The sequence below is a fragment of the Kitasatospora sp. NPDC052868 genome (assembly GCF_044547105.1).
Lineage (GTDB): Bacteria > Actinomycetota > Actinomycetes > Streptomycetales > Streptomycetaceae > Kitasatospora.
This window is the reverse complement of record NZ_JBITZW010000012.1, coordinates 115,343-173,013: the sequence shown is the minus strand read 5'-3', so window position 1 is coordinate 173,013 and position 57,671 is coordinate 115,343. Positions and strand designations below refer to the sequence as shown.

Sequence of the window (57,671 nt, the reverse complement as noted above, 5' to 3'; positions counted from 1 at the left end):
TGTCGGCCGGCGGCAGGGCGTTGACGTCCAGTGCCAGCTTGATCAGCATGTCCGCGACGGCGGGGTTGCGCGCCATCACCGGACCGTGCAGGTAGGTGCCGAACACGGTGTCGCGCCAGGCGCCCTCCGTCCCGTCCCCGGTGCCGTTGCCCCGGCCGGCGGTGACGGTGGCCAGCGGCTGGACGCCCTGGCCGAGGTGGGTGACACCCTGGTGGTTCTCGAAACCGGTCAGCTGTGGCAGGCCGAGGCGCGGGTCCACGTCGGCGAGCACGTCGCCGACGCAGCGGGCGCCCTCGCCGCGGGTGGTCCAGACGTCGAGCAGGCCGAGGCCCGGCTCGCGCTCGCCGAGGTCGTTGACGAACTCGTGGCCGAGGATCTGGTAGCCGGCGCAGACGGCGAAGATGATCGCGCCGTTCTCGGCGGCCCGCACCAGGCCGCTGTCGCCCCGCAGCCGCTCGGCGGCGAGCCGCTGCGGGCGGTCCTCGCCCCCGCCGATCAGGTAGATGTCCCCGCTGGTGGGCACCGCCTGGTCGGAGCGGACGTCGATCCTGGTCACGTTGAGGTGGCGCTGGCGGGCCCGGCGCTCCACGACCAGGGCGTTGCCGCGGTCGCCGTAGGTGCTGAGCAGGTCCGGGTAGACCCAGACCACGCGCAGGCTGCTCTCACTCATCCTCGAAGGCCTTCCATCGTGAAGTGTGCTGCTGGGCCGGGCATCAGCCGGCCACGACCTTCCGCAGCTGCTGGAAGGCGGTGTAGTTGGCGATCGCCTCGATGCGGCCGGGCGGGGCCATCCGGACGGCCTGCTCCAGCGAGTCCACCACGTGGAACTGCAGGCCGGCGACCTCCAGGCGGACGGCCAGGTCCAGCTTGCGCTGGCCCATCACGAACACCGGGTGTCCGGCGAGCCGCTCGTAGTCGACGTCCCACAGCCAGGAGGTGTCGGTGCCGTCCGCGTCGAGCGCGTTGACGGACAGGATGACCGGGGTGGGCGGGCCGTCGATCAGCGAGAACGTCTCCAGCCAGCCGGCCGGGTTCTTCGCCAGCAGGAGCCTTATGTCGCGGCCCTGGTACTGGACCACGTCGTAGCGGCCGGCCACGGCCGTCACCGACTGCATCCGCTCCAGCGCGACCTGCGGGGAGACGCCGAACACGGCGGCCACGGCGGCCGAGCTGGTGGCGTTGGCCAGGTTGGCCCGGCCGGGCAGCTGGAGGTGGATCGGCCAGGCGCCGCGCTGCGGGTCGATCACGTGGGTGCCCTGGAGCGCCCAGTGCGGGTTGGGGCGCCGGAAGCCGCAGTCCTGGCAGAACCAGTCGTCACCGGGGCGCTGCATCACACCGCCGCACGCGGGGCAGGACCAGGCGTCCTCCTTCCACGCCTGCCCGGCGGCCACCCAGACCACCTTCTTGCAGGAGGAGGCGGCCCAGGTGACCAGCGGGTCGTCGGCGTTGGCGATCACCACGGCCTCGGTGTCCTTGAGGCCCTCGCGCCACTTCTCGGCCATCATCCGGGTCTCGGCGGCGCGGTCGAGCTGGTCGCGGGAGAGGTTGAGCAGCGCGATCGCCTTCGGGCTGGTGTCGCGGGCGACCCCGGCCAGGTACTTCTCGTCGACCTCGATGACGCCGAAGCGGGCGTCCGAGCCACCGGCCAGGGCGGAGGTGATGCCGGCCGGCATGTTGGCGCCCAGGGCGTTGGAGACCACCGGGCCGGCGGCGCGCAGCGCCTCGGCGATCAGCCGGGTGGTCGTGGTCTTCCCGTTGGTGGCGCTGACCAGCACGACGTCGAGGTGGTCGGCGAGGGTGCCGAGCAGGTCGGGGTCGAGCCGCAGGGCGACCTTGCCGCCGATCACCGAGCCGCTTCCGCGCCCGGCCTTGCGGGAGACGGCCGCGGCCACCTTGCCGGCCGTGACCGCGATCTTGGCGCGGGCGGGCAGCGAGGCGTCGCGTGCGCCTGTGGGCTCCGTTTCGGTGCCAGCCATGCTCAGTGGTTCCTCCTTGCTGCGGCACCACCCGGGGGCCGGATAACGGGCCGTCGGGCGGCGGGGACGGGGCCAGCCTACCGACTCCCTCGCCCGGCTCGACCCTCCGGACCCTGTGCCGCCTGCTGCGACGGGCCCGGCGGCGTGCCGACGGGGGCCCTGACGCGAGGTCAGGGCGGGCGGTGTACGGACGGGTCGCCCGAAGCAGGGGACGCCCGCCGGGCCCGGGTCGGTTGCGGCACCGCGGGCCGGACGGCGACACCGCGGGCCGGACGGCGAGGTCGCCGTCCGGCCCGGGTGAGGGTGTTGTGAAGGGTCCGTTACCGGAACCGGGCCGGGCCCGCTACCGGCCGGGCCGGGTCGGCCAGGGGACGGGCAGCTCCTCGGCGGCCTCCGCCAGGTGTGCGGTGATCACCAGGGTGCCGTCCTCGACCTGGTAGTCCAGCGGCGCGCCCAGCCTGCGCATGGTGGAGATCAGCCCGGTGTTGGAGGCGTGGGTGATCGCGTAGACCGTCTCCACCCCGGCCTCCAGGGCCAGCGCGGACATCCGCCGCATCAGGTCCAGGCCGAGCCCGCGCCGCTGCCAGGCGTCCTCGACCAGCACCGCGACCTCGGCGCTGTCGTCGTCCCACATCAGGTGCCCGAGGGCGACGATCCGCCCGTCGGCCGCCTCGACGGTCAGGGCCTGGCCGTGCCGGGCGTCCAGCAGGTGGTCCAGATAGCGGTCGGCGTCCCGGACCGGGCCGTGGTAGCGCCTGCGCAGGGTCTCCGGGGAGCAGCGCCCGTGCATGGCCAGTGCGGCCCGCTTGTCGTCCGCGTCCGCCCGCCGCACGGTGAGGTCGGCGCCGGCCGGCAGGGTCAGCCGGGCCCGGACGTCCGGGACGCGGGGGCCGAGCAGGGTGTCCAGCTCCACCAGGGCCTGGGCCCGGGCGAACTCGGTCGGGGTGAAGGGCAGGTGCGGGCGGGTGAGCTCGACGAGGTCCCCGGAGGGCACGGGCAGCCGCATCACATGGCCGTCCACCCCGGCGGGCCTGCTGCCGCCCGCGCCCGGGTACTGCCGGATGGTGCACTGCCCGAACAGCTGGCGCAGTGCGACGGGCAGCTCGGCGGCGTCCAGCGCGGTGCGGGTGGCCAGCGCGAGGACGTGGGTGGGCACGTCGACCAGGTCGTGGGCGTCGGCCGGGTCGGTCCAGATGTCGTGCCCGCCGGCGGCCGCCACCAGCGCGGCCAGGTCGGTGCGGGTGAGGGACTGCGGGGCCCGGACGAAGAACTCGTCGACGGTGCCGTCCGGCAGCGGGTGCGACTGCATCGAGACGATGTTGACCTGCCGCTCGGCGAAGGCCGTGCACACCCGGGCCAGGCTGCCGGGGGAGTCCTGCACGGTGGTCCGCACCCGCCAGAGGGCGGTCTGCGCGAAGTCGTGCAGCGGACCCCTCGGCTCGGCCGCGGGCGTGGGCGCGGCGGCCTCCGGGCCCGGCGGGCCGTGCAGCCGGTGGCGGTGCGACCACCAGCTGTGGAACAGCGCCGTGGCGATCAGGGCGAGCGCCGAGGCGGCGAGCACCACCGGGCCGTGCGCGCCGTGCACCACCGTGGTGGCGACCAGGTCGGCGGCGGTCACCGAGAGGAAGACCGCCGCGAGTTCGACGGTGTCGCGGCGCCAGCGGTGCGTTCTGGCGCCGCGCCGCTGGGCACGGGAGGGGGCCGGGGAGGGGGTCGGGGTCGTCGTGGCCTCGGTCGTCGTCAGCTGCTCCATGTGCTCCATGGCATCAATCTGCCGCTTCGGTGTTTCACGGTCACGAATCCTCCGTGACCTGACGGTTAATGTCTTCGGGCCCGGGTTGCGATTGTGGTCGCGCCCGCGGCGGGGCCGGACCTACGGGGCCTGCCGCAGCTCGCGGGCCGCCGCCTTCACCTCGGCCACCAGCAGTTCCAGATCCGCCTCGGTGGTGTCGGCGTTGAGCAGACAGGCCCGCAGCATCTCCCGGCCGGCCAGCCGCGCCCCGGTGACGAAGACCCGCCCGCGCCGCTGGACCGCCACCGGGAGCTCGCGGTTGAGCGCGTCCGCGGCGGCCTCGTCGGTTGCGCTGGTTCCGCCGGTCCTGTCGGGGCTGCCCGGTTCGCCCGCTCCGGCCGGGCCGGTGGCGCGGTGGCGGAACGCGACGATCGAGGTCTGCACCTCTGCGAGCAGCTCCAACTCCTCGTCCGCCTCGACCAGTTCGCCGAGGCGGCGGGCGAGCGCGGTGCACCGGGCGATGTCCCGGGCGAGGCCGTCGCGGCCCCGGTGGGCGATGGTGGCCCAGACCTTCAGCGCGCGGAACGGCCTGGTCTGCTCGGTGCCGTACTCGGAGAACCAGCCGAGCGCGCCGGCCGCCTCGTCGCGAAGGTACGAGGGCACCAGGCTGAAGGTGCCGCGCAGCTCCTCGGCGTCGCGCACCAGGGCGCAGCCGCAGTCCACCGGCACGCCCAGCCACTTGTGCGGGTCCAGGGCGAGCGAGTCGGCGCGCTCCAGCCCGGCGTAGCGGTGCGCGATCTGCGGGTCCAGCACGCCGAAGGCCCCGTACGCGCCGTCGACGTGCAGCCACAGGCGCTGCTCGGCGCAGAGGTCGGCGATCGGTTCGAAGGCGTCCACGGCGCCGGTGCCGACGGTGCCGGCGGAGGCGACGACCAGGAAGGGCAGCAGCCCGGCGGCCCGGTCGCGCTCGATCGCGGCGCGCAGTTCGGCGGGGTCGAGCAGGCCGTCCGGGCCGGTGGCGACGGTGCGCAGCCGCCTGCTGCCGAGGCCCAGCAGCTCGGCGGCCTTGCGCACGCAGGAGTGGGTCTCCCCGGTGACGTAGCCGACCAGCGGGGGCAGGCCCGCGAGGCCGTCCTCGCGGACGTCCCAGCCGGCCAGCCGGGCGGCACGGTTGCGGGCGGCGGCCAGGCAGACGATGGTCGCCATCGAGGTGCCGGAGGTGAGCAGCCCGCCGCCCGCCGGGTGCGGGAAGCCCACCAGCTCGGCGATCCAGCGGACCACGGCCCGCTCCAGGTGGACGTCGGCGTGGTCGCCGCCGGCCGAGCTGGGGTTCATCGCGGAGGCGGCGAGGGTGGCCAGGACCCCGGCGGGGGCCGGGGCGGAGTTCACCCAGCCGAAGAAGCGCGGGTTGCCGTTGCCCATCGGGTACGGCAGGACGTCGTGCTCGATCGCGGCCAGCAGCTCGGTGAGCGGGCGGCCGTCCTTCGGCAGCGGTGCGTCCAGCAGGGCCTGCCGGGCGGTGTCGTCCATCGGCTGCCAGACCGGGCGGGCGGGCAGCTCGGCGAGGTAGTCGCTGACGAGGTCGGCGGCGGTGTGCGCGGCGGCGCGGAAGTCCTCTGAGGTCACGGGGTGCTCCAGCGGGTGGGGAGGCCTCGTGGCGCGGCGTCCTCGGCGCACCTGATCAGGCCCGATCCTACGGACAGGGGCCCGCGCCGTGCGGCGCGGGCCCCTCTTCCCCTGGCGGGGGTGTCGGCTCCCTGTGGCGGGGGCGCCGACGGCGGTGTCAGCGGCGGTGTCTGCGACGTCGCCGGCGGCGGTGTCAGTCGAGCGAGGCGGAGAGCCCGCTCGCGGAGCGGCAGTAGCCCTGCATCTCCTTGTTGGTGATCTTGGCGCAGAGCCGGCCGGCCGCACCGCCGTCGGTGTAGTTGACCGTGTAGTAGCTGACCAGGCCCTCGGCGCAGGACTTGCGCTGCCAGCCGTCGGCGGCCGTCGCGCACTGCTGGGCGGCCCAGTCCTCGCGGTCCAGGTTGTACTTCATGGTGCGCGATCCGACGCCCCGGCTGCAGTCCACGGCGCCGCCGCTCGCCTTGCCGTTCAGGCACCACTTCAGCGCCTCGGCGTAGACCTCGGGGTGGTTCGGGTAGTCGTGCGAGGACAGGTAGAAGGTCGGCGCGTAGAAGAAGCAGGCGGACTGGAACAGCGCGGGCTGGTCCTTGCACGGGTACAGCGGGTCCTGGGCGAGCTTGTCGGCCGGCAGGTTCGCCTTGGCCTTCTCGTCCTCCTCGTCCGGGCCGAAGAGCTGCATGAACAGGCCCTCGGAGCAGCGGATCCGGTTCTGGTCGGTCGGGAACTTGTTGCACAGCGCGCGGGCCGCGGCGACGTCCTGCTTGGCGACGAACATGGTGCCGTGGCCGACGCCGTGGATGCACGGGCCCGTGTTGGTGGGCGCGCACAGCTTCAGCAGGTCCGTCTCGGGCTGCGGGGAGGCGTTCAGCATCTCCTCGACCGCGCCGTGCAGGTAGCCGGCCGCGCAGGTCTCGTGCGGGAAGGAGATGACCTTCTGGAAGTCCGCGTTGAAGCGCTTCACCGCCGCGTGCCCGAGCTCGTGCGCGATCGGGTGGCAGAACCGGACGGTGTACGGCAGCTGCTTGGTGATCTTGTCGAGGTCGGCCAGGGCGACACCCGGGTCGGTCGCCTCCATCTCGGCCATCAGCTTGTTGCGCAGCGTCGAGCGGGTCCACACCGCCGGGTCGCCCGTCGGGGTCGCGCTCGCGCCCTGCGCCCCGGTCGCCGCGGCGGCGCCGGCCGGCGGTGCGCCCGCGCCGGACGCACCGGGCGCGACCGTGGCGGCCGCGGAGGTGATCGTCGCGGGCGTCCAGTCGGTGACGGCCACCGACCCCAGGCCCAGGACCCCCAGCAGGAGGGCGGTGAGAATCGCGAACACTCGCGGTTGCATGACGGGATCCCCCGGCGGATCGAGACGGACGTTTCGCTCCCCATCCTGACGGCACGGGGGTGGGAAACCGCGTTTTCGGCCGCCATTCGGGAGGTGTCGGCGACGCTATCGCACGTCGTACCCGCCCAACGAGGCGGGATGGCCGGGGGTCACCACCCGTACGGCGCAGCCGGGGCCGCCGCGCCACCCCGGACGGCGCCGCGCCGTACGGGGTGACGGCGGCTCAGCGGGCCTGGGCGCCCTGGCCGCGGCTGCCCGGAGGTGCCGACCGGAGCGGCGGTGTCGGAGCGGGTCAGAGCTCCAGGGAGACCTGGTACTCCGTCAGCCAGGCGTTGAGCTCCAGCGCCAGGTCGACGCCGAGCCGCACGGACTGCGGGTCGGTGTCCGGGGCGAGCGCGTCGCTCAGCGCCCGGCGGTCCAGCAGGCCGAGCACGGGGGCGTCGCGGTCGGCGACCAGCTCGGCGAGCTCGGCCCGCAGCAGCGCCGGGTAGTGCGGGTCCTGGACGACGGGGTACGGGCTCTTCACCCGGTCGGCGATCTCGTCCGGCAGGACGTCCCGGACGGCGGCGCGCAGCAGGCTCTTCTCCCGGCCGTCGAAGCTCTTCATCGCCCAGGGCGTGTTGAAGACGTACTGCACCAGCCGGTGGTCGCAGAACGGCACCCGGACCTCCAGCCCGTTGGCCATGCTCATCCGGTCCTTGCGGTCCAGCAGGATGCAGACGAAGCGGGTCAGGTTGAGGTAGGAGATCTCGCGCATCCGCCGCTCCACCGGGTCGGCGTCCGGCAGGTGCGGGACTTCGGTCAGCGCCTCCCGGTAGCGGGCCCGGCGGTACTCGTGCACGTCGAGCTTGGCGGCCAGCCCCCGGTCGATCAGCTGCTCGCGCGGTCCGGCGCCCGTCCCGCCGAGCTGGGTCACCGCGCCGACCCAGGGGAAGTCGTCGAGGGCGACCATCCGCGGGTCGTGGAACCAGCGGTAGCCGCCGAACAGCTCGTCGGCGGACTCGCCGGACAGCGCAACCGTGGACTTCTCGCGCACGCCCCGGAAGAGCAGCAGCAGCGAGGTGTCCATGTCGCCGAAGCCGCCGGGCATGTCCCGGGCCCGCAGTACGGCGGCGCGCTGCGCCCGGTCGGTCAGCGAGGCGCTGTCCAGCTCGATGACGCTGTGGTCGGCGCCGACGTGCCGGGCCAGCATCCGGGCGTACGGGCCGTCCGGGGTCGAGCGGACCTCGTCGGGCTGGAAGTGCTCGCTCTGGCCGGTGAAGTCGACCGCGAAGGAGCGCACCGGGCCGGCGCCGGCCTCGCGCAGCGCCTTGGCGGCGAGCGCGGTGACGGCGCTGGAGTCCAGGCCGCCGGAGAGCAGCGAGCAGAGCGGTACGTCCGCCTCCAGCTGGCGGTGGACGATGTCGTCGAGCAGTGCGCGGACGGTGGCGACCGTGGCATCCAGGTTGTGGGTGTGCTCGCGGGCCTCCAGCGCCCAGTAGCGGCGGACGCTGATGCCCTGGCGGCGGACCCGTACGACGTGGCCGGGCCGCACCTCGGCGATGCCCCGGTAGACCGACCGGCCCGGCGACTTGGTGGTGGCGAACATCTCGCGCAGCCCGTCCAGGTCCACCACCGGCCGCACGGCGGGGTGGGCGAGCACGGCCTTCACCTCGGAGCCGAAGATCACGCCGTTCGGGGTGGGGTGGTAGTGCAGCGGTTTGACGCCCATCCGGTCGCGGACCAGCAGCAGCTCCTCCGCCCGGGAGTCCCAGATCGCGAAGGCGAACATGCCGTTGAGCCGCTCGGCCAGCCCCTCGCCCCACTCCAGGTAGGCGTGCAGCACCACCTCGGTGTCGCTGCGGGTGCGAAAGCGGTGGCCGAGCGCCTCCAGCTCGGCCCGCAGTTCGCGGTGGTTGTAGACCTCGCCGCTGTAGGTCAGCGCGGCCAGCGTCCGGCCGTCGTGCTCGACCGTCATCGGCTGGGCGCCGCCCTCGGGGTCGATCACGGCGAGGCGGCGGTGGCCCAGCGCGGCGTGTCGCTCGAGGTGGCTGCCGCCGGCGTCCGGGCCGCGGCAGAGCTGGGTGGCTGTCATGGCGTCGAGTACTGCACGTTCGGCGGTGAGGTCGCGGTCGAAGGCGACCCATCCGGTGATCCCGCACATCAGCAAGCCTCCGGTCTTCCGATACGTATCTCCGATGCGTATGCGGAGAATCACGCTACGTTGCGAAGAGGTGCCGCTACAAGGGCGTGTGGATGCGGCCGCGACCCCGCGTCGGCGTGTCGGCCGCGAGCTTTCAGGGGTCGGCTCCGCCGAAAGCCTCGATGTCTGCCCGAATTCGGGCAGGATCTTTGATCTCGCGTGGGCTCCGGCCTAGGCTCCCCTCTCGTGTCCAGCTCACCGCACCCTCACGAAGACCTGCTCGCCCACCTCACCCGGACCAGCCCGCTCGGGCCCCGGGAGGCGGCGCGGGTCGTGGCGGAGGTCCTGGCCTACTTCTCGGAGAGCACCGATGAGTACGTCCGGCGCCGCCACGGTGAGCTGCAGGCGCGCGGCCTGACCAACGAGCTGATCTTCGCCCGGCTCGCCGAGGAGCTGCCCGCCCGGCGGGTCGCGGCACCGGCGCTCTCGGCCCGGCAGCTGCGCCGGATCGTCTACGGCTGAGGCCGGTCCTCGCGGCCGCTGGTCCATCGCTGAGCGCCGCCCCCGACCGTTGAGTACCGCGCCTGACCGCTGGGCGCCGTCCCTCCCTCCACTTCCCAAGGAGTCCACCCAGATGTGCGGAATCGTGGCCTACATCGGCCCCAAGGATGCGACCCCCTTCCTGCTGGAGGGACTCGCCCGACTGGAGTACCGCGGCTACGACTCGGCCGGCGTCGCCGTCACCGGCCGCACCGGGGGCCTGAAGGTCCGCAAGGTCAAGGGCCGGGTGGCCGACCTCGCCGCCGTCGTACCGGCCCGGTTCAAGGGCACCACCGGCATCGGCCACACCCGCTGGGCCACCCACGGCGTGCCCAGCGACGCCAACGCCCACCCGCACCTGGACAATGTCGAGCGGATCGCCGTCGTCCACAACGGCATCATCGAGAACGCCGACGAGCTGCGCGCCAAGCTGACCGCCGACGGCGCCGTCTTCCGCTCCGAGACCGACACCGAGGTGCTGGCCCACCTGATCGCCGCGCACGCCGCGGAGGGCGCCGAACTGGAGGACGCCGTGCGCGCCGCGCTCGGCAAGGTCGTCGGCACCTACGGCATCGCGGTGGTCGACGCCGAGCAGCCCGACCGGATCGTCGTCGCCCGCAACGGCAGCCCGATCGTGCTCGGCATCGGCGAGAAGGAGATGTTCGCCGCCTCCGACGTCTCCGCGCTGGTCCGCTACACCCGCCAGGTCGTCCACCTGGAGGACGGCGAGCTGGCCACCGTCCGCGCCGACGGCTTCCGCACCTTCACCGAGGACGCCCGCACCACCCACCGCCAGCCCTCCACCGTGGACTGGGAGATCGACTCCTACGACACCGGCGGCTACGAGCACTACCTGCTCAAGGAGATCCACGAGCAGCCCGGCTCGGTCGAGCGCACCCTCAGCGGCCGGCTCGACGAGCGCTTCGCCACCGCGCACCTCGGCGGCCTCAACCTGGACGCCCGCGAGCTGCGCGAGATCCGCCGGGTGAAGATCCTCGGCTGCGGCTCCGCCTACTACGCCGGCGAGATGGGCGCCCAGCTGATCGAGGAACTGTCCCGGATCCCCGCGCACAGCGAGCCCGCCTCCGAGTTCCGCTACCGCAACCCGGTGATCGAGGCCGACACCCTCTACGTCGCGGTCAGCCAGTCCGGCGAGACCTACGACACCCTCGCCGCCGTCCAGGAGATCAAGCGCAAGGGCGGGCGGGTGCTGGGCGTGGTCAACACCGTCGGCAGCGCCATCGCCCGCGAGTGCGACGGCGGGATCTACCTGCACGCCGGCCCGGAGATCTCGGTCGCCTCGACCAAGGCCTTCACCTCCACCGTGGTCGCCTTCGCGCTGCTCGCACTGCACTTCGGCCGCATCCACGACCTCTCGCCCGCCGACGGCCGCCGGATCGTGGCCGGGCTCAAGGCGCTGCCCGGCCAGATCCGGGAGATCCTCGACCAGAGCGAGGCCATCGCCGAACTCGCCGCCGGGTACGCCGACTCCGAGGGCATGATGTTCATCGGCCGGGTGCGCGGCTACCCCGTGGCCCGCGAGGGCGCGCAGAAGCTCAAGGAGATCTCCTACGTCCACGCGGAGGCGTACCCCGCGAGCGAGCTGAAGCACGGCCCGCTGGCGCTGATCAGCCCCGAGCTGCCGACCGTCGCCCTGGTGCCGGACGACGAGCTGCTCGACAAGAACCTCACCACCCTCGGCGAGATCAAGGCCCGCTCCGGACGGGTCGTCGCGATCGCGCACCGCCGCCCCGAGGCGAAGCTCGCCGACCACTGCATCCTCGTGCCCAAGAGCGAGCCCGAGCTGGACCCGCTGCTGCTCAACATCCCGCTGCAACTGCTGGCGTACCACGCCGCGGTGGCGCTCAAGCGGGACGTGGACAAGCCGCGCAACCTGGCGAAGAGCGTGACGGTCGAGTAGGGCCCCCGGGGGCTGCTGTCGGCCGGCCGCTGCGCCCCGGTCCTCTGGGTCCGGGGCGCAGCGGCGTTTCTACATGTCGGCGTTTCGACATGTCGGTGTGTCGGCGTGTCGGCGTGTCGGCGTGTCGGTGTGTCGCTAGGCAGTGTCGAGCCCGGACCCGGCCGCGTCGGTCGTCCTGCCGTCGGCCCAGGTCAGGGTGGCGACCAGGGACCGGAAGGCGGTGCGGTAGGTGCTGGGCGTGGTGCCCGTGTGGTGCTGGAAGTGGTGGCGCAGGTTGGCGGGCGTGCCCAGTCCGGTGCGGGCGGCGATGCGCTCCACCGGTTCGTCCCCGCGCTCCAGGAGGCGCTGCGCCAGCTGGATCCGGGCGCGCAGCAGGTACTGCAGCGGGGTGAGCCCGGTCTCGGCCCGGAAGTGCCGGGTCAGGCCGCGGACGGTGAGTCCGGCGTGGTCGGCGATGTCGTTCAGGGTCAGCGGACGGTCGAGGTGGGCCTCCATCCACCGGGTGGTGGGCCCGAGACGGCGGCCGGTCAGAGCGGTGGTCCGGTCGGGAAAGGGGGCCCGGTCGGGGGTGTCCGGTTCGTGGAGCTGGAGGAACACCTGGCGCTCCGTCTCGATGGCGACCGCGGTTCCGTGGTCCAGGGTGATCAGCCGCAGGCAGAGATCGAGGCCGCCGAGGACGCCCGCCGCGCTGAAGTACGGCGCCGCGTCCACCACGGCACCCTCCGGGTCGACCTCGATCCGGGGGTGGCGCCGCGCGAGTTCGCCGGTGTGCCGGCGGCTGGTGGCGGCCCGGCGTCCGTCGAGGAGGCCGGTGGCGGCCAGGGTGAACGTCCCCGTGCCGATCGCGCCGATCCGGCTGCCGCACTCCGCGGCGGACCGCAGTGCGTCGGCGACCCCGGGCGGTGGGTCCTCACGGAAGCCGTCGTGGCCGGGCAGCAGCACGGTGTCGGCACCGACCAGTCCCTCCAGCCCCCAGGGCGTGTCGATCCCGAAGGGCGCGGGGGAGCCCGTGGCGCGGAAGCCGGGGGCGGCGCAGTGGCGCAGCTCGTACCCGACGCCGGGGTGGTGCCGGGCGGCGGTGGCGAAGGTCAGCCCCGGGGTGGTGAGTTGATGGCCCGGTGCCCCGTCGAGCGCGAGTACGGCGATCACTGGCATGTCCAGAATTTAGCCCAGAGTGGCATCGATCCCACTTTTTCCGGTCCGGCCCGGTACCGAGGATGGGTGATGCGCGGCACGGCGGCGAGCAGCCGCCCGGCCGCCCGACCCCGCCCCATCCGGCACGCCTCCCGCGTGCGCCCGAACGAGAGGGATCCCTCGTGCCCAAGCCCAGCTCTCCGACGCGCCGTCCGGCGCGGCTCGCCACCGTCGCCCTGGTCGCCGCGGTCTGCGCCACGGCCATGACCGGCAGCGCCGGAGCCGTCGTCAATGGGACGGACTCCACGGAGCACTACCCTTTCATGGCCTCGATCCCGATGACCGCCCCCGCGGTCGGCCTGAAGGACGGGGTGTGCGGAGCCACGCTGATCCACCCGCGGTGGGTGCTGACGGCCGGCCACTGCGTCGACCCCGCGGTGGGGGTGCAGCTGGACGGGATCGTCCGGATCGGCTCCCCGCTCCGGACCTCCGGCGGCACGGTTCGCACCATCGAGCGGACGGTGACCCACCCCGGCTACGCGCTGGGCCAGGGCGGGGGCGGTGCCAACCGGGACGACCTCGCGCTCGTCCGGCTGGACCGCCCGGTCGGCGAGCAGCCCGTCCGGATCGCCGCGCGGCCGGGGCGACCCGGTACGCCGACCCGGGTCCTCGGGTTCGGCTCCGTCGTCGACGTCACCGAAGTCGCCGATGCGGTGTTCGCCGGCCGGCTCCAGGAGTTGGAGACCCGCCGCGGGGCCGAAGACGAGTGCGCCCCCGGCCGCGCGGGGAGCACCCGGCTCTGCACGGTCAGCCGGGTGCCGGGCGCGATGGCCTGCAACGGGGACTCCGGCGGCCCGCAGCTCCAGCGGGGCAGGGGCGGGCGCTGGGAGCTGGTCGGGGCCACCTCGGGCGACGGGGACACCGACCCGACCTGCTCGACCGGCCCCGGCCTCTACAGCAGTGTGCCCGCCTACGCGGACTGGATCTGGAAGACGATCCACCGGTACGACTGAGGTGGGCGGAGCCGCGGGGGCAGGCCTCGGCTACCGTTCGGGGATGTCGGTGATCGCCGTTCTCGTACGCGACGGGGTGCCCGGGCACCACCTCACCACCCCGGGGCTGGTGTTCGGAACGGCGGCGCGCGATCAGCCGGGCGTCGCCTACGAGGTGCGGCTCTGCGCCGGCCCCGGTCCGATCGGCGTGGACGGTCCGCAGGCGCCGCTGCGGGTCACCGCCCCCTGGGGGCTGGAGGGCCTCGCCGACGCGGACACCGTGCTGGTCCCCGGCCGCGACGGCCACCGCGGCGAGCCCGCACCGGCCGTCCGCAGCGCCCTGCGGGCCGCCGCCGCCCGGGGCAGCCGGATCGCGGCGGTGGGGACGGGGGTGTTCACCCTCGCCGCCACCGGTCTGCTGGACGGCCGGCGTGCCACGACCGGCTGGCGCCACACCGAGGAGCTGGCCCGGCTGCACCCCCGGATCGAGGTCGATCCGGCCGGTACGGTCGTCGCCGACGGTCCCTTCCTCACCTCGGCCGGGATCTTCGGCGGCATGGACGTCTGCCTGCGCCTGCTGGCCGGGGACCACGGCGAGCGGGTGGCAGGTGAGACGTCCAGGGAACTCCTCACCCCCCTTCTGGTGCACGCCGACCTGGTCCGCGAGGGCATCGACCGGGAGATCGAGGACAGCGCCGGGATCGGGCCGACCCTGCGGTGGCTGGAGGACCGCCTCCACCTCCCGCTGACCCCCGCCGACATCGCCGCGCACGCCGGGATCAGCGTCAGCAGCCTCAACCGCCGGTTCCGCGCGCAGGCCGGGGTCAGTCCGCCGCAGTACCTGCTGGGGCTGCGGCTGGCCCGGGCGCGCCGGCTGCTGGAGGACACCGACGAGCCGGTGGAACGGGTGACGGCGCTGTCCGGGTTCGGCTCGCCGGCGAGCCTGCGGCACCACTTCGCGCGGTTGACGGGCACCACGCCCCGGTCCTACCGCGCGCGGCACCGGGCGGTCGGGGCGGAGCCCCCGGAGGTGCCCCGGGGCGGGGTGGTCCTGGGGTAGCCCTGGGGATGGGGTAGCCCTGGGGATGCATCCCCGGGGAGGTACGACCTGACGTCGAATGAGGCCCACGGGCCGATGGCGGGTGCACGCACGATGCCTAGTGTTCAGGAATCGGTTCGCGACGGTCCGTCGCGACGGGTATCGACGGAGGGACCCTGATGAGGCGTGCACTACTGATCGGCGCGGCGGCTGTCGCCCTGGCCCTGGCGGGAACCGCCACCACCGCGACGGCGGCGTCGGCCGGGTCTGCCGTAGCCGCCCAGGCCGCGTCGCGGACGGCCCAACCGTCTTCGGCCGCACTGCAGTTGCCCGAGCCATCCGGGAGGCTCCCGATCGGCCGGACCGTCCTGCACCTGACGGACGAGGGGCGGGCCGACCCGTGGGTGCCCTCGGGCGACCGGGAGTTGATGGTCTCGCTCTGGTACCCGGCGGCGCGCCCGTCGGCCACGCCCGCCCCCTACATGACGCCCGAGGAGTCGGCCCAGTACGTCGCGGCGATCGGACTGCCCCTGCCGCCGGACCTGATGACCAAGGTGGCGACCCACGCGACCGTGGACGCCAAGCCGTTGAAGACGTGGCGCGGACTGCCCCTGGTCGTCCTGTCGCCGGGCTTCGGGATGCCGCGGGCGACGCTCACCGGGCTCGCCGAGGAACTCGCCGGCCGGGGCTACGCCGTGGCCGGGATCGGGCACAACTACGAGGCCGACGGCATCTCGTTCCCCGACGGGCACACGACCTCGTGCGTGGCCTGCGAGAACACGGACTACCCCAAGGTCGGTGCGGTCCGCGCCGCGGACGTCTCCTTCGTGCTCGACGAACTCGCCTCAGGGCAGGCGGTCCGGCAGAGCGGCGTCCAGGTCGACACCGGCCGGGTCGTCATGGTGGGGCACTCGGCCGGCGGCTTCAGCACCATCCCGGCCATGCTGGGGGACCAGCGCATCAAGGCGGCGGTGAACATGGACGGCAACTTCCGCTTCCCCAACGACACACCGCTGGACCGGCCGGTCCTGATGCTGGGCAAGCCCAGCCACGTACCCGCGGGCCCCGACCCGACCTGGGACGAGACCTGGAACGAACTGACCGGTTGGAAGCGCTGGTTGAGCGTCGACGGCACCGAGCACCTCTCCTTCACCGACCTCGCGCCGCTGGCCAAGCAGCTCGGCTCACCGATGCAACCCCTCGACGGCGACCGCGTCGACGCCATCACCCGGGCCTACGTCGACGCGTTCGTCGACACCCAACTGCGGGGCACGAACGCACCGTTGCTGAACGGCCCGTCGGCGGCGTACCCGGAGGTGCGGTTCCACCAGCCGTAGCATCCGCCCTACCGGGCACGCAGGTTGCAGCCACGGTCCGTACCCTGATGCGGTGATGACCAACTCGCTCCTGTCGCGAGCCGTCAGCGGCACCGTCGACCCGCCGCTGCCACCGCTACCGGACCGGGTCGCAGAAATCCTGTCGGAGCTGGGAAGCCCCCCGCGGCTGGCGGCTCATCTGCGAGCAGTCCACGACGTCGCGCACCAGCTGCTCGACTGGATGGAGCAGAGCCACCCCGCCGTGGCCCTCGACCGCGAGGCGGTGCTCTTCGGGGCGGCGACCCACGACGTGGGAAAGACGGTCCACGTCGCCGAACTCTCCGGACCCGGGGCGGCCCACGAGGAGGCGGGGCGGACTCTGCTGCTCGGCCAGGGCGTCAGCCCGCAGCTGGCCCGCTTCGCCGCAACGCATGCGACCTGGACGGGTCCGCAAGTCGGCTTGGAGGACCTCCTGGTGAGCCTCGCCGACAAGATCTGGAAGAACAAGCGCGTCCCCGACCTGGAGGACCTCGTCGTGGCCCGGCTGTCCGAATCGACCGGCCGGCCGCTCTGGGAGGAGTTCATCGCACTCGACGAGGTCCTCACCCGCATCGGCAACGGCGCCGACGAGCGCCTGGCGTTCCAGGCGTCCTTCCCGATCCGCTCTCAAACGCCTTCGATGATGCGGAAGTCGCGCTCGACGCCGTCGGACAGGGCGAGCAGCGCCTGCTGGTAGGCCTCACCCGCGTGAGTCGCGACGGCCTGTTCGAAGTTGTCGAACTCGACCAGGACGACGCGCTCGGCGACGCCGCTCTCGTGGGGGACGACCCGCCCGTCGCGGGCGATCACCCGTCCGCCTCCGGCCTCGATGGCCGGACGGGCCAGCTTGAGGTAGGCAGTCATCTTCTCGGGGTCGAAAGTGGTGCGGTAGGCGCTGACCCAGTAGCCCTTGGCCACGAGAACCTCCAGTGTTCGGAACGTGCGCGTCCGAGAACGCACCTCGGAAAGTGCATCTCTGACGCCGGATTCACTGCTGCGATCGAGCGTACCCCTGCGGCAACAGCGGCTTCGATCCGCTCCCACGGGCCGTCATCGACCTCCCCGGGCCGACGTGTGCTCTTCTTCGTCCCGGCTGCCTCGCACCTCCGGCAGCATCAACGATGAGGAAGCAGGGCAGGTCGTCGGCGGACTCGCTGGTTCTGCAGCCTGAGAGCCTTCCTGGCGGGTGGGTCAGCCCTCGTGGCGTAGGCGGGTGATCAGGCGTTCGGCGACCAGCAGGTTCAGGGCCCAGCCGGTCCAGGCGCCGGTGGTGTAGGCGAGTTGGAAGGAGACTCCGGTGCCGGTCAGGGTGATCAGCCAGAGGCGGAAGGTCACCCCGGTGAAGATCAGCGCGTAGGAGCGGACCATCCAGATCCGGTGGCGGGCCACCTCGCCGCGGCGGATCACCGCGAGGGCCGTCGCGGTGCTCACCAGGGTCAGGACGGCGAGCACGGCGAACCCGGCCGGGGCGAACGGCGGGTAGAGGCCGACCGGGACCAGCAGCAGGCCGCCGATGCCGGTCGCCGCGGCGGCGGGCAGGTAGACCCGGCCGGTCCAGCGGTGCAGGGCCGGGAGGCGGGTCCGCAGTCGGGGGAGGAACTGCCAGGGGCCGAGCAGCAGGGCCGTGATGGCCCCGCCCACATGCAGGATCAGTGCGGGCAGGTGGGCCTGGTAGGTGGCCCGCTGGTCCTCCAGGAAGGTGTCCGGGTCGAGGGTGAGGTAGGGCGCGGCGAGCAGGGCGATCGCGGTGGCCGACACGGTCACCGCGAGCCAGCCGGCCCGGCGGCGCCGGGGCGCTCCGGTGCTGGTGGAAGTCATGGCCGGAGCGTAGGAAGCGGCGCGGGCCGGGGGAGTCCCCCGACCGGGGGCGGTGGCGCTACCGCCCCGGGGGTCGGTCGCCCCGGTGGGGGTGGGTGGACGTACCCCACTGGGACGATGCGGCGGCCGGAGTGCCTCGCTATCGTGCGAAACGGCCACCGCCCGGCGGCCGGAGCGACCCACCGGAGCACCGATGAGCCGACCGCCCGATTCCCCGGCCCCGCCGCGCCCGGCCCCGCCGCGCCCGCCCCTCCCGGGTCCGCCCCTCCCGCGCCGACCCTTTCCGCGGCCCGACGGAGTGGTGCGCCGCGCGGCCGCCGCCGTCCGGGCGGTACGCCCCGGTGAGGGTGTCGTCGACGGTGTCCTGGCCGGGGCGTTCCTGGTGGTGATGACGGCGGAGCGGTTCGGCGCCGCCGAGCGGATCGGCGGACGGATGCCCGCCGCGCTGCTGCTCACCATCGTGATCGCGGGCGTGCTGGCGCTGCGCCGGACGGCTCCGGTGGCCGCCTACCTGGCCGGGTCGGCGGCCCTCGCGGCGGAGGCGCAGTGGCTGGTGGCGGACCCGGTCTCGCCCTACGCCAACCTGATCGGCCTGTATTCGGTCGGCCTGTACGCCACCCGCGCCCGGGCCCGCTCCGGGCCCGTCCTGGTACTGCTCGGCATGGCCGGGTACTTCGCGGACCGCACGGGAGGCCTGCCGGAGATCCCCGGCGGGGTGCTGTTCCTCTGGCTGCTGGCCTGGGCGCTCGGCTATGCCACCGCCCGGCGCCAGGAGGAGCGTGCGCTCGCCCGCCGGGGCCTGCGCCATCAGGTCGCCGCCGACGAACGGGCGCGGATCGCACGGGAGTTGCACGACCTGGTGGGGCACTCGGTGAACGTCATGCTGGTCCAGGCCGGCGCGGCGCGCCGCACGCTGGACCGCGACCCGGGTCGGGCGACGGAGCTGATCACCGGGCTGGAGCAGACCGGCCGCGAGGCGTTGGACGAACTCGACCGGGTGCTCGGCCTGTTGCGGCGCGCCGCCGCATCCGACCCGGTCGAGGGCCCGGCGCCGAGCCTGCAGCCCGGCCTGGCGGACCTGCCCCGCCTGGCGGCTCGGCTGGCCCAGGCGGGCGTGGAGGTGACCGTCCGGCTCGACCGGTCCGTCGGGCGGATACCCGCCACCGTCGACCGCTCCGCCTACCGCATCGTCCAGGAGGCGCTGACCAACAGCGTCAAGCACGGCGGCGCCGCCACGGCCGAGGTCTCGGTCGACCGGTCCGCGGACGGGCTGGAGGTCGTGGTCCGAGACAACGGCCTCGGCCCGGCGGTCGGCTACACCCCCGGCCGGGGGCTGCTGGGCATCGCCGAGCGGGTCGCGGTACTCGGCGGCACGGTGCGCCACGGGGGAGGTGACGGGGGCGGGTTCCAGCTGCGCGCACTGCTCCCGCTGCGGTGACCGGCTCCGGCCGGACCAAGGTCCTGCTGGCCGACGACGACGCCCTCCTGCGGGCCGGGGTCGCCCTCGTGCTCGGTACGGACGACGGCATCGAGGTGGTCGGCGAGGCGGCCGACGGCCTGCGCGCGGTGGAACTCGCCCGCACCCTGCGCCCGGACGTCCTGCTGATGGACGTCCGGATGCCCGGCATCGACGGGATCGAGGCGACCCGCCGGATCGTTGCCGCCGAACTCCCCACCCGTGTCCTGGTGTTGACGACCTTCCACCATGACGAGTACGTCTGGGGTGCGGTCCGGGCGGGGGCCGCGGGGTTCCTGCTCAAGCGGGCCTCCCCCGAGCGGCTGATCGACGCCGTCCACACCCTCGCGGCCGGCCAGGCCCTGCTCGACCCGGCGGTCACCCGGGAACTGATGGAGCGGCTGGCCGCGACACCGCCGCCGAACGGAACGCCGACCGGGCCGCCTACCGGACCGCCCGCCGGGCCGGTCGAGGACCACCGACTGGCCCGCCTCACCGGGCGCGAGCGCGAAGTCCTGCGCCAGGCCGCCGAGGGCCGCTCCAACAGCGAGATCGCAGCGGAGCTGTTCCTGGCCGAATCCACCGTCAAGACCCATGTCAAACGGGTCCTCGCCAAGATCGGTGCCCGCGACCGCGCCCAGGCCGTCGTGATCGCCTACCGCGCGGGGCTGATGACCGGCCCCTGAGCGTGCCGACGCAGGCCGTTGCCCCTGGCACGCGCCGTCGCGGTGGGTGTCGGGGCAGGGCCCCGCGGTGCAGGGTCGGGCAGCCGGAGTGGACCCGGGGCTGCACTTTCGGGGAAGGGGGTGGCGGCCGCCCGGGTGTAGGGAGAAGAGGGTAGGGCAGCGGAAGACGACCGGGAGGGCCGGTGCGCGCAAGGGCGGACGATCACAGGGGGCGCGGCGGCGAGCGGGCCGGCGGGGGTGACCGCAAGTGCCGGCCGAGGAGGCGCACCAGCACGACCGGGCGCGGGCCGGCGACTCGGCGCGCCGGTGCACCGGGGACTGACCGCGCCGGTGACTTTCGGCACACCCGAGGCCGACCGGACCGGCGGCCGACCGCGCACCCGGTGGCCGACCGCGCTTGCGGTGGCCGCCGGGGAGGGGCTGGATTCAGCCGTATTTGAGTGGTCGTCAGATTATGAGCCGAGTGAGGTGCTCGAGGTCGTTTCGGCTCAATGATGAGAATGTACAGTCACGGGAGGGGCGCCTCTGCGCCATTCCGGGGGTCGGTTTTCGGACGGGGTGGCGCAGGCTCCCCTTTGCTCAGCGGACGACCTGACAGACGATGCCTGTGGCGCCTGTTCACCTGAGGCTGCTCAGCACGCCGCTCACGTTGAGGACCTCGTGGCACTCCTGCGCCTGGACGCCGGTGGCCGGGGTGCCCGGCTTCGCGCAGGTCACCTGGACCGTCACGGTCTGGTTCTCAGTGATCCTGATGGGGGTGACCCAGTGGTAGTCCTGGTTGCGGAACGTCTCCAGCGCGATCGTCGTGACCTTGCGATCGCCGAAGTTGATCGTCACGACGCCCTCGTCGCCCTGGAAGTTGGCGACGACGATGTCCGTGATCCCGAACGTCCGGTCCGCGGGGACGGTGTAGGTGCCGGTCTTGCTCTGCCCACCGGCGGTCGTCATGTCGATGGTGGCCGAACTCTGCTGCCCGCCGCCCAGGCCGGTGCCGGCGTCGCCGCCCGTGCCGGTGCCCGTGCCCGTGCCCGTACCGGTTCCGCTGCCGGTGGCGCCCACCCCGGGCGGGGTGCTCCTGGCTCCGGCTCCCGGCTGCCCGGGGCTGATCGCCGGGGTCTGGCCCACCGCCTCCGCGGTGGGCGACGGCTGCTTCTGGACCGCCTGGTCGGCGGCCTCCCGGGCCGTGCTGCGCACGGCGGGGCGCACCAGCAGGAACCAGGCCAGCAGCAGGGCGAGGAGCGCTGCCAGGGCTGCGAGCAGCCAGGTGGGGAAGACCGGTATCTGGACGAACTCGGCCTCCGGCCGCGGCCGGTCGCGGTCGTCCCCACCGGCGTCGCCGAGTCCGGAGGCGGGCCCGGAGGCGGGCGTGGCGCCTGGCGTCGCGCCGGGCTTGGCGCCTGCTCCGGCGCCTGGTCCGGCGACGGCCTCCGCCACGGCGACGGTCTCCGCCACGGTGACGGTGAACGGCCAGGTCACCGGCTTCCCGAACCACACCGGCTTCCCGGTGCGCACCCGCAGCGCCACCTCCGCCGACTCGCCCGGCTCCAGCCTCCGCTGCGCGGGGCGGAAGTCGAACTTCAGCTCCTCGCCGGGCTGGGCCGGGGTGAATCCCACCTGGACCGGACGGTTGCCCTCGTTGCGGACGGCGAGGCGGTAACGCCCCCGCAGCCAGCCGCGGCGGCGTTTGGGAGCGCTCTCGGCCCGCAGCTCCCGGAACCCCTCGACGTGCACGGTGGTCTCGGGGACCCGGACCGCCTCGGGGTGCTCGGTGGGCAGTACCCGGACGGCCAGCGGCACCTCGCCCGCTCGCACCTTCGGCGAGCGCGGGGGCGCCAGACGGATCGTCACCGTTTCCGAGGTGCCGGGGTAGAGGGAGACGCGATCCGGTTCGACCGTGGTCCAGGCGGCGCAGTCACCGACGACTTCCAGGCGGTACGCCTCGACGATGTCGCCGTCGTTGCGAACGGTCAGGGTGGTGGAGGCGGTACCGCCCGGCGTCACCGTCACCGACGGGATGTCGAGGCCGGGCGCGCCGGGGCTGGGAGTGGCTGCTGGGGTCGTCACGCCGCGACGCTACGCCGCCGCCCCGCCCGCCTCCACGGACGCGGGGGCAAGGCCCCGGGCAGCCGCGATGCCCCCGCGGACGCCTCCCAACTCCCTTGGCCAGCCAATTTGTTGACCTTCGACCCTGCGGTACTTACCTCATACGCATCATGGAACAGGTACACCTCATGCTCCACACCGACCTCAAAGGCACCATCCACCCGTCCGGCCCCGGCACCCGGCGGCCGACCGTCCCGGTCCAGGCCCAGGCCCACTCCCGGGTCCATCCCCAGGCCCAGTCCCCGGCCCAGTCCCCGGCTCCGGCTCCGGCCGCGGCCCAGGCCCGGCCCCCGCACGACCCGGTACCCGGCGGCCCCGTCCGCAGGGTCACCGTGGCCGTGTACGCCTCCGACCCGGTCCTGCACGTCGGGATAGTCCAGCAGCTGCGCCAGCGGCCCGAGATCGAGCTGGTCGACGACGCCGACGCGCACGACGCCCGGGTCTCGCTCGTCGCCGTGGACAGCGTGGACGACGAGACGGCCGCCCTGCTGTACCGGCTGCGCCACAACTCCGCCACCCGCACCGGGCTCGTGATCGGCACCTTCGACTCGGGGGACGCCCTGCAGCGCGCCATCGAATGCGGGGTCACCGCCGTGCTGCGGCGCGCCGAGGCCGACCAGGACCGGCTGCTGCGACTGGTCCTGGCGATGGCGAACGGCGAGGGCGTGCTGCCCGGCGACCTGCTCGCGAAGCTCCTCGACCACGTCGGCAGCCTGCAGCGCTCGGCACTCGACCCGCACGCCGTGTCCCTGTCCACCCTGACCCCGCGCGAGGCCGACATGCTGCGCCTGGTGTCGGAGGGCCTGGACACCGCGGAGATCGCGCGCAACACCTCGTACTCCGAACGGACCGTCAAGAACGTCCTGCACGAGGTCATCACCCGGCTCCAACTGCGCAACCGCTCGCACGCCGTCGGCTACGCGCTGCGCAACGGCCTGATCTGACCGCCGCGGGGGCACCGGCTGCCCGAAAGCGCAGCCGGTGCTTCCCCCGGGCGCGGCCCTGGGGCCCTGCCGGTCCGCGCGGGCGGGGAGGCAGGGTGGCGCCGTCGGACGTGGAAGCAGGACCGGACTGTGAGGTGGACCGTGATGGGCGGCGCGGGTGACTCCGGCAGTCGGCGACACCGCTGGGGGAGGGCCGGTGCGTCACTGCTGCTGCTGGCCCCCCTGTTCGCGGTGACGGCGGCCGCCGGCCCGGGCGACACCGAGGCCAGGGCCCCGGCGGCCGACGCCGGGGACAGCCGGATCGCGTACGCCGGCACCCGCCACCGGAGCCTCGGCCGGGTGGTGACCGACAAGTCGAGCACCCCGCTGTTCGGCGAGGGCCCGGCGCACTTCGACGTCCAGCCCGCCGCCCTGGGCGACCGGCTGGTCTTCGCGAGCCGCCGCGACGAGCAGGCCCCGCAGATCTACCTGCGCGCCGCCGACGGCTCGGTGCGCCGCCTGACCAGCGGTCTGGACGCGGCGAACCCGCGGCTGACCCCGGACGGTCGGTCGGTCGTCTTCGACGCGGCGCAGCCCGCCGGGGCCGGTGGCACGCCGCCCGCCGGCGCCGGCGGCGCCCAGCGCGACCTGTGGCTGGTGCGCACCGACGGCACCGGCCTCACCCGACTGACCGACACCCCCGCGAACGAGGAACACCCCACGGTCTCGCCCGACGGCGCGCGGCTGGCGTACTCCTCCGACGCCGACCCGGCCGCCGGCCGGCAGGTCTACGCACGGTCGCTGCGCGGCGGCGCCGCCACGCGCGTCTCCGACCCCGCCGACGGCACGGGCACCGAGCCGGTGTGGAACCCGGTGGACGAGGCGGCGACGCGGGACCGGATCGCCTACACCGCCACCGGACCGGCCGGACCGCGGCTGCGGTGGACCGACGGGCGCACCGGCGGGCCGCTGCTGGCGGGCCCGCGGGCGGACTGGCGCACGCACGGGGCGGCCTGGCTGCCCGACGGGAACGACCTGCTCTTCCTCAGCCCCGACCGGACCTGTTCCTGCGAGGGCGACTGGGACCACGTCTTCCGGGTGAAGGCGCTCTCGGCGGACGAACCGCAGGTGGTGCTCAGCGAGGACCGCGAGGTCGGACCGGCCACCTGGCTCGGTCCGCTCCAGGGCGGCGGGGCAGTGGTCGAGCGCACCTCGGCGGCCGGGCCGCACGAGGTGACCCTCCAGGACGTCCGGCCGGACGGCTCCGACCCCCGTGACCTCGGCCGGACCGTCCTCAAGGAGGATCCGGCGGCCGACACCGAGACGGATCCGACCAAGGACCCGCTGTTCCGGCCCGCCGCCGGCTCCGACCCGTGGACCGAGCGGCAGACCTACACGCCCGACGGACGCCGGATCGTGCTGACCCGCTTCGAGGACGCCCCGAAGGACCCGCCGAAGGACCCGCCGACGGACCCCCCGAAGGCGCGGATCGAACGGATCTGGATCGCGGACGCCGACGGCACCGACCCGGTGGCGCTGCCACTGGCGGGGCGCGGCCCCAGGGACTGGGACACCGACCCGACCCTCTCCCCGGACGGCCGCTACCTGGCCTTCACCCGGACCTCTCCCGGCGGCGTCGGCGGTGACGCCGGCCCCGGGCGGATCCTGATCGCGGACGCCGCCACCGGCGCGATCCGCAGCGAGATCCGCCCGCCCGAGGGACAGGCCCGGGGCGGCGACGCCCAGCCCACCTGGTCCTCCGACGGCACCACCCTGGCCTTCACCCGCAACCAGCTGATCAACGACCGGGGCGGCAACAAGCACGTGTGGACCGTGCCCGTGGACCACCTGGACCGGCAGCGCGACCTGAGCGCCACCGCCTGCCCCGGCGCCTGCGAGGTCATCGACGACAGCCCGGCGTTCTCCCCGGACGGCGCCACCATCGCCTTCAACCGCAAGAACGGCGCCGGCCGGACCGACGAGCGCAATGGCATCCTGCTCGCCTCCGCGGCGGGCGGCGGCTGCCGGGTGCTGCTGCCCGACGCGGCCCGCGACCGGCCGGGGGCCTGCCGCCGGGAGCTGCCCGACACCACGGCCACCGGCCCGTTCCAGCCCCGCGACGCCGCCTGGACCTCCGACGGCAAGGCCCTGGTGATCAGCTCCCGGGCCGCCCTGCCCGCCAACAGCCCGGAGAAGCTCTCCCTGGTGAACGTGGCCTCCGGCGCCCGCACCTGGCTCACCGGCGCTCTGCCGGGCCGTCAGAAGGAACCGGGCGTCCAGCAGTCCGTCGACCTCGCGGTCCGGGCACCCGGCACCGCCGCACCGCTCACCGTCGGCGACTCCGCGACCGTCCGGGTGGACGTGGTCAACCACGGCCCGGCGGCCTCGCCCGGGACGAGGCTGACCGTCGCGCCCCCGCTCGGGGTGGCCGTCACGGGCCTCGCCGCGCCCGGTGCCACCTGTGACGCGGCGGCGCTGGTCTGCGCCCTCGGCGTGCTGCGCCCGGGCACCACCGTGCCGGTCACGGTCACCCTCACCGGGGTCGCGCCCGGCGACCAGCCGCTGGACTGGTCGGTCACCGGTGCCGTCCTCGACCCCCGGCCCAGCGACAACACCGGTCGGACCGTGGTGCCGGTGCGCCCGGCGCCCGAACCGCCGACTCCCACGCCCACCCCGACGGCAACGCCCACGCCCACCCCGACGCCCACCCTGCCGTCGACACCTCCGTCGACGCCTCCGGCGACCCTGACCCCGCCCGCGAGCCCGGCACCCGCCCCCGTGCCGCCGCCGGCCCCGACACCGCCCCCGCTGCCGCCCGAGCCGCCGGCCGGCCCCGGGCTGAGCCTCACTGCGCAGCCGAACCCCGGCTACGTGGGCGGTCGCGTGGTCGTCACGTACACCGTGAGCAACGGCCGCAACGGACTGGCCACCGGTCTGCGGCTCCGCGTCGGCCTGCCCGAGGGCGTGCCCCACGACGGGCCGCCGCCGGGCTGCGACCAGACCTGGGTGTGCGCGCTGCCCGACCTGGCCCCGGGCGCCCGGACGGTCGTCCAGGTCGTCCTCAGCCCCGACAAGGCCCTCACCGGCCAGGTGACCGGCACCCTCACCACCACCGGCACGGACGCCGACCCCGGCGACAACGAGGCCCGCCGGCAGCTGCGGATCCTCCAGCCGCGCATCGTCGCCGTCCCGCCGATCGGCAAGCCGGGCTTCGTCACCTCGGTGCGCGGCGAGGACTTCCCGCCCGGCGCGCCGGTGCGGTTCAGCTGGCAGCCGGGCATCACGGCCGCGGCGGCGCCGACCGTCCCCGGGCCGGACGGCCGGTTCACCGGCCAGCTGCTGATCCTCGCCAAGGACCAGACCGGACCTCGCGTCATCACCGCGAGCGGCCCCGGCTTCTCCCCGGTGCAGACCGGGTTCCTGGTGGTCGCCGGCACGATCCAGCCGCCCAACGAGGTGGTCCGCCGATGATCCACGAAGTCGACGAGGGGCTGCGCCGGCTGCTCGCGGAGTCCGGCCTGGAGGCGTCGGGCGTCGAGGTGGTGTTCGACGCGCCGACGCGCGACTGGGCGGCCCGCCGCAGCGTGCCGACGGTGTGCGTGTTCCTGTACGACGTCCGCGAGGACCACACCCGGCGCGCCAGCGGCGCGGGCGAGGTGTACGACGCGGACGGCTTCCTCGCCGCGCGCCGCGCCCCGGCCCGCTGGTTCGAGCTGACGTACCTCGTCACCGCCTGGGCGAGCCGGCCGCAGGACGAACACCGGCTGCTCTCCCAGGTGCTGACGTGCCTGGTGTCCACCGACGCGCTGGCCCCGCACCTGCTCACCGGCTCGCTCGCCGAGCTCGGCCTCATCGTGGGTCTGGACGGCGGCGGCACCGGACTCGACGCGCCCGCCGCCTCCGACGTGTGGTCGGCGCTGGGCGGCGAGCTGAAGCCGTCGCTCGGGCTGCGGGTGCGGGCACCGCTGGCCGGGGTCACCACGGCCGTCGCCCCGCCGGTCACCGAGGGGCTCGTCGTGCGCGCCGCGGCCCGGACCGGACCGGAGGAGCCGCAGTCGGCGCGCCGCCTGCGCTACACGGAGGTGGCGGAGCCCGGTCCGGAGGGCTTCGGCGGCTCCCGGGAGCGGGGGCAGGCCCCCGCGCGCCGCCGACGCGGGGAGCGGCAGCCGTGACGCGGACCGTGGAACCCCCGGCCGGGACGACGGCCCCGGCCCCGACGGTGGTCCCGACGGCGGCCCCGTACCTGTGGACCCGGCTGCGGGTCGTCGAGGAGCAGGTGCGCACCGCCGTGGCGCTGAGGCGCGCCGTCGACCCCGATCCGGACGATCCGCACCGCGGCCAGTACCTCACGCCCGAGGCGGTCGACCGCATCCTGGACGAAGGGCACCGGACCGCCCCGCCCGCGCCGGACGCCCTGCTCTCACCCGAGGCTCCGCCGCCCGGCTCGCCGCTGGCCGTGCTGGCCGCCCGCTTCGACCTGACGCCGCTGGACCTGGACCTGCTGCTGGTGGCTCTGGCCCCGGACCTGGACGCCCGCTTCGAGCGGCTCTACGGCTACCTCAACGACGACCTGACGTGCCGCCGGCCCACCGTCGGGCTCGCCCTCGAACTGTGCGGGCACGGCGGGCTCGGAGCGGCCCGGTTCCGGCTGGCCCCCTCCGCGCCGCTCGTCGCGGGCGGTCTGCTGGAGGTCGACGAGCCCGAACGGCCGCCTCTGTCACGGGTGCTGACCGTCCCGGACCGGGTCACCGCGCACCTGCTGGGCGAGGAGTCGCCCGACCCGCTGCTGACCGGCGTGCTCGGCAGTCCGACCGGCGATCCGGCCGTCGACCCGGCCGAGCTGCGCCGGGCCGCCGCCGCCGCGGCCGGGACCGGCACCGGCCATGTCCACCTGCGCAGCCGCGGCGGCGATCCCGAGGGGCTGGCCGTCGCCGCGCTGCACGCCGGCGGGCTGCGACCGCTGTCCCTGGACGCGGCGGCGCTGTCCCACGACCCCCGCGCCGTGCCCGGCCTCGCCCGGGCCGTGGCCCGCGAGGCCCGGCTGCTGGGCGCGGGCGTCCTGCTGGGGCCGCTGGAGGAGCTGCCCGACCGGCCCGAGGAGCGGGCCCGCGTCCTGCGCACGCTGTGCGGCGTCCTGCGGGGCATCCCCTTCCTCACCTACGGGACCGGCGGCTGGGAACCCGCCTGGGCGGCCGACACGCCCGTCACCCTGACGGTGGCGGCCCCGACCCCCGACCGGCAGGTCGCGCGCTGGCGGCACGCCCTGGAGCGGGCCGGCGAGGAGAGCGGCACGGGGGAGGGCGGGGCTCCCGGCGCAGGGGAGGGCGGGGCCGACGCGCTCGCCCGGTCCGTCGCCGCGCACCGCCTGGACGCCGGACAGCTGCGGCGCGCCGCCGGCACCGCGGTCCGCACGGCCGCGCTCGACGGCCGCCCGGTCTCCCCCGACGACCTGCGCACCGCCGTCCGGGCCCAGAACGGCGCGGGCCTCGCCCGCCTCGCCCGCCGGGTCGAGCCCGCGGTCGGCTGGGACGACCTGGTGCTCCCCGCCCCCACCCACCGCAGCCTGTGGGAGCTCGCGGTCCGCGCCCGCCACCGCGAACAGGTGCTCGGGCAGTGGGGCATGCGGCCCGGGGGCGGGCGAGGGCGCGGGGTGATCGCGCTGTTCGCGGGCTCGTCCGGCACCGGCAAGACGATGTCGGCCGAGGTGGTGGCGGCCGACCTGGGCATGGACCTCTACGTGGTGGACCTCTCCACGGTGGTCGACAAGTACGTCGGTGAGACCGAGAAGAACCTGGAGCGGATCTTCACCGAGGCCTCGGCCGTCAACGCGGTGCTGCTGTTCGACGAGGCGGACGCGATCTTCGGCAAGCGCTCGGAGGTCAAGGACGCCAACGACCGGCACGCCAACATGGAGTCCGCGTACCTGCTCCAGCGGATGGAGTCCTTCGACGGCATCGCCGTCCTGACCACCAACCTGCGGGCCAACCTGGACGAGGCGTTCACCCGTCGCCTGGACGTGATCGCGGACTTCCCGGTGCCCGACGCGGCCCAGCGCCTCGCCCTGTGGGACCGCTGCCTGGGCGACCGGGTGCCCAGGGCGGAGGACCTCGACCTCGGCTTCTGCGCGGACCGGTTCGAACTGGCCGGCGGCTCCATCCGGGCCTGCGCGGTGACCGCCGCGTACCTCGCCGCCGAGTCGGGTGGACCGCTGACGATGGCCCGGGTGGTGACGGCGGTCGCGCAGGAGTACCGCAAGCTCGGCCGGCTGGTGCTGGAGGGCGAGTTCGGCCCGTACGTGGCGCAGGTCACGCGGGCCTGACCGGGGTACGGCCGACGGGCCGGCGCGGCGGCCGGGGAGGGCAGGACGGTTGCCCCCGGGCTGGCACCCGCGTCCCTCCCGCCGGCGGCGCCCGCCGGAAAGGCTGGGGGCGGGACGCGACGGTGCACGACCGAGTCCGTGGACCGCCGTCCGAAGTCCGCAGACCGGGCCGGTCCGCAGCACCGGGCCGAAGCCCGTCGAAGACCACTGAAGTCCACTGAAGTCCGCCGAAGACCAGTGACACGAAGGAGCGAGCATGCCGACGTACCTCACCCCGGGTGTCTACGTGGAGGAGGTGCAGTCCGGTGCTCGCCCGATCGAGGGGGTCGGCACCGCAGTCGCCGCGTTCGTCGGGTTCGCCCACAGCGGCCCGTTCCACGAGCCGACGCTCGTCACCAGCTGGGACCAGTACTCCCGGAGCTTCGGCGGGTTCACCGAGGGCGCCTACCTGCCGCACGCGGTCTACGGGTACTTCGCCAACGGCGGCGGCGCCGCGTACGTCGTCCGGGTCGGCGGCTCCGACCGGGACGGCTCCGCGCCGGCCGCCGCCGCGGGCACCGAGCAGCGCGCGGCGGAGCCCGTCGAGCTCGGCGGGTTCCTGCTCGCGGCCCGGCCCGGCGTCACCGGCGTATCGGTGGAGATCGCCGACCCGGACGGCGAGAACCCGCCCGAGGACCGGTTCAAGGTGCTGGTCCGCCGCGACGGCCCGGTGGCCGAGACGTACGAGGTGTCGGCCCGCAGGAACGTCAAGGGCTACCTCGTCACCCAGGCCCGCGGCTCGGCCCTGATCGAGGTCACCGAGCAGCGCGGCGCCACCCAGAGCCGACCCGCGAGCCAGACCGTCGCCCTGCCCGACGCCCCGGCCGCGGTGCCCGCCCCGGCCGCCGGCCAGGGCGCGGTGGCCCGGCTCGACCCGGCCGAGTACGTCGGTGACGCGGCGGCCCGTACCGGGCTCGCCGGCCTGGAGACCATCGACGAGATCACCATGGTCGCGGTGCCCGACCTGATGGGCGCCCACCAGCGCGGTGACATCGACGCCGAGGGCGTGCGCACCGTCCAGCTCGCGGTGATCTCGCACTGCGAGCAGATGGGCGACCGGGTCGCCGTCCTGGACGCCCCGCCCGGCCTCTCCGCCCAGCAGGTGCGGACCTGGCGCAACGACGAGGCGGGGTACGACTCCCGCTACGCCACCCTCTACTACCCGTGGATCCGGGTCTTCGACCCCGCCGCCGGGCGTAACACGACCGTCCCGCCGAGCGGTCACATCGCCGGCGTGTGGGCGCGCAGCGACGCCGAGCGCGGCGTGCACAAGGCCCCCGCCAACGAGGTGATCCGCGGCGCGGTCGACCTGGAACTGCGCCTGAGCAAGGGCGAGCAGGACCTGCTCAACCCGATCGGGGTGAACTGCGTCCGGGCCTTCCCCGGCCGGGGCATCCGGATCTGGGGCGCCCGCACCCTCTCCTCCGATCCGGCCTGGCGCTACCTGAACGTGCGCCGCCTCTTCAACTACCTGGAGGAGTCGATCCTCCTGGGTACCCAGTGGGTGGTCTTCGAGCCGAACGACGACCGGCTCTGGTCGAGCATCCGGCGCAACGTCACCGCGTTCCTCACCGAGGAGTGGCGTAACGGCGCGCTGTTCGGCCGGACGGCCGCGGAGGCGTTCTACGTCAAGTGCGACCGGGACAACAACCCGCAGGAGTCGATCGACCAGGGCCGGGTGATCTGCGAGATCGGCGTGGCGCCGGTCAAGCCGGCCGAGTTCGTGGTGTTCCGGCTGGCGCAGTTCTCCGACAGCACCAGCCTCGTCGACGAGTGACCTGCGGGTCCGCCAAGCCCGGGACGACCGGGACGAGCAACAAGGAAAGGTGACAGACAGTCATGGCAGAGGGCGATGCTCTTTCCACCCACATCTTCGGCGTACAGCTCGGTGGTTACCTGGTCGAGTCGATCCAGGAGATCAGCGGGCTGACCGTCGAGGAGGAGGTGGTCGAGGTCCGTCAGGTCAGCAAGGACGGCAAGCAGATCATCCGCAAGCAGCCCGGCGCCCGCCAGGCCGGCGAGGTCACGATCACCCGGGGACTCGACAAGAGCAGCGAGTTCACCAAGTGGATCAAGGAGACCCTGAACAACGGGGCCGTCGACACCGCCCGGCAGAACCTCACCATCGAGATCAAGGACTCCACGGGCGAGACCGTCCGCCGCATCCAGCTGATGAACGGATGGGCCTCCAAGTGGGAGGGGCCCTCGCTCAAGGCCGGCGAGTCCGCCGCGGCCACCGAGTCCGTGACCATCGTGTTCGAGGAGATCATCGTCGAATGAGGCGACGAACGGTGACGGCGGGCAACCTGGAGGAGATCCTCCAGGCCACGGCGCCCGCCACGACCCCGGCACCCGCCGCTCCCGCCGCGGCCGCCGCTCCGGCGCCGCGTGAGGAGCGGCACGCGCTGCGCACCGAGTTCGAGTTCGAACTCCCGCGCGGGTACGTGGACGAGGCGGGCACCCTGCACCGGCACGGCTCGATGCGCCTGGCCACCGCCCGCGACGAGCTGCGGCCCCAGATCGACCTGCGGGTCAAGGAGAACCCGGCGTACCTGAGCGTGGTGCTGCTCAGCCAGGTCATCACCCGGCTCGGCACCGTCACCGACGTGCACGCCGGGGTCGTGGAGCGGATGTACGCGACGGACGTCGCGTTCCTCCAGGACTTCTACCGACGCGTCAACAGCGAGGGCCACACCCGCGCGGCGGTCACCTGCCCGCACTGCGAAGGCGGCTTCGAGGTCGACCTCTCCGGTGGGCGCCTGGGGGAATCGTGACGTACGCGCTCCCCCGGCTCAGGGAGGAGATCGCGTACATCGCCTACCACTTCCACTGGCGGCGCGACGAGATCCTCGACCTGACCCATGACGAACGCCGGCAGTGGGTCGCCGAGATCGCTCGGATCAACTCGCGGATGAACGAAGGTGGTTGAGTAGATGGCCTGGCGGGACAGGGTGCGCCGGCGCGCCGCCGTGCCGGGTGCGGGCGCGGGTACGGATGCGGGTACGGGTACGGATGCGGGTACGGAGGGTGCGGTCCAGGAGGCCGTCGCCGTCCGGGGTGCGGGCGTGCCCGCGGACTGGGACGGGGGCTGGCGTCGAACCGCGCCACCCCTCCTGACCGTCGCCCGCGCGCCGATGGGTGTCAGTGACGGGCTCGCCTTCCGGGACGGGCTGGCCGCCTGGCGCGATCCGTCCTTCGACACCGGTCTCGCCCACGCCCTGCTGCCGACCGCCCCGGCCGGCCTTCTGCGCGGCGTCGCCCGCCCCGCCGTCGGACCCTCCACCCACAGTGGCGGCGGACCGCTGCTGCTGAGGGCGCTGCATCCGGCCGCTGCGGACGCCGTGGCGGAGGTGGAAGCGCCGCCGCCCGCACCCGGTGCGCAGGCCGCGCGGCCGCTGCGGCGGGGTGCGTCGGGTGCGCGTGCGGGTGCTGGTGCGTCGGGTACCGGGGTTGGTGCCGGTGATTCGGTGAAGGGCGGTCCCGTGTCCGCTCAGGCCGCGCCTGCGGTCGGCGCGAGTGCGGGCCGGAGCGGATCCGACCCCTTGCCACGGGCGGCTGGAGTCGACCGCTCGCGGGCCGCCGACGTGGGGGAGGGCCCGGGCCGGTCCGGCGGTGGGCGGAACGCCCCGGCGGGTGGTGCACCCGGTACCGGTGGCCGTCCGCCCGCTCCCGCTGCGGCCGTGCTCGGTGCCGACGGCTCCCATGCCGTCCAGCGGGCCGCCGTTTCCCCGGCCGGTGCCGGTGCCGGTGCCGGTGCCGACCGTGCGCCGATGCCTGCGCGGCTCCCGCTGGTCCGCCGGATCGCGGTGGTCCCCGGTGCCCCGGCAGCCCAGACGGCCTCGGCCACTCCGCCCGTGCAGCGAGCCGCAGCCGAAGCCGGGTCGGTCCCGGCCGCCACCGGTCGCGGGCCGGGCCGGGAGGCCGCCGCCAAGGGCGCCCGTACCGGGCACCCGGCCGACGGCGCTCCGAAGGGCCGCGCCGAAGCCGCGCGCGCCGTGGTGCGGGCGCGTCCTGTCGGCCGGTCGCTGACCGTCGCCCGGGTGCCCGCCACGCCCAGGCGCCGGGTGTCCGTCGTACCTCCCGCCAGACCTCCCGCCATACCTCCCGTCGTCCCCCCGGCGCACATCGGTGGTCCGTCGCCCGACGCACCCGTGCAGCGGGCGGCCGACCATGCGCCCCTCGGTGCCGCTCCGGCCCGAGTCCCGGCGCCCGCCGCGCCCTCGGGAGCGGCCGAGCCCGCTCCCGTACCGGCCATGCCCGTCGTCCAGCGGCAGGCGGAGGCCGTCTCCGGCCAGCCCGACACACCCGCGCCGGGCGCGGCGAGCCGCCCACCGCTGGGCGACGCGCCTGTACAGCGCGCGGGCGAACGCCCGGGGCCGGGTGGGTCGGCAGCTGAACTCCGCTCCCCCGCTGCGCCCTTGGGGTCCGCTTCCGTTCCCGTGCCGGTGATGCCCCTGGTCGAGAGTCCGACCGGCGCGCCGGTACAGCGCGCGGCCGATCGCCCGAATCCGGGCGACTCATCATCGGAACTGCCTTCCTCTGCCAAGACCTTGGGATCCGCTCCCGCTCCCGCTCCCGTGCAGCGTGCGACTCTCGGTGCGCCGGCGGTCGAACTCCCCGTCCCTGCTGCGCCTTCGGGGCTGGACGGCTCTGCGCCTGCCCCGGCCCTGCCCGTGGTCCAACGTCTGGGGGAGGCTGAATCCGACGCGCCTGTGCAGCGTGCTGCCGATCGTCCGGCTCTCGGTACTCCGCCTGCGGCTCCCGCTGGACCTTCGGGAGTGGACGGCTCCGCGCCCGCGCAGGCCCTGCCCGTGGTCCAGCGTCTGGCGGAGGCCGAGTCCGACGCGCCCGTGCAGCGTGCGGCCGATCGTCCGGCTCTCGGTGTGCCGACGGCCGAACTCCCCGTCCCCGCTGCGCCTTCCGGGGTGGATGCCTCCGCGCCCGCCCCGGCTCTGCCCGTGGTCCCGCGCCGGGCGGAGACCGGAACCGAGGCGCCCGCACCGCACGCCGCGGATCGCCCGCCGTTGGGTGCTGCACCCGTGCAGCGCGCGGCCGGCCGCCCGGCGCTCGGTGCGCCCCTGGCTGAACTTCCGGTCACTGCAAAGTCTTTGGACACCCGCGCGGCCGGTCATGTGCGGGCCGGCGAACCCCCATCCACGGCCGCGCCCTCGGCGTCGGCCCTGCCCATCGTGCAGCGGCAGGCGGAGGCCCCGGCCGCCGAGGGTGGTCCGGGGCGGGTCGCGGGGCGTCCGCGCGCCGGGTTGGGGGCGCCGCTGCCCGCGATGCCGCCGACCGCCACGCGCCCTGCCGCGCCGCCCGCCGTCCAGCGCGTGATCGTGCCGGGAGCGGGACGGCACCCGGCCTCCCCAGCCCCCGCGCCCCGGCGCGATGGTCCTACCGGTGTCCCCGCGCCCGCAAGTCCCGCGCCCGGCAGGGCCCGGACGGGCGGGCCCGTCCCGCTCGTCCTCGCCGGCCGGGCCGGGGGACCGGACCACGCGCCGACCGCTGCGCACCGCAGCGTCCGGCTTCTCGCGGCGCGGCCGCTGACCCTCGAAAGCGGCCGCGACATGGGGAGCGCGACGGCCCCCGTCGCCGCCGCCCGTGCCACCGGCCGTCCCGTGGTCGCGGCACGCTGGGCGGCCCCGCCCACCGCCGCCGCACCGCAGCACGTCCAGCGAGCCCCCGGCTCCCACGGCCCGGATGGCCCGGATGGCCCGGACGGCCCGCACGGCCCGCACCCGGTGTCCGCATCCGGACCCCTCCGCGGGTCCCAACCCCCGCGCACGTCAGGACCGTTGCCCGTGACCGCCCCGCACGCACCACCGCTGGTGGTGCAGCCGGCCGGGCCCGCGGCGCGGCCCGTGCCCGTGGTGCCGCTGGTGCGGCCCAGGACGCCGGACCCCGGCGGCACTCCGGGCGTCCCCCCGGCGACGCCCCCGCCACCCGTGCAACGCGACACCGGCGGCACCGGCGGTACCGGCAGTACCCGCGGCACCGTCGGGACGAGCACCGCCGCCCCGGCCCAACAGGCCACCGCCACCGCCCCGGCCCAACAGGCCACCGCCTCCGGCAACCGATCCGGCGGACGTCCGCGCGACGCCGTACCGCAGGGCGGCGACCTCGACCTGGACGACCTGGCGCGCCGGCTGCTCGACCCGGTCGCCCGCCTGCTGCGCACCGAGTTGCGGCGCGGCCGGGAACGCGCGGGCAGGCCCTTCGACGGGCGCCGCTGAGCACCCGCACGAACGAGAAACGGACGACGGACCGATGACGGACAACATCTTCGCGACCAGTGTGTTCTTCCGGCTGGCGATCGGCGGCAACGACCTGGGTGCCTTCCACACCTGCTCCGGCATGGGTGCCGAGGTCGAGATGGAGAGCTACGCCGAGGGCGGCAACAACGGCTTCACCTGGCAGCTCCCGGGCCGCGTGACCTGGTCGAACATCACCCTGACCCGGCCGGTCACCGCCGACACGGCGAAGATCGGCCGCTGGCTGGACCAGACGCTGCGGCGGGTCGAGCCGAAGGACGGCGAGATCGTGGCCCTGCGGCCCGACCTGAGCCGGATCATCAGCTGGCAGGTCTTCGGGATCGTCCCGGTCCGCTGGCAGGGCCCGTCCTTCGACCCCGCCAACTCCGCGGCCGCGGTGGAGACCCTGGAGATCGCCCACGCGGGCCTGGTCCCCGCCTGACCATCCGCCGACCACCGCCCACAGACCGCCCCACCCGACCACCGCCCACACACCACCCCGTCCCGCCCCGCTCCGGAAGGAAGCCACGCCATGGCCTCATCGGCACGCGCCAACCGCGCCAGGGCCCAGCTCACCTTGAAGGAGCCCCCGGCCTCGGTCGGGGCCAAGCCCGGCGGGACGATCACCCGGCTCGACCTCCAGTTCAACCCCTCGACCCTGCAACTGGGCAAGACCACCGAGTGGCGGCGCTCCCCGTCCCGGATGGCGGGGCAGTCGGCGCTGCCCGAGTTCGTGGGCAGCGGCCCGCGCACCCTGAGCCTGGAGGTCTTCCTGGACGCCACCGCCACCCACGACGACTCGGTGGAGCAGGCGGTGGAGAAGCTGATGAAGGCGTGCGTACCGACCCCGGCCAGCCTCGGCCGCAAGAAGCCGGCCAGCCCCTGGGTGCGCTTCGAGTGGGGCAGCGCGCGGACCACCTCGTTCGACGGGGTGCTGTCGAACCTGTCGGTCTCGTACACGCTCTTCGACGTGGACGGGACGCCGCTGCGGGCGACCTGCTCGCTGTCCATCGAGGAGGCGAGCGTCGACCCGCCCGGTCAGAACCCGACGTCCGGCGCGCGCACCGCCCGCAGCACGCACACCCTGGTGGCGGGCGACAGCCTGGCGATGCTGGCCTGGCGCGAGTACGGCGACGCGACGGCCTGGCGGGTCATCGCGGAGGCGAACGGCATCGACGACCCGATGGCGCTCGCCCCCGGCACCGAGCTGGTGGTGCCGGCCCTGCGGGACGACGGGTACGCCCGGGAGGCCGGCAACCGCACCGGCGACGGACACGGACCCGGCAACGGCACCATCGAAGGCACCGGCCACGGCACCGGCTACGACGGCCACCACAACGGCAACGGCAACGGCAACGGCGAGGGGGACCGGTGAGCGGGTTCGATTCCGGGGGCAGGTCGTTCGCGGCCGACCCGATCGTGGAGGCGCCCGGCGAACTGCCGCAGATCTGGGCGGCGCAGCTGGTGAGCTGCGTGGTCGACGAGAACGTGGGCCTGCCGGACACCGCCGTGCTCACCTACCGCGACCCCGACCACGAGTTCCTGCGCGCCACCGGCATCACCATCGGCTCCCCGCTGCGGGTGTCGGTGACGACCGCGAAGGGGCAGGCCCGGGAGCGGCTGTTCAGCGGGGAGGTCACGGCCCTGGAGATCGACCGGGACGGCACCGGTTCGTTCACCGTCGTCCGCGCCTACTCCAGGGCTCACCGCCTGCAGCGCGGCCGCAAGGTCGTCGCGTACCGGAACATGACGGCCGCGGCCATCGTCCGCAAGGTGGCCGCGGGCGCGGGCCTGGCCGTCGGGACGGTGGAGGCCGCGCCGGTGACGTACCGGCAGCTGTCCCAGGCGAACGTCTCCGACTGGGACTTCCTGCAGTTCCTCGCTGGCGAGAGCGGCGCGCAGGTGCGCGTCGACGACAAGGGGCTGCTCCAGTTCACCCGGCCCGCCAAGGCGTCCGCGGCGCCCGCCCCGTCGACGTCGGCGATGACCGATCCGATGGTCCTGGAGTACGGGCGCAACCTGCTGGCGCTGCGGGCCGCGCTGTCGGCCGCCGACGGTGCCTCGAAGGTGCAGGTGCGCGGCTGGGACGTCACCACGAAGCGGCCGTTGGTCGCCGAGCAGCCGTCCGTGGTCAGCGACACCGTGGTGCCGGGCCTCGCCCCCGGGTCCGCCGCCCGGTTCGGGGCGTCGGCCGTGGCCGTCACCGACACCCCCTACCGGACGCAGGCGGAGACGACGGCGGTCGCCCGTGCGGCGGCGGCCCAGGTCAGCGCGGGCTTCGGCGAGTTGGAGGCGGTGGCGGAGGGCAATCCGCTGCTGCGGGCGGGCCGGCCGGTGGCGCTGGGCAACGTCGGGCAGGCGTTCTCCGGCCGGTACACGGCGACGGCGGTGCAGCACGTGTTGGAGCCGCACGGCGGCTACCGCACCACCGTGTGGGTCAGCGCCAGCCCGGACCGCTCGCTGGCCGGTCTGGTGACCGGCGCCAACGCCCCGGGGCGCGGTCCGCGCATCCCCGGTCTGGCGATCGGCGTGGTGACGGACGTCCGCGAGCCGAACGGCTCCGAACGCGGCGCGGTGCGCCTGACGTTCCCCTGGCTGGACGACACCTACACCACCGACTGGGTGCGCACCGTCCAGTGGGGCGGCAAGGGCGGCGGCGGTGTGGTCAGCCCCGAGGTCAACGACGAGGTGCTGGTCGGGTTCGAGCAGGGCCTGCTGGACAGCCCGTACGTGATCGGCGGGCTCTACAACGGCGTGGACCAGCCCTCGCCGCACGACGTGCCGCTGATCGACGCGACCAGCGGCAAGGTCAACCGCCGTTCGGTGGTCTCGCGTTCGGGCCACCGGGTGGAGCTGCTGGACGCACCGGCACCGGGCCCCTCCGGGCTGCGGCTGGTGACCGGGGACGAGCGGCTTGAGGTCCGGCTGGACGACCGCCGGGACCGGATCGAGCTCACCGTGTACGCGGGGCGGAACCGTCCGCTGACCTCCGTCCTGCTGGACCGGGACGGCATCACGCTCGACGCCCGGCAGGGCACCGTGAAGGTGACCGGCCGGCAGGTGGACATCGACGGCACGGCCGGGGTCAGCATCGGCGGCCGGTCGGTGCGGGTGGCCGGGACGGCGGACGTCTCCGTCGACGGCGGCCTGCTCGCCGTCCTCAAGGCCCGCCTCATCCGGATCAACTGACGAACAGTCACCAAGCCTTGACCGCAGGACCGTTCATCCCCGACCGTTCGCCCCGAGGAGCCCCCGATGCCAGCCGCAGCCCGTACCGGTGACCCCACCAACCACGGTGGCCGGATCGCGACCCCGCCGCCCGGTACCGCCGCACAGGTGGCGACGGTGCTGATCGGCGGCCAACCCGCCGCGGTGGTGGGCAGCCTGCACGTCTGCCCGGTGCCGCCGCACGCGGCCCTGGGGCCGGGCAACGTGCTGATGCCCAGCCCGTCGGCGGTCGCCGGGGGAGTGGTGCTGATCGGCGGACTGCCCGCCGCGCGGGCCCGCGACCAGACGGCCTGCGGCGCGATGGTCCTGACCGGCGCCCCGAACGTGCTGATCGGAGGCATGTGATGGGCGAACGGTTCATCGGGCGCGGCTGGGCGTTCCCCCTGCGGGTCGGGCCCACCGGCGGGATCGCCATGGTCGAGCGGGAGCGGGAGCTGGAGGAGGCCATCCGCCTGGTACTGGGCACCGCGCCCGGCGAGCGGCCGATGCGGCCCGAATTCGGCTGCGGCATCCACGAGTACGTCTTCGCCCCCGGCGACGGCGGCACCGCCGGGCGGATCGGCCGGCAGGTGCGCGAGGCACTGGAGCGCTGGGAGCCCCGGATCGCGGTGGACGAGGTCGTGGTGGCCTTCGACGCGGTCGAGACGGCCACCCTCTACATCGACGTGCGCTACACCGTGCGCAGCACCAACGACCGGCGCAACCTGGTCTTTCCCTTCTACACGATCCCCTCCGAGGAGGGGACCGAGGAAACGGTCGCGGACTGATGGCCCTGCCCTCCCCCAACCTGGACGACCGACGGTTCCAGCAGCTCGTCGACGAGGCCAAGCGGTACGTGCAGCAGCGCGCCCCCGAGTGGACCGACCACAACGTCTCCGACCCGGGCGTCACCCTCATCGAGACCTTCGCCTACCTCGTGGACCAGCTGCTGTACCGGCTGAACCGCGTCCCGGAGAAGAACTACCTGGCCTTCCTGGACCTGCTGGGCATCCGGCTGTACCCGCCGTCGGCCGCCGTCGCCGACGTCGACTTCTGGCTGTCGGCGCCCCAGCCGGAGACGGTGACGCTGCCCGCGGGCACCGAGGTGACGACCGCGGCCGGCGAGACCGAGGAGGCCGTGGTCTTCGCCACCACCGACGACCTGCGCATCGTGCCGAGCGAGCTGACCAGGCTGGTCACCGCGCCCCGCACCGGTGAGCAGACCGACCGGACGGGCGCACTGGCCGAGGGCCGGGACATCCCGTGCTTCCAGGCCGCGCCCGAGCCCGGCGACGCGCTGCTGTTCGGCCTGCCGACGGCGGTGCCGCGCTGCGTGGTGGCGGTCCGCCTGGACAGCCGCGTCGAGGGCGTCGGCGTCGACCCGCGCCAGCCCCCGCTGGTGTGGGAGGCGTGGGACGGCGGCCGGTGGCAGCGCTGCGAGACCGGCTCCGACAGCACCGGAGGCCTGAACCGGCCCGGCGAGGTCATCGTGTACGTCCCGGCCGGGCACACGGCGTCGCTGGTCAGCGGGACCCGCGCGGGCTGGCTGCGCTGCCGGGTCACCGAGGCGGAGCCGGGCCAGCCGTTCTACTCGGAGTCGCCGACGGTGCGCGAGGCCGCCGTCTTCACCGTCGGCGGCACGACGGAGGTGGAGCACGCCGAACGGGTGTCCGACGTACCGCTCGGCGTGTCGGAGGGGGTGGCGGGACAGTCCTTCCGGCTCGGCCGCCCGCCCGTGCTGCTCGACGGGGAGCCCCCGGTGGTGGAGGTGTCCTCGCCGGACGGCTGGCAGCGCTGGGAGGTGGTCGAGCACTTCGGGCGCTCGGGCCCGGCCGACCGGCACGTCCGGGTGGACGCCACCACCGGGGAGTTCGCCTTCCCGCCGGTGCTGCGCGAGGCCGACGGCACCCTGCGCCCGTGCGGGGCCGTGCCGTCCAAGGGCGCCCGGATCCGGGTGGCCCGCTACCGCACCGGCGGCGGCCCGGCGGGCAACGTCTCGCGCGGCGCGGTCTCCGTCCTGCGCAGCTCCGTCCCGTACGTCGCCCGGGTCGTCAACCGGGAGGCGGCGCGTGGCGGCGTCGCCGGCGAGACGATCGACAACGCCAAGCTCCGGGCGCCGCAGACGCTGCGCATGCAGGAGCGCGCGGTGACCGCCGAGGACTACGAGATCATCGCCCGCCAGGCGGCGCCCTCCGTACGCCGGGTCCGCTGCCTGCCCGACCGGGACGCAGGGCCGGGCGCGGTCCGCGTCCTGGTGGTGCCGGACGCGGTGGCCGACGAGGGCGACCGGCTGCGCTTCGAGCAGCTGATCCCCTCCGACCAGGTCCTCGCCAGGATCGCCGGAACCCTCGACGAGCGGCGCCTGATCGGCACCCGGCTCGTCGTGGAGCCGCCCGTCTACCAGGGCGTCACCGTCGTCGCCCGGCTCTCCGCACCGGCCGCGGAGGCCGACCGGGTGCGCGACGCGGCGCTCGGCGCGCTGTTCCGCCACCTCGACCCGTTGCGCGGCGGGCCCGACGGGACGGGCTGGCCGTTCGGGCGGCCGGTGCAGTACGGGGAGGTGTTCGGCGTGCTGCAACGCGCCGTCGGGGACGTGCTGGTGGAGGAGATCCGGCTGTTCGCCGCCGACCCGGTCACGGGCCGGCGCGGCGCCCCGGTCGACCGGATCGAGGTCGGCGCGGGCGCGCTGGTCTTCTCCTACCAGCACCAGGTGGTCGTGACCGCACGCGAGCCGGAGGTGCGCCGATGAGCCGGGCCGCGGTGCCGGGCCTGCCCAGCCGGCACCCGATCGGCGACCAGCTGCCCGCGCTGTACGCCGACGACGACTTCGCGCAGCGGTTCACCGCTGGGCTGGACACGGTGCTGGCCCCGGTGTTCACCACCCTCGACAACCTGCCCTCGTACTTCGATCCGCGGCTGGCCCCGGCCGACTTCCTGGCCTGGTTGGCCACCTGGGTGGGCGCGGCCGACGACCCCCACTGGCCGGTGGAGCTGCGGCGCGAGGCGGTGGCCCGTGCGGTGGAACTGCACCACCGGCGCGGCACCCGGCGCGGCCTGGTCGAGGCGCTGCGCCTGGTGCTGGGCGTCTCCGCCCAGGTCAGCGGGGACGGCGGGGCCGCCTGGTCGGGCACGGCCGGTGCCGCGCTGCCGCCCGCCCCGGCCGACGAGGTGCTCGTACGGGTGTGGCCGCGGCCCGGGGGAGCGGCGTCCGAGGTGGACGCGGACCGGGTCCGCTCACTGGTCCGGAGCCTGTGCCCGGTCCACACGGTCTGCCGGGTGGAGGTCCTGTCGGGGCCGCCCGCGGGTGAGGAGGGGTGACGGCGATGCGCGAGTGTCCCGTGTGCGGGGCGTCCAACGGCCCGACGGACGGCTTCTGTGGCAACTGCGGTTCCTATCTGGGCTGGTCGGACACCCCGACCGCGCCCGTCGCCGCCCCGGCACCCCCGCCGCCGGGCACCGCGACGCCGCCGGCCGCCGACCCCTCGGCCGCCGACCCCGCAGTGGCCGAGCCTCCGGCCACCGACCCACCGGCTGCGCCCGCCACGCCGCAGGCAGCCGTCCCGCAGGCAGCCGTCCCGAAGGCAGCCGTCCCGAAGGCATCCCCGCCACCCGAATCCCCGTCACCTGCGGCCGCACCGCCCGCAGTCGCACTGCCCGCAGCCCCGCCAACCGCTTCCCCGCCAACTGCTTCCCCACCACCCGACTCCCCGCAGCCCGTGCGGCCCGCGAAGGCCGTCGCGCCGCGTCCGGTCGTCCGGCCGGTCCAGGTGGACGAGGACGGCGCCGGGGTGCCCTGTCCCTCCTGCGGTACGCCCAACCCGCCCGACCGCCGCTTCTGCCGCCGCTGCGCGACGGCGCTCACGCCCGGTACCGCCCCGCCGCCCCTGCCCTGGTGGCGGACGATCTGGCCGCTGCGCCGCCGCACCCGGGCCGGCTCGGGCCGGACCACGCGCTTCCTGGTGGTCCTGGCCGTGGTGCTGGCCCTGGGCGCGGGCGGCTTCCTGCTGCTGCCGGCCGGCCGGAGCCTGTTCGAGGACACCCGGGACAAGCTGGGCAAGAGCAAGGCGGTCACCCCGGTCCGGGTGGAGGCGAGCGCCGAGGTGCCCGGCCACCCGGCCGGCGACGCCACGGACGGCCTCAGCAACCGCTACTGGGGCGCGCCCGGCCCGGGCGCCTCGGTGACGTACACCTTCGCCAAGCCGTTCCGCCTGGTGGCCGTGATCGTCACCAACGGCGCCTCGACCTCGCCCGAGGACTACGCCCGCGAGGGCCGGGCGCTCCAGATCGAGATGGAGGTGACGGCGTCGGACGGCCGAAAGACCGTCAGGAGGCTTGCCCTGAGCGACAAACCCGGTCCGCAGACCTTCCCGACCGGCATCAGCGACGCCACCTCGATCCGGCTGACCCTCGACGCCCCCGCCGGGCTGGACGGCGACCGCCACCTCGCCCTGGCGGAGCTGGAGTTCTTCCAGAGGAGCTGAGGCCCGGCGCGGCGACCGGGCCGCCGCCCGGCACGCCGTCCAAGCGCCGCCGGGCACCGCTTGACGTCGCCCGGACCTGGAGAGACGCTGTCCGTATACGGCCTAAACGTGAGCCGTATACGGACAGTCGAAAGCGCACGACCCACCGTCGCGAGCTCCCGGCGCTGACCCGACCGCTGGAGCGATCATGTCGACCACCCACTACGTGGCGCTGCCGGACAGCTCCCGCGTTCCGCTCGGCGGAGCGCGGGTCATCGGACCGGCCCACTCCCAGACACCCATGACCGTCACGGTCTACCTGCGGCGCGCCCCCGACGCGCCGGCCCGCCCGGACGTCTACGAGCTGGCGCTCCAGGCGCCGACCCGGCGCACCGTGCCCACCGACGACCAGTACACCGCCACCCACCAGTGGCTGGACACCGACCTCAAGGCGGTCGAGGAGTTCGCCGCCGCGCACGGCCTCAAGGCCGACAACCCCGACCCGATGGCCCGCAGCATCCAGCTCACCGGCACCACCGGGGACGTGGCGGACGCCTTCCAGGTGACGCTGGCCCGCTACCGCTACCAGGACGCCGGCGGGAACCCCCGGACCTACCGCGGCCGGGAAGGCCAGATCTTCGTCCCCGCCGAGCTGGACGGCATCGTCACCGGCGTCTTCGGCCTGGACGACCGGCCGATCGGCTCACGACTGCTGATCCGCCGGGCCGCGGACACCGTCCCGGTCGCGCACGCCACCCCGACCGTCCGCCCGGGCGCCTTCCTCCCGCCGCAGCTCCAGGCGCCGTACGCCTACCCGGCCGGCACCGACGGCAGCGGGCAGTGCATCGCCGTCCTCGCCTTCAACGGCGAGACGCCGCCCGGCATCCCGTCCGGCGGCTACTCGCTCAAGGCGCTGCGCAACTACTTCGTCAACGTCCTGCACCAGGACATGCCGGACATCACCAACGTGGTGGTCCCGGGCGTCGGCACCCCCGGCAACGACCCCGGGCAGGACGCCGACTTCGAGACCGCCGACACCAGCGGCGAGATCATGCTCGACCTGGCGATCGTCGGTGCGCTCGCGCCGAAGGCGAAGATCGTCGTCTACTTCAGCACCTTCACCGAACAGGGCTGGGTGGACCTGATCACCCGGATCATCAACGACACCGAGAACCGGCCCACGGTGATCTCCTCCAGCTACGGCAACCTGGAGGCGGTCCCGGGCGGCCGGTGGACGGCCGCAGCGATGAAGCGGGTGGACGCCGCCTTCGCCAACGCCGCCGAGCGGAACATCAGCATCTGCTGCGCCTCGGGTGACGACGGCTCCCGCGACCAGGCCGACGACGAGCGCGCCCACGCCGACTTCCCGGCGTCCAGCCCGCACGTGCTCGGTATCGGCGGCACCAGTCTGGTGGTCGACCACGGGCAGGTCGTCAGCGAGCTGTGCTGGGACGACGGCCCGGGCAGCCGGACCGGCGGCGGCATCAGCGAGTTCTTCCCGGTGCCCGCGTACCAGGCCGCCAGCCACGTACCGAGCTCGGTCAACCCGCCGCACCGCCGCGGCCGCGGCGTGCCCGACGTGTCCGCACTGGCCGACCCCCGCACCGGCGTGGTCATCCCGAGCATCGACGGCGTGCACTTCAACCAGATCGGCGGCACCAGCGCTGCCGCCCCGATGTGGTCCGCCCTGCTCGCCCGGATCAACCAGGCCCTGCCCGGCTCCGCCCAGGTCGGCTTCCTCAACCCACTGCTCTACGCGAAGTTCGCGACCGGCGTCCTGCGGGACGTCACCCGGGGCAGCAACGGCGCCTTCGCCTCCGGGCCCGGCTGGGACCCGTGCACCGGCCTCGGCAGCATCGTCGGCCAGAAGCTCCTCGACGGCCTCAAGGCCCTCTGAACCACCTCTTCGGCCCGACAGGCCGGTGCGGGGCGTACTGCGGCGCCCCGCACCGGTGCGCGCGGGCCCGGGCGTCAGCCGGCCCGGTGGACGACCTCGCCGCCGACCACGCCGAGGTCGACCCGGGCGTCCAGGATGGCCTTCGGGTCCAGCGCGAAGAGGTCCTCGGAGAGCAGCACGAGGTCGCCCAGCTTCCCGGGGGTGATCGAACCCAGGCCGTCCTCCAGGAAGTTGGCGTAGGCGCTGCCCAGTGTGTAGCCGCGCAGGGCGGTGGCCAGCGAGACGGTCTCGTCGGGCACCCAGGGCTCGCCGCCGGCCAGGCCCTGGCGGGTGACGGCGGTGTAGAGGCCGACGAGCGGGTCCATCTCGGCGACGTTCCAGTCGCTGGAGAAGGCCAGCACCGCGCCGGCCTGCTGGAGGCTGCGCATCGGCCAGGCCTTGGACCAGCGCTGCTCGCCGACGGCCGCGGCCCAGTCGCGGCCCGGCCCGGCGATGTCGGGCGAGCAGTGCCGGGGCTGCATGCAGGCGACCACGCCGAGTTCGGCGAAGCGCGGCACGTCGGCCGGGTCGAGGCACTCCACGTGGACCACCTGGTGGCGGGCGTCGCGGGCGCCGTTGACCCGGCGGGCGTGCTCGACGGCGTCCAGCACCGTCCGGATGCCGCGGTCGCCGGTGGCGTGCACGAAGGCCTGGAAGCCGGCCGCGTCCAGGCCCGCCAGCACCTCGGCGAACTCCTCGGCGGGGTAGAAGGTCTCGCCGCGGTGGCTGTGGTGGCCCGCGTAGGGCTCCAGCAGGGCGGCGGTGTGCGGCTCCACCACGTCGTCGATGTACAGCTTGAGTGGGCCGACCCGGAACCGGTCGCCGTCGTGCCGGCGGGCGGCCGCGGCGAACTCCGCAAGATCCGCCGCGGTGGTGCCGCGCGGGTGGAACAGCGCGGCGACCAGCCGCGAGCGCAGCCGGCCCTCCGCGATGGCCCGCTCGAACAGGGCCAGGTCGTCGAGGGAGTTCTGCGGCTCGACGACGGTGGTCAGTCCGTACCGGGCGGCCATGTCGAGGCTGGCGCAGAGCCGGCCGTACTGCCGGTCCGGGTCGGCCCACGGGACGCCGGCCGCGCGCAGCGCCCGGTGGCCGTCGCGGGAGAGGCCGCGGACGGCGAAGTCGGTGAGGAACCCGGTGGGTTCGCCGGTGGCCTGGTCCTTCTGCACGGTGCCGAAGGCGAGTTCGCCGGTGGCCGCGGTGATGCCGAGGCGGCGCAGCGCCGCGGTGTTCAGCCAGGCGGTGTGCACGTCGTAGCTGAGCACGAAGGCGGGCCGGTCGCCGGTGTACGGGTCGAGGTCGGCGGCGGTGGGCATCCGCCCGCCGGGGATGGCGGAGTAGTCGAAGGCCTCGGCCTCGACCCAGTCGGCGGTCGGGTTGCGCCGCAGCCAGTCGGCGATCCGGCGGCCGATCTCGGGCAGGTCGGCCGCGCCGGCCAGCTGGACGCAGGCCGCGTCGGAGCCCAGCCGGACGTGGTTGTGGCTGTCGACGAAGCCGGGCACCAGCAGGCGTCCGCGGGCGTCGACGACCTCGGTGCCGGGGCCGGCCAGGTCGCGCCAGCCGTCGCCGTCGCCGACCCAGGCGATCCGGCCGTCGCGGACGGCGACCGCCTCGGCCCGGGGGCGCCGGTCGTCCACGGTGTGGACGTGGGCGTTGTGGACGATCAGTTCCGCGGGGCGGTTCACGGCTTCTCCGAAACGGTGGCGGCGGCGGTGGTGACGGTGGGGAGCGGGCTGCCGTGGTCCGGGCGCCCCTCGGGGTCGGCCTGTCCGGCCTGGTCGGCCGGGAGGCTCAGCACCCAGTGGGTGGCGCTGCGCGGGCGCAGGTAGAGGAACCAGTAGAGGACCCCGACGAGCAGCACCGCGAGGGTGATCAGCAGGTCCCGGCCGGCCTGCCGGGTGAGCGTGTAGCCGAGGACCAGGGTGGTGAGGACGGGGGCGAGCGGCCACAGCGGCATCCGCCAGGCGCCGGTGGAGCGGTGGCGCCCGCGCCGGGCGGCGAGGGCGGCGACCCCGAGCAGCAGGTAGATCACCGCGACGACCACGCCGGTGAAGCCGAGCAGCTCGCTGATCGGGACGGTCAGCGCCAGCACCGCGCCGGGCAGCCCGATCGCGAGGGTGGCCACCCAGGGCGAGCCCCAGCGCGGGTGCAGGGTGGCGAGGGCGCGGTTGACCGGGTCGGGCCAGGTGCGGTCGCGGGCGGAGGCGTAGAGCACCCGGCCGTTCTGGATCACCATCACGATGACGGCGTTGAGGATGGCGGCGGCGATGCAGAGGCTGACGAAGGTGCCGACCGTGCTGCCCGCCCAGGAGTCGACGATGGCGACCAGGTCGCCCGTGGCCAGCTGGTCCGGGGAGGAGACGCCCAGACAGATGGCGACCACCGGGACGGTGATGACGAGGACCCCGGCCAGCAGCGACCACAGGACGGTCCGGGCGACCGAGCGGCGCGGGTCGCGCAGGTCCTCGGAGAGGTAGACGGCGGTGCCGAAGCCGTTGTAGGTGAAGATCGCCACGGCCAGCCCGGAGATCAGCAGTCCGAGGGTGAAGGGGCTGGTGCCACCCTGTCCGTCCGGGACGACCGCGTGCACCAGGGTCGAGGCGGGCTGCTGGATGTGGGTCAGACCGAGCACGGTGACGACGCCCGCGGCGAGGACTTCGAGGCTCAGGAAGACACCGGTGATCAGGGCGTTGGACTTGATGTCCAGGACGCCGACCGCCACGGCGAGGGCCATCACGGCGCAGCCGGCGACCGCCGGGTCCAGCGAGAGCACCGAGCCGAGGTAGTCCGCGGTGCCGAGCGCGATGATCGGCGGGATCACCAGCAGCGAGACGATCGAGATCACGAACACCAGCCAGCCGGCCAGCCGGCCGAGCACCTGGCCGACGATCGAGTACTCGCCGCCGGCGCTGGGCACCAGGGTGCCGAGTTCGGCGTAGCACAGGCCCACCCCGAGCGAGAGCGCGGCGGCCACCAGCAGGCTGATGACGGCGCCGCTGCCCTGCGACTGGAGCAGCGGCGGCACGACGATGAACAGCGACGACGCGGGCGTCACACACGACAGGGTCAGCAGGACCCCGCCGAAGACGCCCAGCGAGCGCGGCAGGGCCGCGACCGCGGGCGGTGGGGGAGGAGAAGACGTCATCGGGGGACCGGATCTCTCGCGGGGGAAGGTGTCCGGCCATTGAAGGCGAGGCGAAAAGAACGCGTCAAGGGCGTATAGGTATCGTTTCGCCTGTCAAATGTTTCCAGCTCGGCGGATCATTTGCATAGCTGAATCCGGGCAAGTGAAACGCCTACCGGATGGGCAGATCGTAGGTGTAGGACTCCTTGACGATCCCCAGGTGGAACCAGGACTCCGAGCGGCCGACCCCCGGCAGACCGCGCACCGCCTCCAGCCCGGTGAGCAGCGCCGACCGGTCCGGGGCGTCCAGCCCGCAGACCACGTCGAACCGCCCGTAGCCGGTCGCCACGTAGTTCACCCCCGGTAGCGCGGCGGCCGCCTCCGCGACCGCCCGGGCCGGCCCCAGCACCCCCAGGCCCACCCCGGCGGCCTCGCGCACGCCCAGCGCGCGCGACTCCACCAGCCCGGTCACGTGCACCGCGCCCACCTCCAGCAGCCGCAGCACCCGCGCCCGGGTGGCCGGCTGGGACAGCCCGATCCGCTCGGCCAGCGCGGCGAAGCTGGCCCGTCCGTCGAGCTGCAGCAGCCCGAGCAGCCGGCGGTCCGCCTCGTCCAGCACGGGCGGCGGACCGGGCCGCACCCCCGCGACCTCGGGGGAGTAGGCGTCCCGGACCAGCTCGGCGCAGCGGAACACCTCCAGCCCGCGCACCCCGGGCGCCGCCCGCAGCGCCGCGAACTCGCGCTCCAGCGCCGCCGCGTCGGCCACCCGGACCTCCGCGATCACCCCGTGCGGCCCGGCCGTGCAGGAGACGAAGCTGGTCGCCCGGCGCCCGGCCGCCACCGCCGCGACCGGCCCGCTCGGACCGGACACGTCCAGGGACACGTGGGCGACCGCCTCGATCCCGGCGACGGCGGGCGGCACGATGCCGACGATCCGCACCTCGCCGTGCTGGAGCAGCCGCTGCACCCGGGCCCGCGCCGCCTCCCGCGAGATGCCGAGGAGTTCGGACAGCCGCTGGTAGCTGACCCGGCCGTCCCGCTGCAGTTCGCGCACCAGGGCGGCATCGGTGGTGTCGAGCACGGGGAGCTCCTGGGGGGCGGGGCGGAGGATCCAGGCAATCTACCCGCACCCGGCCGCCCGCCGCCGGTCAGCCCGGTTGCGGCGGGCCCGGTACGGACGGCGACGTCGGGGAGCCGGCCCGGAAGGCGATCAGGGCGATGTCGTCGCGGGCGTCCGGGACCTCCGCGAGCAGCTGGTCGCAGAGCGCCCCGAGCGGCAGGCCGTGCCCCGCGTCGGCGGCGTCGGCCAGCCGCTCCAGACCGGCGGCCAGGTTCTCGCCGGGCACCTCGACCAGCCCGTCGGTGTACAGCAGCAGGGTGTCGCCGGGCCCGATCACCGACTCGTGGGTGTGGCGCGCCTCGGCGGGGGCCACACAGAGCGGCAGATCGGCCTCGTCTGCGGTGAGGAACCGGGCGGGACCGTCGGCGGGGACCAGCAGCGGCGGCGGGTGCCCGGCGTTGGACCAGGCCGCCTGCCAGCCGCCGTCCCCGGTCCGCGCCAGGTGCAGGTGGATCGCGGTGGCGAAGGCGGCGACACCGAGCCCGTCGGCGGCGGCGTCCAGCTCGGCGAGGGCGTAGGCGGGGGTGTGCAGATGGGTGCGGTTGTAGGCGATGGACCGCAGCATGCTGCGCAGCTGGCCCATCGTGGTGGCGGCGGTCAGGTCGTGGCCGGCCACGTCGCCGATGGTCAGCGCGAGGGAGTCGTCGGGCAGCACGAAGGCGTCGTACCAGTCGCCGCCGACCTCGGCGGCGCGGTTGCCCGGCTGGTAGCGGGCGGCGAGCTCGGCCCCGGGCACGGCCGGCGGGGCGGTCAGCAGGGCCCGCTGGAGGACGAGCGCCGCATGCCGGGTGCGCTGCAGCTCCAGGGTCTGGCGCAGCGGCGCCTGGGCGCGCTGCAGCACCTCCTGGAGCAGCTCGATGGCGGCGCGGCCCGGCGGCGGGGTGCCGTCGCACCCGGCGGCCGCGGCCAGCGCGACGGTGGCGCCGTCGATGACGATCGGCAGCAGGGTGAGGCTGGTCGCGCCGGCCCGGGCCAGCCACCGGGAGGACTCCGCGGGGACCAGGCCGGGCGGCACCCGGTCGGGCGTGAAGGTGAGCACCACGGGGGTGCGGTCGGCCACCACCCGGCGGGCGGCGGGGCCGAGCACGAAGGTCTGCTGGCGCAGGGCCGGCAGCGGCGGCAGACCGGGCCGGGCGATCGAGGCGATCCGGATGCCGCGGATCTCGTCGGGCTGCGAGGAGTGCTCCCGCCCGGAGAGCAGGAACACGGTGCAGGCGTCGGTGAGGTCGGGGACCACCAGCTCGGCGACGGCCGCGAAGGCGTCCTCGGCGCGGGTGGCCTCGGTGACCGCGACGGCGCGGGCGAGGAGGCGCTCGCGCAGCCGGTTGCGCCACCGGTCCTCGATGTCGGAGGTGGCGCCGATCCACTCCACCAGCCGGCCGTCGCGCACGATCGGCACCGCCCGGGCGGCGATGTGGCGGTACTCCCCGCCGGCGGTCCGCACCCGGAAGGAGTGCTCGAACATCGACGGCTCGCCCTCCGCCGCCTCCAGCCAGGACCGGGCCAGCGCGTCCCGGTCCTGCGGGTGGATGAGTTCGAACCACTCCTCGTCCATGGTGTCCCGCCAGGGGTGCCCGGTCAGCTCCTCCCAGCCCGGGACCAGCTCCACCATCGAGCCGTCCGCCCGGGTGAGCCAGACCAGCTGGGAGACCGCCGACATCAGCGCCTCGTAGCGCTGCAGCGCGTGCAGGCGCTCGGTCGACAGCTGCTCGGCCTGGTGCGCGGAGTGCACCTCGGCGGTGGTGTCGATCGCGGAGACCAGCACACCGGGGCCGAACCGGGAGGAGACCGGCGAGCAGCTGTAGACGAAGTGCCGGTGGCCCTCCGGGTCCTCGTGCGAGGTCTCCACCGTGCGGGGCGTGGTGACCTGGCGGGCCGTCCCGCCGGCGAGGACCACGTCGAGGGACTCCAGGAACCGGTTCACCCCCGGCTCGGTGAACAGCTCCCGCATCGGCCGGCCGGTCGGCCGCGGACCGAACAGGGCGAGGAAGGCGTCGTTGCGGTACACCAGGACGTGCTCCGGCCCCGCGGTCAGGGCGATCGCCACGATGGCCCGGTCGAAGACCTCCGGTGTCAGCTGAGGCTCGGCCACCCGTCTCGTCCCCTTCGGCGGTGCAGTCGCGGCGGCACGCGCAGCGCCCCGGCCGCTCGGCGATCGGCGGCCGGGAGCCGATCAGCGGTGATCGACGGCGGCCTCCCCCCGCACGCTACCGGCGGACCGGGGCGCAGACGGGCCGCACCGCCGCTCGGCGGTCCGACGTGTCGCAACCGCCGGGCGCCGGTCCGCCCCCCGTCCGGTACCTCAGGCCGTGGTGGCGCGGGCGGCCTCGGCGGCCCGGACCACCGCCGCCGCCAGCCGGTGGTTCTCCACGGCGCCGCCACCGTCGCCGAAGCCGAAGCGGCGCCGGGTGTAGCTGTAGCCGACGCCGCTGCGCGGATCGGCGAAGGACTGCGCGCCCACCGCGCCGCTGTGCCCGAACGCGTCGCGGCCCAGGAACGGGTAGCGGGAGTGCTGCGCCTCGAAGCCGAGGCCGAAGTGGTCCTGCTCGCCGGTGACCAGGTCGGTGCCGAACGTCCGGGCCGGGCCGAACTCGGCGACCGTCTCCGGGGTCAGCAGCGGCGCCCGGCCGTCGACCTCGCCGATGGCCGCCGCGTACATCGCGGCCAGCCCGCGGGCGGTGCCGACGCTGCCGGCGGAGGCCGGGCCGAGGGCGCGCACCGCACGGGTGTTGGCGAACTCCACCAGGTCGGTGGGCGGGGTGGCGTTGAGGTTGAAGGCGATCCCGGTGAGGCTGTCGGGGGCGGGCGCACCGGCCGCGGCCAGCGCCTCCTGCTCCGGGGTGAGCCGGGCGGCCTGGACCGGGAGGTAGCGCGGCTCCAGCTCCACCGGCAGGCCGAGGTGGAAGTCGAGGCCGTACGGGGCCCGGATCCGCTCCTCGAACAGCTCCTGGACGGAGCGCCCGGTGCGGCGGCGCACCACCTCGCCGGTGAGCGCGCCGATCACGAAGGCGTGGTAGCCGTAGCCCGTCCCGGGCTCCCAGTACGGCTTCTGCCCGGCCAGCCGGGCGGCGAGCAGCCGGTCGTCCGCCAGCTCCCGGAAGGTGAAGCCGCCGTCGACGCCGATCAGTCCGGCCCGGTGCTCCAGCAGCTGCCGCAGGGTGAGGCCGCCCTTGCCCTCGGCGGCGAACTCCGGCCAGTGCCGGGCCACCCGCTCGTCGAGGTCGAGCACGCCCTCCTGGACCAGCAGGGCGACCACCAGGTGGGCGGCGCCCTTGGCCGAGGAGAACAGCGCGAACAGCGAGTCGGCCGTCACGCCCTCGCCCGTCCAGAGGTCCACCACCCGGCGGCCGTCGGCGTAGGCGGCCAGTTGGGCGCCGAGGTCGGAGCCGGCGGCGGCCACGGCGGCGAACTCCTCCCGCACCTGCTCGTAACCCGGTGCGACGCTCCCGTGGACGGCGGCACTGCTCGACATCTGCTCCCCCTCGATGACGGACCCGGCGCGGTGGGCCGGGCTCGGTGGCGCCGGTGCGGCGACCACGGAGGGGATGCCACCCCCCGGGTCGCCGACCTGCCGGTGCGTCAACCCCACCTGCCCCAGGAGTATTCCCCCGTCCCACCGCTGCGGGCCGTGTTCCACCAGTGCGGGGCCCGTTCCACCGCCGCGGGCCCCGGGCCGGCCGACCCCGGTGCGCCGCTCAGCCGGGCAGCCGCCCGGTGCGGACGACCTCGGCGTACCAGTGCGCGCTGTCCTTGGGGGTGCGGCGCTGGCTGGCGAAGTCCACGTGGACGATGCCGAACCGCTTGCCGTAGCCGTACGCCCACTCGAAGTTGTCCAGCAGCGACCAGAGGAAGTACCCGCGCACCGGGGCGCCGTCGGCGATCGCGCGGCGGACGGCGTCGAGGTGGCCGTGCAGGTAGGCCACCCGCTCGGGGTCGTGCACCGCCCCGGAGGGGTCGGCGTAGTCCTCGTAGGCCGCGCCGTTCTCCGTCACCAGCAGCGGCAGGCCGGGCAGGTCGTCGCGCAGCCGGGTCAGCAGCTCGTACAGCCCGTCGGCGTCGACCGGCCAGCCCATCGCGGTGCGGCTGCCCTCGGCGGGGAGGAAGCGGACGCCCTCGTCGGCGGGCCACGGCGAGCGCTCGCCCTGGTGGCCGTCCTGGCGCGGCGCCGGGGCGGCCGGGTCGTCGGCGGCGACCACGGTGGGGGTGTAGTAGTTGAGGCCGAGCGAGTCGATCGGCCGGGAGATCTCGGCGAGGTCGCCGTCTTGGACGAAGGCCCAGTCGGTGACGTGCGCGGTGTCGGCCAGGACGTCGGCGGGGTAGCGGCCGTGGAACACCGGGTCCAGGAAGATCCGGTTGGCCAGGCCGTCGATCCGGCGGGCGGCCCGGGCGTCCCCGGGGTCGGCGGTCAGCGGGCGGACGGCGGCCAGGTTGAGGGTGAGCGACACCTGGGCGGCGGCCGGGAGCCGCTCGCGCAGCACGCCGGTGGCGAGGCCGTGGGCGAGCAGCAGGTGGTGGTGGGCGGTGAGTGCGGCGGCCGGATCGGTGCGGCCGGGTGCGTGCACACCGTTGCCGTAGCCGAGGAAGGCGCTGCACCAGGGCTCGTTGAGGGTGGTCCAGGTCGGGACGCGGTCGCCGAGCCGGTCGGCGGCCAGCGCCGCGTACTCGGCGAAGCGGTACGCGGTGTCCCGGGCCGTCCAGCCGCCCTCGTCCTCCAACTCCTGGGGCAGGTCCCAGTGGTAGAGGGTGGCGACCGGGCCGATGCCGCGGGCCAGCAGCTCGTCCACCAGCCGGTCGTAGAAGTCCAGGCCGGCCGGGTTGGCCGGGCCGCGGCCGCCGGGTTGGACGCGCGGCCAGGCGAGCGAGAACCGGTAGGCGCCCAGGCCGAGTTCGGCCATCAGTGCGACGTCCTCGCGGTAGCGGTGGTAGTGGTCGGCGGCGATGTCGCCGGTGTCGCCGTTGCGGACGGCACCGGGGCGCCGGCTGAAGGTGTCCCAGATCGAGGGGGTGCGGCCGTCCTTGGCGGCGGCGCCCTCGATCTGGTAGGCGGCGGTGGCCGCACCCCAGACGAATCCGGCGGGGAACCCGGAGCGGGTCGGAGCGGCAGTGGAGGCGGTGGCGGTGGAGGCGGTGGGTGCGGTCGGGGAGGTGGGGGCTTCGAGGGTCATGTCGCCTTCCTTGGCGGTGAGTCGGGCGTCAGCCCTTGACGGCGCCCTGCATGATCCCGCCGACGATCTGGCGGCCCAGCAGGCCGAAGACCAGCAGGACGGGCAGGGTGCCGAGGAGGGTGCCGGCCATGATGACGGACTGGTCGGGGACGTACCCCTGGCCGAGGGACTTCAACGCGACCTGCACGGTGGGGTTCTGCGAGCTGAGGGCCACGATCGGCCAGAAGAAGTCGTTCCAGGTGGCCATGAAGGTCAGCATGCCGAGCACGGCCATGCCCGGCCGGGCCGCCGGCAGCACGATCGAGCGGAAGATCCGGAACAGCGAGGCGCCGTCGACCCGGCCGGCCTCGATCAGCTCGTCGGGCAGCGCCTGGACGAGGAACTGCCGCATGAAGAACACCCCGAACGCCGAGACCAGCGAGGGCAGGATCACCGAGGGCAGCCTGTTCTGCAGGTCGAGCCGGACGATCAGCATGAACAGCGGGATCACCCCGAGCTGCGGCGGGATCATCATGGTGCCCACGGTGACCGCCAGCAGCAGGCCGCGGCCGCGGAACCGCAGCTTGGCGAAGGCGAACCCGGCGAGGGTGGAGGAGAGCACCACCCCCGCGGTGACGGTGCCGGAGACCAGCAGGGAGTTGAGCAACGCGGTGCCGATCGAGGCCTGTTGGAGGGCCTCGCCGAGGTTGCGGAACAGGCCCGGACCGGGCGTGAGGGCCGGAGTGGCCGCGCTGAGCTCGGAGTTGGACCGGCTCGCGGCCACGACCGTCCAGTAGAACGGGAAGACGGACACCAGCGTGGCGAGGGCCAGCACGGTGTAGGCGAGCGGGCCGCCGTGCAGCGGGGAGCGTCGGGTGGAGCGCATGGCGGTCACCGGTCCCTTCGGCCGGCTCGGGCGGCGATCGCCGCGTTGGCCAGGGCGAGTACGACGATCAGCAGGAACATCACCCAGGCCACCGCCGCGGCGCGGCCCAGGTGGAAGAAGCTCCAGCCCTGCTCGTACAGGTAGAGGCCGAGGGTCTGGTACTGGTGGGAGATGCCGCCGGCGGCGTTGCCCTCGTACAGCAGCGGTTCACCGAACAGCTGGGTGGCCCCGATGGTGGAGACCACCACGGTGAACACGATGGTCGGGCGCAGGCCCGGCACGGTGACGTGGCGGAACTGCTGCAGGCGCGAGGCGCCGTCCACCGCCGCCTGCTCGTACAGCTCGCCGGGGATGGACTGCATGCCGGCCAGGTAGATCAGCGCGTTGTAGCCGGTCCAGCGCCAGGTCACGATCGCGGAGACGCCGAACTGCGAGGCCCAGGTGTCGGCCTGCCAGTCCACCGGGCTCAGCCCGACGCTGCCCAGCAGCCAGTTGATCAGCCCGTAGTCGCGCCCGAAGAGCTGGGCGAAGACCAGGGTGGCGGCGGCGACCGAGGTCGCGTACGGCATCAGCATCGCCACCCGGAAGAAGGTGCGGCCGCGCAGCCGGTAGTTGAGCAGATGGGCCAGCCCGAGGGCGATCAGCAGCTGCGGGACGGTGGAGAGCACGCCGATGGTGAAGGTGTTGCGCAGCGCGTTCCAGAAGAACGGGTCGTCCAGCAGCCGGGTGTAGTTCTGCAGGCCCAGCCAGTCCATCCGGTCGGAGGTCTGCAACTCGACGCGGTGCAGCGAGACATGGGCGGTGTAGAGCAGCGGGAGGAGGCCGAAGGCGGCGAACAGGACGAAGAACGGCGCGACGAAGCCGTACGGGGCGAGCCGCCCGGACCGGCGCGGGCGGGCCCCGGCCGGGCGGGCCGCGGGCAGCCGGGCCGAGGTGGTGGTGGCCATGGAGGTCCCTTGGAGAATCCGACGTATCCGACGTACCGTCAGTTGCCCACGGCCTTGCGGACGGTGTCCAGCGCGTGCTTCCAGGCGGTGTCGGGCGCGGTGCCCGTCCGCTCGACCTCGCCGAGGGCGTCGGTGAAGGCCTTGCCGATCACGCCGTCGTCCACGCCGAGCACCTGGACCGGCATGTTGGCGGCGGACTCGCTGAAGATCTCGCCGATCGGGGCGTTGTTGAAGTACGGGTCCTGGACGCCCTTGATGGCCGTCTGCGCACCGGTGGAGGACGGGAAGGAGCCCTGCTTGGTGAAGAGCGTGGTCTGCTGCTCCTTGGCGGTGAGCCACCGGATCAGCTCGGCCGCCTCCTTGGGGTGCTTGGCGCTCTTCGGGACGGTCAGGTAGGAGCCGCCCCAGTTGCCCGTCCGGCCGGGGCCGGGGGCGATGTCCCAGGTGCCCGAACCGGCCGTGCCGGCCTGGCCCTTGATGTAGCCGATCATCCAGGCGGGGCAGCTGAGGGTGGCGAACCTGCCCGTGGTGAAGGCCTTGTTCCACTCCGGGGTCCACTGCGGCAGCTTCGCGGAGAGGCCGTCGGCGACCAGCCGGGTGGCGTCCGCCCAGGCGCTCTGTACGGCCGGGTTGCTGTCGTGGACGGGCTTGCCGGCCTCGTCGGCGTAGCGGACCTTCTGCTGGCCGACCTCGGCGGTGAACACGCCCGCGGCGCTGTCCGTCCAGGTGTTGCCGGCGGCGGCCTTGCCGGCGTACTGCCGGCCGAGGTCCAGATAGCCCTGCCAGGTCGACCACTTGGCGGCCAGCTCGGTGCGGTCGGTGGGCAGGCCGGCGGCCTTGAGGAGGTCGGTGCGGAAGCAGATCGCCTCGGGGCCGATGTCGGTGCCGGCGCCCAGCACACGGCCGTCGGCGGCCTTCACGGCGGCGCCCTTCCAGGGGACCAGGTCGTCGTTGACCGCGCCGAGGCCGAGGGTCCTGAGGTCGGTGAACTTGTCGGCCTGCTTCTGCATCAGGCCGGCGGCCCGGCCGACCTCGACGCCCTGGATGTCGGCGAGGCCGCCGCCGCCCGCCAGCTTGGTCTGCAGGGCCTGCCAGTACTGGGCCTCGTCCTGGGTGTCGGTCTGCTTGACGGTGATGCCGGGGTGCAGCTTCATGTACTCCTCGTAGAGGCCGCTCTCCTTGAACCCGAAGGTCCCGAAGAGGTCCACGGTGAGGGTCACCTTGCCGCCGGCCGCGGTGTCCGCGGAGCCGCCGGAGCTGCCGCAGGAGGTGAGGAGCAGGGCGGCCGCGAGGGCGGCGGAGCCGACGGCGACAGAGCTGGGGCGCATGGAATCTCCTTGAGAGCGCTCTCAGTGATGTCGGGAGACTGCCCGTCGGGTAGCCCGGCCGTCAAGACCCTGAAACCTGAACGTAACCGAGGGGGTTGTGGCGGCCGTGCCTTCGAGATCTGAATGCATCGGATCCGGTCGGGCCCGTTGACACCCCCTC

At 74.6% G+C, this 57,671-nt stretch carries 45 protein-coding genes (1 of these 45 cut by a window edge); 26 read left to right on the top strand and 19 right to left on the bottom strand.

The window, feature by feature from the left end:
• The 6 genes from ACIGZJ_RS21845 to asnB all read right to left on the bottom strand — a co-directional run.
• On the bottom strand, window positions 1–670 hold the 5' portion of the coding sequence (locus ACIGZJ_RS21845; RefSeq protein WP_392938068.1) for a type 1 glutamine amidotransferase. 59 nt of this gene lie to the left of the window's left edge; the window shows 670 of its 729 coding nt (coding positions 1–670); the start codon lies at window positions 668–670; its stop codon lies beyond the left edge, outside the window.
• Between the two features lie 43 nt (window positions 671–713).
• Window positions 714–1,976, bottom strand: coding sequence for a MurT ligase domain-containing protein (locus ACIGZJ_RS21840; RefSeq protein WP_392938066.1), 1,263 nt, complete (start codon window positions 1,974–1,976; stop codon window positions 714–716).
• A 343-nt stretch (window positions 1,977–2,319) separates the two neighbouring features.
• Window positions 2,320–3,729, bottom strand: a complete 1,410-nt coding sequence (locus ACIGZJ_RS21835) for a GNAT family N-acetyltransferase (RefSeq protein WP_396458845.1) — start codon at window positions 3,727–3,729, stop codon at window positions 2,320–2,322.
• 120 nt (window positions 3,730–3,849) lie between these two features.
• A complete protein-coding gene (locus ACIGZJ_RS21830; protein WP_396458766.1) occupies window positions 3,850–5,334 on the bottom strand; it encodes a pyridoxal phosphate-dependent decarboxylase family protein in 1,485 nt (494 codons plus the stop codon).
• Window positions 5,335–5,527: 193 nt separating this feature from the next.
• Window positions 5,528–6,664 (bottom strand): hypothetical protein, encoded by a 1,137-nt coding sequence (locus ACIGZJ_RS21825; RefSeq protein ID WP_392938060.1) that lies wholly within the window; start codon window positions 6,662–6,664, stop codon window positions 5,528–5,530.
• Between the two features lie 292 nt (window positions 6,665–6,956).
• A complete protein-coding gene (gene asnB / locus ACIGZJ_RS21820; protein WP_396458765.1) occupies window positions 6,957–8,807 on the bottom strand; it encodes an asparagine synthase (glutamine-hydrolyzing) in 1,851 nt (616 codons plus the stop codon).
• A 225-nt stretch (window positions 8,808–9,032) separates the two neighbouring features.
• Between asnB and ACIGZJ_RS21815 the strand changes: the two genes are divergently transcribed.
• Together ACIGZJ_RS21815 and glmS are read left to right on the top strand one after the other, a co-directional pair.
• The gene (locus ACIGZJ_RS21815; protein ID WP_396458764.1) at window positions 9,033–9,308 is read left to right on the top strand and encodes a hypothetical protein; all 276 of its coding nucleotides are present in this window, start codon (window positions 9,033–9,035) and stop codon (window positions 9,306–9,308) included.
• 112 nt (window positions 9,309–9,420) lie between these two features.
• Entirely contained in the window at window positions 9,421–11,247 is a 1,827-nt protein-coding gene (gene glmS, locus ACIGZJ_RS21810) for a glutamine--fructose-6-phosphate transaminase (isomerizing) (RefSeq protein ID WP_396458763.1), read from the top strand.
• A gap of 135 nt (window positions 11,248–11,382) precedes the next feature.
• Here glmS and ACIGZJ_RS21805 read toward each other — a convergent pair whose 3' ends face one another.
• Complete coding sequence (locus ACIGZJ_RS21805; RefSeq protein WP_396458762.1) at window positions 11,383–12,402, bottom strand: GlxA family transcriptional regulator; 1,020 nt, start codon at window positions 12,400–12,402, stop codon at window positions 11,383–11,385.
• A 161-nt stretch (window positions 12,403–12,563) separates the two neighbouring features.
• On the opposite strand from ACIGZJ_RS21805, the gene ACIGZJ_RS21800 reads away from it, so the two are divergent.
• From ACIGZJ_RS21800 to ACIGZJ_RS21785, 4 genes are all read left to right on the top strand, one after another.
• Entirely contained in the window at window positions 12,564–13,394 is an 831-nt protein-coding gene (locus ACIGZJ_RS21800; protein ID WP_396458761.1) for a S1 family peptidase, read from the top strand.
• A gap of 43 nt (window positions 13,395–13,437) precedes the next feature.
• Window positions 13,438–14,433 (top strand): GlxA family transcriptional regulator, encoded by a 996-nt coding sequence (locus ACIGZJ_RS21795; RefSeq protein ID WP_396458760.1) that lies wholly within the window; start codon window positions 13,438–13,440, stop codon window positions 14,431–14,433.
• 158 nt (window positions 14,434–14,591) lie between these two features.
• Complete coding sequence (locus ACIGZJ_RS21790) at window positions 14,592–15,749, top strand: alpha/beta hydrolase family protein (RefSeq protein ID WP_396458759.1); 1,158 nt, start codon at window positions 14,592–14,594, stop codon at window positions 15,747–15,749.
• Between the two features lie 55 nt (window positions 15,750–15,804).
• The gene (locus ACIGZJ_RS21785; RefSeq protein WP_396458758.1) at window positions 15,805–16,464 is read left to right on the top strand and encodes an HD domain-containing protein; all 660 of its coding nucleotides are present in this window, start codon (window positions 15,805–15,807) and stop codon (window positions 16,462–16,464) included.
• Here the strand turns inward: ACIGZJ_RS21785 and ACIGZJ_RS21780 are convergent.
• Window positions 16,395–16,685 carry a DUF1330 domain-containing protein gene (locus ACIGZJ_RS21780; protein ID WP_396458757.1) on the bottom strand — a complete coding sequence of 97 codons (291 nt, stop codon included), beginning with the start codon at window positions 16,683–16,685 and terminating at the stop codon, window positions 16,395–16,397. The genes ACIGZJ_RS21785 and ACIGZJ_RS21780 overlap by 70 nt on opposite strands.
• 273 nt (window positions 16,686–16,958) lie before the next feature.
• A complete protein-coding gene (locus tag ACIGZJ_RS21775; protein WP_396458756.1) occupies window positions 16,959–17,585 on the bottom strand; it encodes a DUF2306 domain-containing protein in 627 nt (208 codons plus the stop codon).
• A gap of 301 nt (window positions 17,586–17,886) precedes the next feature.
• On the opposite strand from ACIGZJ_RS21775, the gene ACIGZJ_RS21770 reads away from it, so the two are divergent.
• Together ACIGZJ_RS21770 and ACIGZJ_RS21765 are read left to right on the top strand one after the other, a co-directional pair.
• Window positions 17,887–19,023, top strand: a complete 1,137-nt coding sequence (locus tag ACIGZJ_RS21770; RefSeq protein ID WP_396458755.1) for a sensor histidine kinase — start codon at window positions 17,887–17,889, stop codon at window positions 19,021–19,023.
• Window positions 19,020–19,727, top strand: coding sequence for a response regulator (locus tag ACIGZJ_RS21765; protein ID WP_396458754.1), 708 nt, complete (start codon window positions 19,020–19,022; stop codon window positions 19,725–19,727). The genes ACIGZJ_RS21770 and ACIGZJ_RS21765 overlap by 4 nt, the downstream gene beginning before the upstream one ends.
• A 618-nt stretch (window positions 19,728–20,345) precedes the next feature.
• Here ACIGZJ_RS21765 and ACIGZJ_RS21760 read toward each other — a convergent pair.
• Window positions 20,346–21,791, bottom strand: a complete 1,446-nt coding sequence (locus tag ACIGZJ_RS21760) for a hydrolytic protein (protein WP_396458753.1) — start codon at window positions 21,789–21,791, stop codon at window positions 20,346–20,348.
• Window positions 21,792–21,940: 149 nt separating this feature from the next.
• Between ACIGZJ_RS21760 and ACIGZJ_RS21755 the strand changes: the two genes are divergently transcribed.
• The 18 genes from ACIGZJ_RS21755 to ACIGZJ_RS21670 all read left to right on the top strand — a co-directional run bounded on the left by ACIGZJ_RS21755 (window position 21,941) and on the right by ACIGZJ_RS21670 (window position 44,926).
• Complete coding sequence (locus tag ACIGZJ_RS21755) at window positions 21,941–22,774, top strand: LuxR C-terminal-related transcriptional regulator (protein WP_396458752.1); 834 nt, start codon at window positions 21,941–21,943, stop codon at window positions 22,772–22,774.
• 144 nt (window positions 22,775–22,918) lie between these two features.
• Entirely contained in the window at window positions 22,919–26,224 is a 3,306-nt protein-coding gene (locus ACIGZJ_RS21750) for a hypothetical protein (RefSeq protein WP_396458844.1), read from the top strand.
• Window positions 26,221–26,925 carry a DUF4255 domain-containing protein gene (locus ACIGZJ_RS21745; RefSeq protein ID WP_396458751.1) on the top strand — a complete coding sequence of 235 codons (705 nt, stop codon included), beginning with the start codon at window positions 26,221–26,223 and terminating at the stop codon, window positions 26,923–26,925. The genes ACIGZJ_RS21750 and ACIGZJ_RS21745 overlap by 4 nt, the downstream gene beginning before the upstream one ends.
• Window positions 26,926–26,972: 47 nt before the next feature.
• Window positions 26,973–29,072 (top strand): ATP-binding protein, encoded by a 2,100-nt coding sequence (locus ACIGZJ_RS21740; RefSeq protein WP_396458843.1) that lies wholly within the window; start codon window positions 26,973–26,975, stop codon window positions 29,070–29,072.
• 256 nt (window positions 29,073–29,328) lie between these two features.
• Window positions 29,329–30,888 carry a phage tail sheath family protein gene (locus ACIGZJ_RS21735; RefSeq protein WP_396458750.1) on the top strand — a complete coding sequence of 520 codons (1,560 nt, stop codon included), beginning with the start codon at window positions 29,329–29,331 and terminating at the stop codon, window positions 30,886–30,888.
• A 62-nt stretch (window positions 30,889–30,950) separates the two neighbouring features.
• Complete coding sequence (locus tag ACIGZJ_RS21730; RefSeq protein WP_148648195.1) at window positions 30,951–31,391, top strand: phage tail protein; 441 nt, start codon at window positions 30,951–30,953, stop codon at window positions 31,389–31,391.
• The gene (locus ACIGZJ_RS21725) at window positions 31,388–31,885 is read left to right on the top strand and encodes a hypothetical protein (RefSeq protein WP_396458749.1); all 498 of its coding nucleotides are present in this window, start codon (window positions 31,388–31,390) and stop codon (window positions 31,883–31,885) included. Before ACIGZJ_RS21730 ends, ACIGZJ_RS21725 begins: the two co-directional genes overlap by 4 nt.
• Window positions 31,882–32,040 (top strand): DUF6760 family protein, encoded by a 159-nt coding sequence (locus ACIGZJ_RS21720; protein WP_396458748.1) that lies wholly within the window; start codon window positions 31,882–31,884, stop codon window positions 32,038–32,040. Before ACIGZJ_RS21725 ends, ACIGZJ_RS21720 begins: the two co-directional genes overlap by 4 nt.
• Before the next feature lie 2,872 nt (window positions 32,041–34,912).
• A complete protein-coding gene (locus ACIGZJ_RS21715; RefSeq protein ID WP_396458747.1) occupies window positions 34,913–35,344 on the top strand; it encodes a hypothetical protein in 432 nt (143 codons plus the stop codon).
• 34 nt (window positions 35,345–35,378) lie between these two features.
• A complete protein-coding gene (locus tag ACIGZJ_RS21710; RefSeq protein ID WP_396458746.1) occupies window positions 35,379–35,804 on the top strand; it encodes a phage tail protein in 426 nt (141 codons plus the stop codon).
• A gap of 90 nt (window positions 35,805–35,894) precedes the next feature.
• Window positions 35,895–36,737 (top strand): LysM peptidoglycan-binding domain-containing protein, encoded by an 843-nt coding sequence (locus tag ACIGZJ_RS21705; protein WP_396458745.1) that lies wholly within the window; start codon window positions 35,895–35,897, stop codon window positions 36,735–36,737.
• Window positions 36,734–38,551 carry a VgrG-related protein gene (locus tag ACIGZJ_RS21700; protein ID WP_396458744.1) on the top strand — a complete coding sequence of 606 codons (1,818 nt, stop codon included), beginning with the start codon at window positions 36,734–36,736 and terminating at the stop codon, window positions 38,549–38,551. The genes ACIGZJ_RS21705 and ACIGZJ_RS21700 overlap by 4 nt, the downstream gene beginning before the upstream one ends.
• A 66-nt stretch (window positions 38,552–38,617) precedes the next feature.
• On the top strand, window positions 38,618–38,935 hold the full coding sequence (locus ACIGZJ_RS21695) for a PAAR domain-containing protein (RefSeq protein ID WP_396458743.1): 318 nt from the start codon (window positions 38,618–38,620) through the stop codon (window positions 38,933–38,935).
• Window positions 38,935–39,357, top strand: coding sequence for a GPW/gp25 family protein (locus tag ACIGZJ_RS21690; protein WP_396458742.1), 423 nt, complete (start codon window positions 38,935–38,937; stop codon window positions 39,355–39,357). Before ACIGZJ_RS21695 ends, ACIGZJ_RS21690 begins: the two co-directional genes overlap by 1 nt.
• Window positions 39,357–41,318 carry a putative baseplate assembly protein gene (locus ACIGZJ_RS21685; RefSeq protein WP_396458741.1) on the top strand — a complete coding sequence of 654 codons (1,962 nt, stop codon included), beginning with the start codon at window positions 39,357–39,359 and terminating at the stop codon, window positions 41,316–41,318. The genes ACIGZJ_RS21690 and ACIGZJ_RS21685 overlap by 1 nt, the downstream gene beginning before the upstream one ends.
• Complete coding sequence (locus tag ACIGZJ_RS21680) at window positions 41,315–41,887, top strand: phage tail protein (protein WP_396458740.1); 573 nt, start codon at window positions 41,315–41,317, stop codon at window positions 41,885–41,887. Before ACIGZJ_RS21685 ends, ACIGZJ_RS21680 begins: the two co-directional genes overlap by 4 nt.
• A gap of 398 nt (window positions 41,888–42,285) precedes the next feature.
• Entirely contained in the window at window positions 42,286–43,050 is a 765-nt protein-coding gene (locus ACIGZJ_RS21675; RefSeq protein WP_396458739.1) for a zinc ribbon domain-containing protein, read from the top strand.
• Window positions 43,051–43,237: 187 nt separating this feature from the next.
• Entirely contained in the window at window positions 43,238–44,926 is a 1,689-nt protein-coding gene (locus ACIGZJ_RS21670) for a S8 family serine peptidase (RefSeq protein ID WP_396458738.1), read from the top strand.
• Between the two features lie 74 nt (window positions 44,927–45,000).
• Here the strand turns inward: ACIGZJ_RS21670 and ACIGZJ_RS21665 are convergent, their stop codons facing one another.
• The 9 genes from ACIGZJ_RS21665 to ACIGZJ_RS21625 all read right to left on the bottom strand — a co-directional run bounded on the left by ACIGZJ_RS21665 (window position 45,001) and on the right by ACIGZJ_RS21625 (window position 57,511).
• The gene (locus ACIGZJ_RS21665; RefSeq protein WP_396458737.1) at window positions 45,001–46,647 is read right to left on the bottom strand and encodes an amidohydrolase; all 1,647 of its coding nucleotides are present in this window, start codon (window positions 46,645–46,647) and stop codon (window positions 45,001–45,003) included.
• Entirely contained in the window at window positions 46,644–48,107 is a 1,464-nt protein-coding gene (locus ACIGZJ_RS21660) for an APC family permease (RefSeq protein WP_396458736.1), read from the bottom strand. Before ACIGZJ_RS21660 ends, ACIGZJ_RS21665 begins: the two co-directional genes overlap by 4 nt.
• Before the next feature lie 151 nt (window positions 48,108–48,258).
• The gene (locus ACIGZJ_RS21655) at window positions 48,259–49,167 is read right to left on the bottom strand and encodes an Lrp/AsnC family transcriptional regulator (RefSeq protein ID WP_396458734.1); all 909 of its coding nucleotides are present in this window, start codon (window positions 49,165–49,167) and stop codon (window positions 48,259–48,261) included.
• A 67-nt stretch (window positions 49,168–49,234) separates the two neighbouring features.
• Window positions 49,235–51,298, bottom strand: a complete 2,064-nt coding sequence (locus ACIGZJ_RS21650; protein ID WP_396458733.1) for a SpoIIE family protein phosphatase — start codon at window positions 51,296–51,298, stop codon at window positions 49,235–49,237.
• A gap of 210 nt (window positions 51,299–51,508) precedes the next feature.
• Window positions 51,509–52,678: a serine hydrolase domain-containing protein gene (locus tag ACIGZJ_RS21645; RefSeq protein ID WP_396458732.1), complete on the bottom strand. Its 1,170-nt coding sequence runs from the start codon at window positions 52,676–52,678 to the stop codon at window positions 51,509–51,511.
• Window positions 52,679–52,901: 223 nt separating this feature from the next.
• Window positions 52,902–54,371: a GH1 family beta-glucosidase gene (locus tag ACIGZJ_RS21640; RefSeq protein WP_396458731.1), complete on the bottom strand. Its 1,470-nt coding sequence runs from the start codon at window positions 54,369–54,371 to the stop codon at window positions 52,902–52,904.
• Window positions 54,372–54,399: 28 nt separating this feature from the next.
• Complete coding sequence (locus tag ACIGZJ_RS21635; protein ID WP_396458730.1) at window positions 54,400–55,236, bottom strand: carbohydrate ABC transporter permease; 837 nt, start codon at window positions 55,234–55,236, stop codon at window positions 54,400–54,402.
• A 5-nt stretch (window positions 55,237–55,241) separates the two neighbouring features.
• Entirely contained in the window at window positions 55,242–56,183 is a 942-nt protein-coding gene (locus ACIGZJ_RS21630; RefSeq protein ID WP_396458729.1) for a carbohydrate ABC transporter permease, read from the bottom strand.
• A 38-nt stretch (window positions 56,184–56,221) separates the two neighbouring features.
• Window positions 56,222–57,511, bottom strand: a complete 1,290-nt coding sequence (locus ACIGZJ_RS21625) for an extracellular solute-binding protein (RefSeq protein WP_396458728.1) — start codon at window positions 57,509–57,511, stop codon at window positions 56,222–56,224.
• Window positions 57,512–57,671 lie beyond the last annotated feature (160 nt).

Excerpts from the sequence above, each read along its gene's own strand:
- ACIGZJ_RS21840 (WP_392938066.1), bottom strand. The coding sequence starts at position 1,976 with ATGGCTGGCACCGAAACGGAGCCCACAGGCGCACGCGACGCCTCGCTG.
- ACIGZJ_RS21835 (WP_396458845.1), bottom strand. The coding sequence starts at position 3,729 with ATGGAGCAGCTGACGACGACCGAGGCCACGACGACCCCGACCCCCTCC.
- ACIGZJ_RS21825 (WP_392938060.1), bottom strand. The coding sequence starts at position 6,664 with ATGCAACCGCGAGTGTTCGCGATTCTCACCGCCCTCCTGCTGGGGGTC.
- asnB (WP_396458765.1), bottom strand. The coding sequence starts at position 8,807 with ATGTGCGGGATCACCGGATGGGTCGCCTTCGACCGCGACCTCACCGCC.
- glmS (WP_396458763.1), top strand. The coding sequence starts at position 9,421 with ATGTGCGGAATCGTGGCCTACATCGGCCCCAAGGATGCGACCCCCTTC.
- ACIGZJ_RS21805 (WP_396458762.1), bottom strand. The coding sequence starts at position 12,402 with ATGCCAGTGATCGCCGTACTCGCGCTCGACGGGGCACCGGGCCATCAA.
- ACIGZJ_RS21795 (WP_396458760.1), top strand. The coding sequence starts at position 13,438 with ATGTCGGTGATCGCCGTTCTCGTACGCGACGGGGTGCCCGGGCACCAC.
- ACIGZJ_RS21790 (WP_396458759.1), top strand. The coding sequence starts at position 14,592 with ATGAGGCGTGCACTACTGATCGGCGCGGCGGCTGTCGCCCTGGCCCTG.
- ACIGZJ_RS21785 (WP_396458758.1), top strand. The coding sequence starts at position 15,805 with ATGACCAACTCGCTCCTGTCGCGAGCCGTCAGCGGCACCGTCGACCCG.
- ACIGZJ_RS21775 (WP_396458756.1), bottom strand. The coding sequence starts at position 17,585 with ATGACTTCCACCAGCACCGGAGCGCCCCGGCGCCGCCGGGCCGGCTGG.
- ACIGZJ_RS21755 (WP_396458752.1), top strand. The coding sequence starts at position 21,941 with ATGGAACAGGTACACCTCATGCTCCACACCGACCTCAAAGGCACCATC.
- ACIGZJ_RS21750 (WP_396458844.1), top strand. The coding sequence starts at position 22,919 with ATGGGCGGCGCGGGTGACTCCGGCAGTCGGCGACACCGCTGGGGGAGG.
- ACIGZJ_RS21745 (WP_396458751.1), top strand. The coding sequence starts at position 26,221 with ATGATCCACGAAGTCGACGAGGGGCTGCGCCGGCTGCTCGCGGAGTCC.
- ACIGZJ_RS21735 (WP_396458750.1), top strand. The coding sequence starts at position 29,329 with ATGCCGACGTACCTCACCCCGGGTGTCTACGTGGAGGAGGTGCAGTCC.
- ACIGZJ_RS21730 (WP_148648195.1), top strand. The coding sequence starts at position 30,951 with ATGGCAGAGGGCGATGCTCTTTCCACCCACATCTTCGGCGTACAGCTC.
- ACIGZJ_RS21725 (WP_396458749.1), top strand. The coding sequence starts at position 31,388 with ATGAGGCGACGAACGGTGACGGCGGGCAACCTGGAGGAGATCCTCCAG.
- ACIGZJ_RS21710 (WP_396458746.1), top strand. The coding sequence starts at position 35,379 with ATGACGGACAACATCTTCGCGACCAGTGTGTTCTTCCGGCTGGCGATC.
- ACIGZJ_RS21705 (WP_396458745.1), top strand. The coding sequence starts at position 35,895 with ATGGCCTCATCGGCACGCGCCAACCGCGCCAGGGCCCAGCTCACCTTG.
- ACIGZJ_RS21695 (WP_396458743.1), top strand. The coding sequence starts at position 38,618 with ATGCCAGCCGCAGCCCGTACCGGTGACCCCACCAACCACGGTGGCCGG.
- ACIGZJ_RS21690 (WP_396458742.1), top strand. The coding sequence starts at position 38,935 with ATGGGCGAACGGTTCATCGGGCGCGGCTGGGCGTTCCCCCTGCGGGTC.
- ACIGZJ_RS21685 (WP_396458741.1), top strand. The coding sequence starts at position 39,357 with ATGGCCCTGCCCTCCCCCAACCTGGACGACCGACGGTTCCAGCAGCTC.
- ACIGZJ_RS21680 (WP_396458740.1), top strand. The coding sequence starts at position 41,315 with ATGAGCCGGGCCGCGGTGCCGGGCCTGCCCAGCCGGCACCCGATCGGC.
- ACIGZJ_RS21670 (WP_396458738.1), top strand. The coding sequence starts at position 43,238 with ATGTCGACCACCCACTACGTGGCGCTGCCGGACAGCTCCCGCGTTCCG.
- ACIGZJ_RS21660 (WP_396458736.1), bottom strand. The coding sequence starts at position 48,107 with ATGACGTCTTCTCCTCCCCCACCGCCCGCGGTCGCGGCCCTGCCGCGC.
- ACIGZJ_RS21645 (WP_396458732.1), bottom strand. The coding sequence starts at position 52,678 with ATGTCGAGCAGTGCCGCCGTCCACGGGAGCGTCGCACCGGGTTACGAG.
- ACIGZJ_RS21640 (WP_396458731.1), bottom strand. The coding sequence starts at position 54,371 with ATGACCCTCGAAGCCCCCACCTCCCCGACCGCACCCACCGCCTCCACC.
- ACIGZJ_RS21635 (WP_396458730.1), bottom strand. The coding sequence starts at position 55,236 with ATGCGCTCCACCCGACGCTCCCCGCTGCACGGCGGCCCGCTCGCCTAC.
- ACIGZJ_RS21630 (WP_396458729.1), bottom strand. The coding sequence starts at position 56,183 with ATGGCCACCACCACCTCGGCCCGGCTGCCCGCGGCCCGCCCGGCCGGG.
- ACIGZJ_RS21625 (WP_396458728.1), bottom strand. The coding sequence starts at position 57,511 with ATGCGCCCCAGCTCTGTCGCCGTCGGCTCCGCCGCCCTCGCGGCCGCC.